Annotated in this window: 55 protein-coding genes and 1 pseudogene (2 of these 56 running past the window's edge); 36 read left to right on the plus strand and 20 right to left on the minus strand. The window is 61.4% G+C overall.

The features are described 5' to 3' along the window. Window positions 1–141: the 5' portion of an ABC transporter substrate-binding protein gene (locus tag JP75_RS10245; protein ID WP_201772925.1), read on the minus strand. Its footprint begins 978 nt before the window's first position; the window shows 141 of its 1,119 coding nt (coding positions 1–141); the start codon lies at window positions 139–141; its stop codon lies beyond the left edge, outside the window. A 230-nt stretch (window positions 142–371) separates the two neighbouring features. Between JP75_RS10245 and JP75_RS10250 the strand changes: the two genes are divergently transcribed. Both JP75_RS10250 and JP75_RS10255 read left to right on the plus strand, forming a co-directional pair. Beyond that, window positions 372–626: a FitA-like ribbon-helix-helix domain-containing protein gene (locus tag JP75_RS10250; RefSeq protein ID WP_035082398.1), complete on the plus strand. Its 255-nt coding sequence runs from the start codon at window positions 372–374 to the stop codon at window positions 624–626. Then, window positions 623–1,045 carry a type II toxin-antitoxin system VapC family toxin gene (locus JP75_RS10255; protein WP_035082399.1) on the plus strand — a complete coding sequence of 141 codons (423 nt, stop codon included), beginning with the start codon at window positions 623–625 and terminating at the stop codon, window positions 1,043–1,045. Before JP75_RS10250 ends, JP75_RS10255 begins: the two co-directional genes overlap by 4 nt. Here JP75_RS10255 and JP75_RS10260 read toward each other — a convergent pair. From JP75_RS10260 to ugpB, 7 genes are all read right to left on the minus strand, one after another. Further along, entirely contained in the window at window positions 1,042–1,815 is a 774-nt protein-coding gene (locus JP75_RS10260; RefSeq protein ID WP_035082400.1) for an HAD-IIB family hydrolase, read from the minus strand. The genes JP75_RS10255 and JP75_RS10260 overlap by 4 nt on opposite strands. After that, window positions 1,812–2,585 carry a DeoR/GlpR family DNA-binding transcription regulator gene (locus JP75_RS10265; protein WP_035082401.1) on the minus strand — a complete coding sequence of 258 codons (774 nt, stop codon included), beginning with the start codon at window positions 2,583–2,585 and terminating at the stop codon, window positions 1,812–1,814. Before JP75_RS10265 ends, JP75_RS10260 begins: the two co-directional genes overlap by 4 nt. A gap of 17 nt (window positions 2,586–2,602) precedes the next feature. Then, window positions 2,603–3,349: a glycerophosphodiester phosphodiesterase family protein gene (locus JP75_RS10270; RefSeq protein WP_035082402.1), complete on the minus strand. Its 747-nt coding sequence runs from the start codon at window positions 3,347–3,349 to the stop codon at window positions 2,603–2,605. A gap of 44 nt (window positions 3,350–3,393) precedes the next feature. Continuing rightward, window positions 3,394–4,458 (minus strand): sn-glycerol-3-phosphate import ATP-binding protein UgpC, encoded by a 1,065-nt coding sequence (locus tag JP75_RS10275; protein ID WP_035082403.1) that lies wholly within the window; start codon window positions 4,456–4,458, stop codon window positions 3,394–3,396. Window positions 4,459–4,461: 3 nt separating this feature from the next. Continuing rightward, window positions 4,462–5,310, minus strand: a complete 849-nt coding sequence (gene ugpE / locus JP75_RS10280) for a sn-glycerol-3-phosphate ABC transporter permease UgpE (protein ID WP_035082404.1) — start codon at window positions 5,308–5,310, stop codon at window positions 4,462–4,464. Between the two features lie 11 nt (window positions 5,311–5,321). Next, window positions 5,322–6,206: a sn-glycerol-3-phosphate ABC transporter permease UgpA gene (ugpA, locus tag JP75_RS10285; protein ID WP_035082405.1), complete on the minus strand. Its 885-nt coding sequence runs from the start codon at window positions 6,204–6,206 to the stop codon at window positions 5,322–5,324. An 82-nt stretch (window positions 6,207–6,288) separates the two neighbouring features. Then, entirely contained in the window at window positions 6,289–7,614 is a 1,326-nt protein-coding gene (ugpB, locus tag JP75_RS10290) for a sn-glycerol-3-phosphate ABC transporter substrate-binding protein UgpB (protein WP_035082406.1), read from the minus strand. 284 nt (window positions 7,615–7,898) lie between these two features. On the opposite strand from ugpB, the gene JP75_RS10295 reads away from it, so the two are divergent. Further along, window positions 7,899–9,563 (plus strand): Na/Pi cotransporter family protein, encoded by a 1,665-nt coding sequence (locus JP75_RS10295; protein WP_035082407.1) that lies wholly within the window; start codon window positions 7,899–7,901, stop codon window positions 9,561–9,563. Between the two features lie 102 nt (window positions 9,564–9,665). On the opposite strand, the gene JP75_RS10300 is transcribed toward JP75_RS10295, so the two are convergent. Then, complete coding sequence (locus tag JP75_RS10300; RefSeq protein WP_051960574.1) at window positions 9,666–10,148, minus strand: NUDIX hydrolase; 483 nt, start codon at window positions 10,146–10,148, stop codon at window positions 9,666–9,668. Window positions 10,149–10,432: 284 nt separating this feature from the next. Here JP75_RS10300 and JP75_RS10305 point away from each other — a divergent pair, with 284 nt between their 5' ends. From JP75_RS10305 to JP75_RS10345, 9 genes are all read left to right on the plus strand, one after another. Beyond that, on the plus strand, window positions 10,433–11,044 hold the full coding sequence (locus JP75_RS10305) for a TetR/AcrR family transcriptional regulator (protein ID WP_084587594.1): 612 nt from the start codon (window positions 10,433–10,435) through the stop codon (window positions 11,042–11,044). A gap of 5 nt (window positions 11,045–11,049) precedes the next feature. After that, window positions 11,050–11,700, plus strand: a complete 651-nt coding sequence (locus JP75_RS10310; RefSeq protein ID WP_035082408.1) for a DUF4386 domain-containing protein — start codon at window positions 11,050–11,052, stop codon at window positions 11,698–11,700. An 81-nt stretch (window positions 11,701–11,781) separates the two neighbouring features. Continuing rightward, a complete protein-coding gene (locus JP75_RS10315) occupies window positions 11,782–12,735 on the plus strand; it encodes a sugar-binding transcriptional regulator (RefSeq protein WP_035082409.1) in 954 nt (317 codons plus the stop codon). A 191-nt stretch (window positions 12,736–12,926) separates the two neighbouring features. Next, complete coding sequence (locus JP75_RS10320; protein ID WP_035082410.1) at window positions 12,927–14,237, plus strand: ABC transporter substrate-binding protein; 1,311 nt, start codon at window positions 12,927–12,929, stop codon at window positions 14,235–14,237. 195 nt (window positions 14,238–14,432) lie between these two features. Continuing rightward, window positions 14,433–15,305: a carbohydrate ABC transporter permease gene (locus JP75_RS10325; RefSeq protein ID WP_035082411.1), complete on the plus strand. Its 873-nt coding sequence runs from the start codon at window positions 14,433–14,435 to the stop codon at window positions 15,303–15,305. A 13-nt stretch (window positions 15,306–15,318) separates the two neighbouring features. Next, on the plus strand, window positions 15,319–16,149 hold the full coding sequence (locus JP75_RS10330; protein ID WP_035082412.1) for a carbohydrate ABC transporter permease: 831 nt from the start codon (window positions 15,319–15,321) through the stop codon (window positions 16,147–16,149). 12 nt (window positions 16,150–16,161) lie between these two features. Further along, on the plus strand, window positions 16,162–17,160 hold the full coding sequence (locus tag JP75_RS10335; RefSeq protein WP_035082413.1) for an ABC transporter ATP-binding protein: 999 nt from the start codon (window positions 16,162–16,164) through the stop codon (window positions 17,158–17,160). A gap of 175 nt (window positions 17,161–17,335) precedes the next feature. Continuing rightward, the gene (locus JP75_RS10340; RefSeq protein WP_035082414.1) at window positions 17,336–18,811 is read left to right on the plus strand and encodes a mannitol dehydrogenase family protein; all 1,476 of its coding nucleotides are present in this window, start codon (window positions 17,336–17,338) and stop codon (window positions 18,809–18,811) included. A gap of 80 nt (window positions 18,812–18,891) precedes the next feature. Continuing rightward, complete coding sequence (locus tag JP75_RS10345) at window positions 18,892–20,478, plus strand: FGGY-family carbohydrate kinase (RefSeq protein ID WP_035082415.1); 1,587 nt, start codon at window positions 18,892–18,894, stop codon at window positions 20,476–20,478. On the opposite strand, the gene JP75_RS10350 is transcribed toward JP75_RS10345, so the two are convergent. Beyond that, window positions 20,475–21,482, minus strand: a complete 1,008-nt coding sequence (locus JP75_RS10350) for a LacI family DNA-binding transcriptional regulator (RefSeq protein WP_035082416.1) — start codon at window positions 21,480–21,482, stop codon at window positions 20,475–20,477. The genes JP75_RS10345 and JP75_RS10350 overlap by 4 nt on opposite strands. Window positions 21,483–21,690: 208 nt before the next feature. Between JP75_RS10350 and JP75_RS10355 the strand changes: the two genes are divergently transcribed. The 7 genes from JP75_RS10355 (at window position 21,691) to JP75_RS10385 (ending at window position 28,779) form a co-directional block, all read left to right on the plus strand. Continuing rightward, a complete protein-coding gene (locus JP75_RS10355; protein ID WP_035082417.1) occupies window positions 21,691–23,013 on the plus strand; it encodes an alpha-L-fucosidase in 1,323 nt (440 codons plus the stop codon). A gap of 32 nt (window positions 23,014–23,045) precedes the next feature. Then, window positions 23,046–23,831, plus strand: coding sequence for a DUF4037 domain-containing protein (locus tag JP75_RS10360; RefSeq protein ID WP_035082418.1), 786 nt, complete (start codon window positions 23,046–23,048; stop codon window positions 23,829–23,831). Between the two features lie 81 nt (window positions 23,832–23,912). After that, a complete protein-coding gene (locus tag JP75_RS10365) occupies window positions 23,913–25,127 on the plus strand; it encodes an ABC transporter substrate-binding protein (RefSeq protein WP_035082419.1) in 1,215 nt (404 codons plus the stop codon). A 63-nt stretch (window positions 25,128–25,190) separates the two neighbouring features. Continuing rightward, the gene (locus tag JP75_RS10370; RefSeq protein ID WP_051960576.1) at window positions 25,191–26,126 is read left to right on the plus strand and encodes a carbohydrate ABC transporter permease; all 936 of its coding nucleotides are present in this window, start codon (window positions 25,191–25,193) and stop codon (window positions 26,124–26,126) included. Then, window positions 26,116–26,964, plus strand: coding sequence for a carbohydrate ABC transporter permease (locus tag JP75_RS10375; RefSeq protein ID WP_035082420.1), 849 nt, complete (start codon window positions 26,116–26,118; stop codon window positions 26,962–26,964). Before JP75_RS10370 ends, JP75_RS10375 begins: the two co-directional genes overlap by 11 nt. Window positions 26,965–26,987: 23 nt before the next feature. Continuing rightward, on the plus strand, window positions 26,988–28,055 hold the full coding sequence (locus JP75_RS10380) for an ABC transporter ATP-binding protein (protein ID WP_035082421.1): 1,068 nt from the start codon (window positions 26,988–26,990) through the stop codon (window positions 28,053–28,055). A gap of 166 nt (window positions 28,056–28,221) precedes the next feature. Beyond that, window positions 28,222–28,779 (plus strand): flavin reductase family protein, encoded by a 558-nt coding sequence (locus tag JP75_RS10385; RefSeq protein ID WP_341872276.1) that lies wholly within the window; start codon window positions 28,222–28,224, stop codon window positions 28,777–28,779. Between the two features lie 195 nt (window positions 28,780–28,974). Here JP75_RS10385 and JP75_RS10390 read toward each other — a convergent pair whose 3' ends face one another. From JP75_RS10390 to JP75_RS10425, 8 genes are all read right to left on the minus strand, one after another. Further along, window positions 28,975–29,892: an ABC transporter substrate-binding protein gene (locus JP75_RS10390; protein ID WP_035082539.1), complete on the minus strand. Its 918-nt coding sequence runs from the start codon at window positions 29,890–29,892 to the stop codon at window positions 28,975–28,977. 70 nt (window positions 29,893–29,962) lie between these two features. Next, window positions 29,963–30,997 (minus strand): LLM class flavin-dependent oxidoreductase, encoded by a 1,035-nt coding sequence (locus JP75_RS10395; protein ID WP_035082422.1) that lies wholly within the window; start codon window positions 30,995–30,997, stop codon window positions 29,963–29,965. Window positions 30,998–31,249: 252 nt separating this feature from the next. Beyond that, entirely contained in the window at window positions 31,250–32,185 is a 936-nt protein-coding gene (locus tag JP75_RS10400; RefSeq protein ID WP_035082423.1) for an ABC transporter substrate-binding protein, read from the minus strand. 82 nt (window positions 32,186–32,267) lie between these two features. Continuing rightward, entirely contained in the window at window positions 32,268–34,046 is a 1,779-nt protein-coding gene (locus JP75_RS27215) for an amino acid ABC transporter permease/ATP-binding protein (protein ID WP_084587595.1), read from the minus strand. A 94-nt stretch (window positions 34,047–34,140) separates the two neighbouring features. Beyond that, window positions 34,141–34,686, minus strand: a complete 546-nt coding sequence (locus JP75_RS10410) for a GNAT family N-acetyltransferase (RefSeq protein WP_051960577.1) — start codon at window positions 34,684–34,686, stop codon at window positions 34,141–34,143. Further along, a complete protein-coding gene (locus JP75_RS10415) occupies window positions 34,683–35,867 on the minus strand; it encodes a M20 aminoacylase family protein (protein WP_035082424.1) in 1,185 nt (394 codons plus the stop codon). The genes JP75_RS10410 and JP75_RS10415 overlap by 4 nt, the downstream gene beginning before the upstream one ends. After that, entirely contained in the window at window positions 35,867–37,201 is a 1,335-nt protein-coding gene (locus JP75_RS10420; protein ID WP_035082425.1) for an LLM class flavin-dependent oxidoreductase, read from the minus strand. Before JP75_RS10420 ends, JP75_RS10415 begins: the two co-directional genes overlap by 1 nt. Window positions 37,202–37,217: 16 nt before the next feature. Continuing rightward, on the minus strand, window positions 37,218–38,246 hold the full coding sequence (locus tag JP75_RS10425; RefSeq protein WP_035082426.1) for an MsnO8 family LLM class oxidoreductase: 1,029 nt from the start codon (window positions 38,244–38,246) through the stop codon (window positions 37,218–37,220). 234 nt (window positions 38,247–38,480) lie between these two features. On the opposite strand from JP75_RS10425, the gene JP75_RS10430 reads away from it, so the two are divergent. The 3 genes from JP75_RS10430 to phnN all read left to right on the plus strand — a co-directional run bounded on the left by JP75_RS10430 (window position 38,481) and on the right by phnN (window position 41,365). Next, entirely contained in the window at window positions 38,481–39,587 is a 1,107-nt protein-coding gene (locus JP75_RS10430) for an NAD(P)/FAD-dependent oxidoreductase (RefSeq protein WP_035082427.1), read from the plus strand. A gap of 81 nt (window positions 39,588–39,668) precedes the next feature. Beyond that, window positions 39,669–40,811, plus strand: coding sequence for an alpha-D-ribose 1-methylphosphonate 5-triphosphate diphosphatase (locus JP75_RS10435; RefSeq protein WP_035082428.1), 1,143 nt, complete (start codon window positions 39,669–39,671; stop codon window positions 40,809–40,811). Continuing rightward, window positions 40,808–41,365, plus strand: a complete 558-nt coding sequence (gene phnN, locus JP75_RS10440) for a phosphonate metabolism protein/1,5-bisphosphokinase (PRPP-forming) PhnN (RefSeq protein ID WP_051960578.1) — start codon at window positions 40,808–40,810, stop codon at window positions 41,363–41,365. Before JP75_RS10435 ends, phnN begins: the two co-directional genes overlap by 4 nt. Before the next feature lie 132 nt (window positions 41,366–41,497). Here the strand turns inward: phnN and phnF are convergent, their stop codons facing one another. Further along, on the minus strand, window positions 41,498–42,223 hold the full coding sequence (gene phnF, locus JP75_RS10445; RefSeq protein ID WP_035082429.1) for a phosphonate metabolism transcriptional regulator PhnF: 726 nt from the start codon (window positions 42,221–42,223) through the stop codon (window positions 41,498–41,500). A 76-nt stretch (window positions 42,224–42,299) separates the two neighbouring features. On the opposite strand from phnF, the gene phnG reads away from it, so the two are divergent. From phnG to phnE (JP75_RS10505), 11 genes and pseudogenes are all read left to right on the plus strand, one after another. Beyond that, window positions 42,300–42,755 (plus strand): phosphonate C-P lyase system protein PhnG, encoded by a 456-nt coding sequence (gene phnG / locus JP75_RS10450; RefSeq protein ID WP_035082430.1) that lies wholly within the window; start codon window positions 42,300–42,302, stop codon window positions 42,753–42,755. Next, window positions 42,755–43,351 (plus strand): phosphonate C-P lyase system protein PhnH, encoded by a 597-nt coding sequence (gene phnH, locus JP75_RS10455; protein ID WP_035082431.1) that lies wholly within the window; start codon window positions 42,755–42,757, stop codon window positions 43,349–43,351. The genes phnG and phnH overlap by 1 nt, the downstream gene beginning before the upstream one ends. 1 nt (window position 43,352) lies before the next feature. After that, window positions 43,353–44,444 (plus strand): carbon-phosphorus lyase complex subunit, encoded by a 1,092-nt coding sequence (locus JP75_RS10460; RefSeq protein WP_035082432.1) that lies wholly within the window; start codon window positions 43,353–43,355, stop codon window positions 44,442–44,444. Continuing rightward, window positions 44,441–45,316 (plus strand): alpha-D-ribose 1-methylphosphonate 5-phosphate C-P-lyase PhnJ, encoded by an 876-nt coding sequence (locus tag JP75_RS10465; RefSeq protein WP_035082433.1) that lies wholly within the window; start codon window positions 44,441–44,443, stop codon window positions 45,314–45,316. Before JP75_RS10460 ends, JP75_RS10465 begins: the two co-directional genes overlap by 4 nt. 195 nt (window positions 45,317–45,511) lie before the next feature. Further along, window positions 45,512–46,288, plus strand: a complete 777-nt coding sequence (gene phnK, locus JP75_RS10475) for a phosphonate C-P lyase system protein PhnK (RefSeq protein ID WP_035082437.1) — start codon at window positions 45,512–45,514, stop codon at window positions 46,286–46,288. Then, complete coding sequence (gene phnL, locus JP75_RS10480; protein ID WP_035082439.1) at window positions 46,288–46,992, plus strand: phosphonate C-P lyase system protein PhnL; 705 nt, start codon at window positions 46,288–46,290, stop codon at window positions 46,990–46,992. Before phnK ends, phnL begins: the two co-directional genes overlap by 1 nt. Further along, window positions 46,989–47,600 carry a DapH/DapD/GlmU-related protein gene (locus tag JP75_RS10485; RefSeq protein WP_035082441.1) on the plus strand — a complete coding sequence of 204 codons (612 nt, stop codon included), beginning with the start codon at window positions 46,989–46,991 and terminating at the stop codon, window positions 47,598–47,600. The genes phnL and JP75_RS10485 overlap by 4 nt, the downstream gene beginning before the upstream one ends. Window positions 47,601–47,807: 207 nt before the next feature. Beyond that, window positions 47,808–48,635 carry a phosphonate ABC transporter ATP-binding protein gene (gene phnC / locus JP75_RS10490; protein WP_051960579.1) on the plus strand — a complete coding sequence of 276 codons (828 nt, stop codon included), beginning with the start codon at window positions 47,808–47,810 and terminating at the stop codon, window positions 48,633–48,635. A gap of 55 nt (window positions 48,636–48,690) precedes the next feature. Further along, on the plus strand, window positions 48,691–49,599 hold the full coding sequence (phnD, locus tag JP75_RS10495; RefSeq protein ID WP_035082442.1) for a phosphonate ABC transporter substrate-binding protein: 909 nt from the start codon (window positions 48,691–48,693) through the stop codon (window positions 49,597–49,599). Window positions 49,600–49,690: 91 nt separating this feature from the next. After that, window positions 49,691–50,666 (plus strand): annotated as a pseudogene (phnE, locus tag JP75_RS10500) (phosphonate ABC transporter, permease protein PhnE). A 1-nt stretch (window position 50,667) separates the two neighbouring features. Continuing rightward, a complete protein-coding gene (phnE, locus tag JP75_RS10505) occupies window positions 50,668–52,011 on the plus strand; it encodes a phosphonate ABC transporter, permease protein PhnE (protein ID WP_035082443.1) in 1,344 nt (447 codons plus the stop codon). A 20-nt stretch (window positions 52,012–52,031) separates the two neighbouring features. Here phnE (JP75_RS10505) and JP75_RS10510 read toward each other — a convergent pair whose 3' ends face one another. After that, entirely contained in the window at window positions 52,032–52,814 is a 783-nt protein-coding gene (locus JP75_RS10510) for a TetR/AcrR family transcriptional regulator (protein ID WP_035082444.1), read from the minus strand. 167 nt (window positions 52,815–52,981) lie between these two features. Between JP75_RS10510 and JP75_RS10515 the strand changes: the two genes are divergently transcribed. The 3 genes in view from JP75_RS10515 to JP75_RS10525 are tightly spaced (at most 13 nt apart) and all read left to right on the plus strand, a layout consistent with a single transcriptional unit that may run on beyond the window. Next, window positions 52,982–53,941 carry an ATP-binding cassette domain-containing protein gene (locus tag JP75_RS10515; RefSeq protein WP_035082445.1) on the plus strand — a complete coding sequence of 320 codons (960 nt, stop codon included), beginning with the start codon at window positions 52,982–52,984 and terminating at the stop codon, window positions 53,939–53,941. A gap of 13 nt (window positions 53,942–53,954) precedes the next feature. Beyond that, window positions 53,955–54,710: an ABC transporter permease gene (locus tag JP75_RS10520; protein ID WP_035082447.1), complete on the plus strand. Its 756-nt coding sequence runs from the start codon at window positions 53,955–53,957 to the stop codon at window positions 54,708–54,710. 9 nt (window positions 54,711–54,719) lie between these two features. Continuing rightward, window positions 54,720–56,684, plus strand: the 5' portion of a protein-coding gene (locus tag JP75_RS10525; protein WP_035082448.1) for an ATP-binding cassette domain-containing protein. The gene runs 294 nt beyond the window's last position; 1,965 of the gene's 2,259 nt are visible here — the first part of the coding sequence; its start codon is at window positions 54,720–54,722; its stop codon lies off the right edge, out of view.

Below are 56,684 nucleotides of genomic sequence, written 5' to 3' on the forward strand. Positions count from 1 at the left end.
TACGTTTTCCGGGAGTTCGTCGGCAGCGCGCGCCACCTGGGCCGAGAAACCGGCCATGGCGAGGGCGATCATGGCGGTGCCCGAGAAAAGACGGCCGAGCGAGGACGTACCCCGCCCATGGGGTGTAGGTCTAAGCGACAAGAAAACCTCCCTAGTCACGTCCCATTCCTCCAACGGGACGCACATTCCTAGCATAATCAAAATTGACTATGCAAACTTTTCTTATTTGGCACGCTCAGGGGGATAGGAGGGAAGCTAGGCGAAAAGTCGAGGAGGACCGCTCTGTACGCGCTTTCACGACTGCACTCTTGATTTGCTATCATCTGCGCCAAAATGATAGCATAGTTGTCGCTTGAATGGAGTTGTAGCTAATGCCTGCCGTTACCATTCGTAACCTTTCAGAAGAGGCCCATCGCGCTCTCAAGGCGCGCGCGGCCGGACATGGCCGCAGCGCGGAAGCGGAGATGCGCAATATTCTGGAAGCGGCGGTTCGGCCTGCAGACCGCGTCCGTATCGGCTCGGCGCTTTCAGCATTGAGCCAGAATGCGGGCCTGACCAATGCCGACTTCGAGGCGGTGGAGCTGAACCGAGACAAAATGCCGGCCCTGCCGCTGAGCTTTGAATGATCCTGCTCGATACCAATGTTGTTTCCGAGGGCATGAAGCCCCAGCCCGACCCGGCCGTGCGCGACTGGCTTGATGCCCAGGCCGCGGAAACGCTCTATCTTTCGAGCGTTACGGTGGCGGAACTGCTGTACGGCATCGGGGTCTTGCCGGATGGGCAGCGCAAGACAAGGCTCACTGCGGCGGTCGAAGGCCTGATTGGTCTGTTTGAAGGCCGCATCCTCGCCTTCGACTCTGACGCAGCACGGCGCTATGCGGATATCGCGGTCGCCGCGCGCAGGGCGGGGAGGGGCTTTCCAACGCCCGATGGCTACATCGCAGCCATGGCCGTCGCTCACGGTTTTGCGGTTGCGACCCGCGATGCCAGCGCCTTTGCGGCTGCCGACGTTCCAACGATCGATCCCTGGAAAACCGGCGCCTAGCCTCTGGCGGCGAGGAGCGCCTTGGCGATGTCGACGAAGCCGCGTCCGGCAATGTCGGCCGAAATCCAACGCGGTTTGATGGGCAGGTCGTCGAGCACCGGCAGGATATTGGCGACCCCAAAGGTTTTGCTCAAAAAGGCGAACATTGGTGCGTCATTGCGGGAGTCTCCCGCAAAAGAAACCTGTCGCGCCAACTCTTCATCGCCCAGACCCCAGCGGCGCAGCAGGCGTTCGCTCATGGTGCGCTTGTTGTAGTCGCCGATCCAGGTGTTGATGTGAACCGAGCTGATCGCCACAGTGCCGCCAAGTGCGCGGATTTCTGTCGCCAGCGCATCGACTTCCGCGCGTGGGTAGCCGACGATATCGACGGCGACATCGGCGAGACGAAAATGCTGGTCGTGAGCAAGATGAAAGCGACCAACGAGGAGGGGAGCGACGGAAGCGAGATGCTTGCGCTGCCGTTCGCTCTGTAGCGCCTCGTCTTCCCAATATTCGACCTCGACCCGATTGTGCCGGGCCGTCATGACAAAGGCGCCACTCTCGCCGATGGCGGCGGCTACGGGCCATGCGCGCACAATATGCTCGCACCAGCCGGCCGAGCCGCCCGTCACAGTCACGACGGCGATCCCGGCTTTCTCGAGGTCCCAGAGAGCCTGATAGGTTTCGGGCAGCAAGCGGCCGTCGGTGGTCAGGGTGTCGTCGATGTCGGTGAGGAGATAGCTGACATCGCGCAGGTCTTCGGGTGCGGGCGCAGGACCGATAAAACTCATTCGGTGTCTCCGCCGCAAATCTCCACCTCGATCCCTGCGCTTTCAAAGGCCGCGACCACCCGTTTGTCATTGGGCAGCGCGTCGGTGAAAAAGCTGGTGATGGCGGCGAAGGGGGCCACGCGCACCGAGGCATCGCGCGACCATTTGCTGACATCGGCGGCGAGGAATTTGGTTCTCGCATTGTCGAGCAGTTTCATGGTGAGCTGGGCTTCGCTGTAGCTGAAATCCAGAATGCCCTTTTCCGGGTCAAGCGCACCAGCCCCGACCACGGCGTGGGAAGCATAGAATTTTTCGAAGAAATTGAGCGCGTCGGGTCCGACGACGTCGCGGTCATTGTGGCGCAGGAGGCCGCCGGTCATGTGCACTTCGACCTGCGGGGTTTCCGACAGGGTGAGAGCGACATCGATATTATTAGTGACGACACGCAGCTCCTGGTGATCGCGCAGCGCTTCGGCAACGAATTGCACAGTGCTGCCGATGCCCATGAAGACGGTCGAGCCGGCCGGGATTGCGGCGGCGATTCGCCGGGCAATCCGCTGCTTGGCCATGCTGTTGAGCGCGGCACGGGCATTGACCGAGATATTGCGGGCGCCAACGGGTATGTCGACGCCGCCATGGAAACGCCGCGCGTAACCGAGATCACAAAGCGCGTTGATGTCGCGCCTTATGGTCTGGGTGGTCACGTCATAGCGGGCCGCCAGGGGCTCGATATATTGAGCGCCCTCGGTTTCGATCAGGCTCAGGATTTCGCGTTGCCGATGCGACAGCATTTGGCCGACAGCCTCTACTATCCCAAAAACAGCTTGGGATTGTCAGTGATGACCCCGGTGAGGCCCGCGCCCCAGAATGAGACCAGCTCTATGGGGTTGTTGCAGGTCCAGGCACGCACCTTGATACCGCTTTTGCTGGTTTCTTCCAGCATGCCGATGCTCAGCGCCTTGTAATGCATGTGAATGGTCGTTGCCGGAATGGCTTTCAGCTTTTCGGCCCAGTCTTCTGGCGGTCGGCCCCAGAGCATGGCCATTTCGAGATCGGGCTCGAGCGCATGCATGGCTTTGAGCGCCTCGGGATCGAAGCTCGAAATCATGATTTGGGTATTCGGCCCGCGCTTGTTGATATCCGCCTGCACGGCACGCACCAATTGGTCGAGCGACTTGTGGTGCTTGTGCTGCTTGATTTCGACATTGGCGCTGAGCCCGAATTCGCCAAGCGCCTTGATGACTTCGGCCAAAGTCGGCAGGCGCTCGCCGGCATATTTTGTATCAAACCAGGCACCGGCGTCGAGCTTTGCGATGTCGGCATGGCTAAGCGCGCCAAGCGAGCCCATGCCCGAGGTCGTGCGGTCGACGCTGTCGTCGTGAATGACGACAAGCGTATCATCGGCAAGCAAAGCGACATCAAGCTCGACCCAGCGCGCGCCCTGTTCGGCGGCAGCCCGGAAGGCGGCGATGGTATTTTCGGGCGCAATGGCGGATGCGCCGCGATGGGCCTGCACTTCGTCCCTTGTGGGACCGGTATCGGATGGAATGGTCATGACGCGTCTTTGCTCTTGGCCCGCAAGCCACTAAGTCGGTTCTGTTACGGATTCGCGACAGCGGTGTCGGTGCGACGACCGCTTTCACGGTTGAATGGGTGCAAGTCCGCTGGACGCGCATAGAGTGTCACCGCGGCGCCTTCGGCAATATCGGGCCGGCCGGGCACGCTGAGAATGACCGCCTGGTTCGAGCCGGTCAGCCGCACATGGAGATGGCTTTCTCCACCGATGGGTTCGAGCAGTTCCACCGATGCCGCGAGGGCAAGATTTTGGCCGGTTGGCTGGTCCAGAACCAGTTGATCTGGTCGGATACCAATGACGTCAGTCCCATCGGGCAGGTTCAAGCCCTCAAAGCCCGGTGCACCGGCAATGCTCTCCAGCGAAAGCAGGTTCATCGGCGGAGAGCCGATGAAGCCGGCGACGAACAAGGTCGCCGGGCGGTCATAAACTTCAGTGGGCGTGCCGAGCTGCTCCACCAGACCATTATTCATCACCACCAACCGATCAGCGAGAGTCATGGCTTCGAGCTGATCGTGGGTCACATAAAGGCTCGTGGTCTTGAGCCGTCTTTGCAACTTGCGGATTTCTACCCGCATCTGCACGCGCAGCTTGGCGTCGAGATTGGATAGTGGCTCGTCAAAGAGGAAGGCGGCCGGTTCGCGCACGATGGCGCGGCCCATGGCCACGCGCTGACGCTGACCGCCCGAAAGCTGGCGAGGCTTTCGGTCCAGCATGGGCCCGATCTCCAGAATATCGGCCGCTTCCTTGACGCGGCGGTCGATCTCTTCGCGCGGCGTACCGCGGTTCTTCAGGCCATATTCGAGGTTTTGCCGCACCGTCATGTGGGGGTAGAGCGCATAGTTCTGGAATACCATGGCGATGTCGCGCTCGGCGGGCTCGGCCTTTACGACATCGCGGCCGGCGATCTCGATGCGGCCGGACGTGACCGATTCAAGCCCCGCCACCATGCGCAGCAGCGTCGATTTTCCGCAGCCGGAAGGTCCGACGAGCACGATGAGTTCGCCGTCTTTGACCGAGAGATTGATGCCTTTGACGGCCGGAACGGAGCCGTAATTCTTTTTGAGGTCAACCAGGTTGATCGTGGCCATGGCTTATTTCTCCGTTTCCACGAGGCCTTTGACGAACAGGCGCTGCATGAAGATGACTACGAGGACGGGGGGCAGCATGGCCAGCATCACGGCGGCCATCACCAGGTGCCATTGCGGCTCGCCATCGGCCGTGGCGGCCAGGCGCTTGATGCCCATGACGACGGTGTAATAGCGGCTGTCGGTGGTAACGAGCAGCGGCCAGAGATATTGCACCCATCCATAGATGAAGAGAATGACGAAGAGCGCCGCGATATTGGTGCGCGAGAGCGGCAGCAGGATATCGCGGAAGAATTTGAGCGGCCCGGCCCCGTCGACGCGCGCGGCCTCCATCAGTTCATCGGGAATGGTCAGGAAGAACTGGCGGAAGAGGAAAGTTGCCGTCGCCGAAGCGATGAGCGGCAGGGTGAGGCCAACATAGGAATTCAGCAGGCCCAGATCCGCCACCACCTTGAAAGTGGGGATGATGCGCACTTCCACCGGTAGCATCAGGGTTATGAAAATGATCCAGAACGCCAGCAGCCGGAACGGGAACTTGAAAAAGACGATCGCATAGGCCGAGAGCAGCGAGATAGCGATCTTGCCCACGGCGATGATGATGGCGATGACAAGCGAGTTGCCCAGCATGATCCAAAGCGGGGGGGCGCCGGCTGTGGAGATGCCTTCGGTCAACATCAGGCGATAGTTTTCGATCAGATTGGGTCCGGGTAGCAGCGGCACAAGACCGCTCAGGAAGTCGCCATTGCCATGTGTTGAGGCAACGAAGGCGAGATAGACCGGAAACACCACGATGACGACGCCGACGATCAGCACCAGATGGGTGAGGAAGCTGAGGAAGGGGCGATTTTCAACCATTTTGCGCGCTCCTAATACTGCACGCGCCGCTCGATATAGCGGAACTGGATGGCGGTGAGGGCGATGACGATCAGCATCAGCACGACTGACTGGGCGGCAGAAGAGCCGATGTTCAGCCCAAGGAACCCGTCGGCATAGACCTTGTAGACGAGGATATTGGTCGCCTGGGCCGGGCCGCCCGAGGTCGTTGCGTCGATGATGCCGAAAGTGTCGAACATGGCGTAATTGATGTTGACGATGAGGAGGAAGAAGGTCGTGGGCGAGAGCAGCGGGAAGACGATGGTCCAGAACCGCTTGAAGGGCCCAGCGCCATCGATGGCTGCTGCCTCGGTGAGGGATTGCGGCACCGATTGCAGGCCCGCCACGAAGAACAGGAAATTGTAGGAAATCTGCTTCCAGCTCGCCGCGATGATGACGAGCAGCATGGCGTGGCTGCCATCGATCCGGTGGTTCCAGTTGATCCCGAGGCCGCGCAGCAGATAGGGCGCAATGCCGATCGAGGGGTTGAACATGAACCACCACAGAATGCCCACGACGACAGGCGCGACGGCATAGGGCCAGACCAGCAGCGTCGTATAGAGCCGGTTGGTGCGCAGCACGCGGTTGACCGAAACGGCGAGGAGCAGCGACACGCTCATGGCCAGGAGCGTCACCGACACAGCGAATACGGCCGTCTTGCCGACGGAATTGAGATAGGTGGGGTCGGCAAAAAGTCGCTTGTAATTGTCGAACCAGATGAAGGTCGTCTTGAACCCGAAGGGGTCTTCGCGCTCGAAGGACGATTTGACCGCCTGCACGGCAGGCCAGATGAAAAAGATCAGCGTCACGGCAAGCTGCGGGGCCAGGAGCAGATAAGGCAGCAGCTTGTTTGGAAAAATGGTGCGCTTGGTTTGCATGGGCCGAACTCCCCCAGAGGCCGAATGTCACTATGCCGGTTGGACCGCCCCAGCCTGTCCGGCCGGGGCGATCCGGGGAGGATCAGCTATTGGCGGCTTCGAAGTCGCGCAGGATCTGGTTGCCGCGCTCGACAGCAGCATCGAGCGCTTCCTTGGCCGACTTGCTGCCGGCGAGAAGGGCTTCGAATTCTTCGTCGACCACGGTACGGATTTGGGTCAGGTTGCCGAAGCGAACACCCTTGGAATTGGCCGTCGGCGTGCCGCGGGTGATCTGGTTGATGGCGACATCCGACCCCGGATTGGCTTCATAATAGCCCTGTTCCTTACCCAGCTCGTAGGCAGCGTTGGTGACCGGCAGGTAGCCGGTGAACTGGTGCCATCCTGCCTGGATTTCCGGGCTCGAGAGATAGGTGAAGAACTGGGCCACGCCCTTATAGACTTCCGGATCCTTGCCATTGAGGGCCCAGAGCGTCGCGCCGCCGATGATCGAATTCTTGGGATCGGTGGTCACGTCGTCATAATAGGGCAGGGGCGCGAAGCCGACCTCGAAATCCTTGGCATTGTTGATCACGCCAGCGCGCGAGGCCGAGGAGTTCATGTAGATGGCGCATTCCTGCGAATAGAATTTCGGCGGAGCGTCGGCGCCACCAACCGGGCCGCCATATTCGAACAGACCCTCATCGGCCCATTTCTTCAGGTTTTCCCAGTGCTTGGTCTGTACTTCGCCATTGAAGGTAAATTCGGTGCCGAGGCCGCCGAAGCCGTTTTCCAGCGTGCCGTAGGGCTGGTCGTGGATGGCCGAGAGATTTTCGAGCTGGATCCAGCTCACCCAGCCGGTAGTGAAGCCGCAGGGAGCGGCGCCCGATTCAACGATCTTTTTTGAGAATTCTTCGACTTCGGCCCAGGTCTTGGGCGCTGTTTCGCGGTCGAGACCGGCTTTTTCGAAAACGTCCTTGTTGTAATACATGATGGGCGTCGACGAATTGAACGGCATGGACAGGATGTTGCCGTCTGTATCCGAATAATAGCCCGTCACGGGAGCCAGGAAACCCGACGGGTCCCACGGTTCGCCATTGTCGGCCATGAGCTGGTAGACCGGATAGACGGCGCCCTTGGCGGCCATCATGGTGCCGGTGCCCACTTCGAAAACCTGTACGATGGCCGGCTGTTCATTCGCGCGGAAGGCGGCGATGGCGGCGGTCAGGGTTTCGGGATAGCTGCCCTTATAGGTCGGGATGACCTTGAACTCGGTTTGGCTGGCATTAAAGCCGTTGGCGATTTCCTCGAGCTTCTTGCCGAGCTCGGCGTCCATGGCATGCCACCATGCAATCTCGGTCTGTGCAGCGACCGGGGCGGCCGAAAGAACGGCAGCCAGGCCCGCAGACAGGAACAAAACGTTCTTGAACATTCTCACTCCCTTTATGTTTTGGCCGAGGCCTCCCCGCCTCGTGCTGTCCGAATTGGTAACAGCGGAACGCGCGTTTGCAACAGAAAAATGTTCAAATGAACATTTTGGATGGCGCGAATGATCAAGGTTGCATCGCAAACTGGTCCAAATTGCTTGATATCATTGGCTATGGACAATTTTTCTGATCACCAGATTTTGCACCCGATTGCATCGAGCTGTTGCGCCTCAACTGTTCATGTGAACATGATGGCGACTCGAAACAGAGCACGGGTAGGGGAGGCCTGATGTACTTCATCATCGTCCATCTGATGGCGGCCATCGTTCTCCTGCTCTGGGCCGTGCGCATGGTGCGAACGGCGGTGGAACGGGCCTATTCCGCCCAGCTCAAGCGCACCTTGGCTCATGCCGAGCGCAGCGCGCTTTCCGCCGCGACGGTCGGTACCGGCATGGCCGTGGCGCTGCAAAGTTCGACCGCAGTGGCCGCGCTGGCTTCCAGCTTCGCCTCGGGTGGACTTCTGGCGGGTAGCACGGGCCTGGCGCTGATGCTCGGCGCCTATTTCGGTTCTGCCCTCGTTGCCAGCGTTCTCTCTTTCGATCTGACGCTGCTCACCGCGCCGCTGATCATTTTGGGCGGCACGCTGTTCCTAAGAGCCAATGATCGGCAGATGAAACAGCTCGGCCGCATGATCCTTGGCGTCGCCTTCGTGCTGCTTTCACTTGAAATGGTGTCCGAGGCGACCGCGCCCTGGCGCGACAGCGAAGTTCTGGCCATGGCCATCGACTATCTGCGCGGCGACCCCTGGACCGGCTTTTTCGTTGCGGCCATCATCACCTGGCTCTCCTATTCCTCCGTCGCCAGCGTCCTCGTTATCATCACATTCGGTACGGCGGGCGTGATCCCCTTCGAGGTGGCGGCTGCCCTTGTGCTCGGCGCAAATCTGGGCGGCACGCTGATTGCCTTCGGCATGACCCGTGGCGCCGATGTGCGGGCCCGACGCATAGCGCTTGGAGCGCTGCTGTTCCGCGGTGGCGCGGCTATCGTCTGTCTGATCGTTATCGAGATTCTGCAGGTCCATACTCTGGGCCTGCCGGGCAATGTCGGCCAGCAGGCAAGCCTTTTTCACTCCGCCTTCAACTTTGCTGTCATGATCCTGGGGCTGCCGCTGGTCGGTCCTGCCTCGCGCCTCCTCGAGCGCTTTGTCGGCGAAAGTGCTGCTGACGAGACGGCCGATCTCGCCCGTCTCCGGCGGCCGGCTCTTGCTACGGCCAGCCATGGCAATGTTGACGCGGCCCTTGCCAGCGCCACGCGCGAACTCTTGCGCATGAGCGAAATGGTGGAGGTGATGCTACAGCCGGCGATGGAAATCCTGAGGGGCGGCGATAAGACAGCCATCCGCCGGGTCAAGGCGTTGGAGCCCGAAGTCGACCGCGCCAATGCCTCGATCAAGCTTTTCCTTTCCCAACTCGACTGGGACAAGATGGATGAGGGTCAAGTGAGCCGCGCGTCCGACCTCAGTACCTTCGCCATTGGGCTCGAGCAGGCCGGCGACATCATCGCGCGACAATTGCTGCGGGTCGCCGATCAGCTCTCCGAGCGTCATCTCACCTTTTCGCCGCAAGGCTGGGAGGAGTTGCAGGATCTGCATGTCAGGGTTTTGGGCAATCTGCAGCTCGCGCTCAATGTCCTTGTCTCCGAAGACATCGAATCCGCGCGTCAGCTCGTCGCCGAAAAGGACGCCATAGGTGTTCTGGAGCGCTCCAGCATGAACCAGCATTTTGCGCGCCTGCGCAAAGGCGACCCAAACAGTTTTGAGACCAGCGAGCTGCACCTGCAGACGGTGCGGTCGCTCCGTCACATCAATTCGCTGCTGTGCGGGGTCGCCTATTCGATCCTGAGCGAGCAGGGCGAACTGCTCGGCTCAAAGCTTGCGAGAAGTCCGGGCCAATAAGGCGCCGGGGCGAGGACGGTTTCGAGTTTGGCCGGAGACTATCTCGCTCACGCTGAAATCCTGGCGCACCGCTAAAGCAAATATTCGCGCAAGATTTGTTCGTTAAAGCGCGATCGCCCGCGGCTGGCCCATCTGGGAAAGCGTCACGCGGCCGGCCGCCAGGTTGGCGAGAAAGCGCGAAAGATCTGGTTCGTGGGCGGCTTCCGCCGCTTCGTTCGGTGACATCCAGCGGCGCTGGCGCTGGCCTTTTTCTTTCCAGTCTTTGCGCTCGCGCGTGACTTCGAGCGGGAAGATCACGGCCTGGCCGGGCGTGCTCGATCCATCACTGAAAAGCTTGGAATAGCGATAGGAGCCAACGGCCTGCGCGTCGACACGGCCTTCGACGCCGGCTTCTTCGAGGGCTTCCTGGCGGGCCGAGTCGGCCTCGCTAAGGCCCTTCATCGGCCAGCCCTTGGGCAGCATCCATTTGCCATTGGTGCGCGAAGTGATGAGCAATACCGAAATCGAGCCGTCATCCTCCCGCCGCCATGGCAAAGCGGCGACCTGGTGGCACAGAGCAGAACGGGCGGGCGCGGTATTCGCCATGAAGGTTCCCAGAACGGCATCGACTCATACTCAAATAGAGTGCGCCGCATTGCGGGAAAAGGCAATGCACACGTGTTCAATTTGTACGTTTGTGACGCATTTGCGCCTCTGGGGTGGCTTTCGGTGCCTTAGTGACCGCGTGCGCATAAGATCCGCTCGGTCGAGTACGGAACCCCCAATCCGTCAGCCTCAAAATTCAACTAGAGCAATTGCTCCAAATTTGCTTGACGCCAGATATCGTGCGTTCTATTTGGTCTGGAGTAAATACTCTAAACGGTGTCGTTATGGCTGAGAAACCGCGGAAAACGGGTCGACAGGGAACGCGCGAGCAATTGCTCGATGTGGCCCTGGCGCTCTTCAATGAACGGGGCAGCGCAGATGTCACCACCAATCAGATCGCCGAGGCGGCTGGCCGCAGTCCCGGCAATCTTTATTATCACTTTCGCGATCGCGAAGAGATCGTCCGCAACCTCTTTAGCCGGCTCGTTGGCCGCTGGGCGGAAGTCTATGCGTTGCCAGAGGGCAGGGCGCCCGATCTCAGTGATATCGAACGCATGCTTGCCGGCAACTTCGCCGCCCTTTGGGAATATCGCTTCATCTATCGCGACCTGCCGACGCTACTGCACCGCGACGAAATCTTCCGCCGCGCCTATGCCGAAACCCGCGCTGCCGGCTTTGCCAACTTTCGGAAGCTTCTCGCCTATTTCGCCGAGGCGGGGCTGATCCATCCGCCGGCATCGGGCGAGGACGCCGAAGAGCTTGCGAGCCTCTTGTGGCTCATCGGCGACTACTGGCTGCCCTTCGTGGAAGCAGGCAATGACGACTTGACCAAACAAAAGCTCGAACAAGGCATTGCGCTCTTCCGGCGCGTGCTCAAACCCTATCTCAGGACATAACCGAAATGACCACGCTTCAGCGTTTTACCGGGCTCGCGATGATCGCGGTGCCCGTGATGTTCATGGCCGCCTTTACGGCCCTGCAAATGACTTTCGACTATCCCGGCATCCTACGCCAACCGGCAAGCGAGATTCTGGCTGGCTTCAGCGCCGGCGGAGCAGGGCTGCTTGCTCTGTGGTATGTCTTCATGCTCTCCGCCCTGGCCTTTATTCCGGTCGGCGTGCTGAGCGGCCTGTGGCTCTGGGAACGCAATCAGGCGGCGGCCGCCTTTGCCGCGACTTTCGGCATTCTGGCCGGGCTCGTGCAAGGAATGGGGCTGTTGCGCTGGGTTATCCTGGTGCCGAGTCTGGCGCAAGACTCTGCTGATCCGGCGGTTACGCAAGCCGTCTTCGATGCCTTCCATCTCTATGCTGGTGCCGGCATAGGCGAGCATTTTGGCTATCTCTTCACCGCGCTCTGGACCATTTCGGTCGCCGCTGCGCTCTGGCATTCGCATCGCCTGGTCGCCGGGATCGGCACGGTTCTCGCCCTCGGTGTGCTCGCCGGCATGGTAGAGCCTTTTGGGTTTGCCTTGGCCGGGATTATCAATGCGGCTGCCTATACGCTCTGGGCCGTGTGGCTAGTCGCGCTCGGCATCATCATCCTGCGCGAATGATCATTCAGGGCTTTTTCCATCGATCGCGCTTGCGGCCTTGCCCCCCTTGGCCATATCGCTAGAGGCAAAAGGTGACGACACATGGCTGCGCGACAAGAGAACACTGCGACCCGGCTTGACGATGCCGCCCGCGCCGGCTGGCTCTACTATGTCGCGGGCAATACGCAGGAAGAGATCGCCGCCAAGATGGGCATTTCGCGCCAGTCGGCGCAGCGGCTCGTCTCGCTCTCGGTCAGCGAGGGCCTGATCAAGGTTCGTCTCGACCACCCCATTGGCCGTTGCATGGATCTTGGTGCGCGCCTCAAATCGCGTTTTGCGCTCGATCTTGTGGAGGTGGTGCCCTCTGATCCTGCGAGCGACTCCACGACGATCGGGGTTGCCGAGGCCGGTGCCGCCGAGATCGAGCGCTGGCTGGTGCGGCCTGAGCCAATCACCATGGCCATCGGTACCGGCCGGACGCTGAAAGCGGCGATCGAGCAGATCCAACCCATGGAATGCCCACAGCACAAAGTCGTGTCGCTCACCGGCAATATCGCGCCAGATGGTTCGGCTGCCTTCTACAACGTCATTTTCAACGTCGCGGATACGGTGAAAGCCCGCAGCTTTCCCATGCCCCTGCCGGTTATCGCTTCCTCCGCGGCCGAGCGCGAAATGCTGCACCGGCAGCCAATGATCAAGGCGACGGTAGCTCTCGCCGCCGAGGCCAATGTCACCTTTGTGGGTATCGGCGATCTCGGCCCCAAGGCGCCGCTCTTGCTCGACAATTTCATTTCCGAAGCCGACCACAAAATGCTGCAAAAGGCCAATGCGGTGGGGGAAATCTGCGGCTGGTGCTTTGATGCCGAAGGGAGGCTCATCGAGGGCCTTATCAATGATCGCGTGGCCTCGGCGCCCATTCCGTCGCGTGAATCGAGCCTCGTCGTCGGCCTCGCCATGGGGCGTCACAAAGCTCCGGCCATCCGCGCCGCACTCAATCGGCGCCTCGTCAACGGCGTCATTACCGACGAACGCACGGCCGAGTCGCTGCTGGCTTAGAGACTGAGCAATCGCCCGGCACAATTGCATTTTGCTTAAGCCTTGTCGGTACTGGCTTTCCTGAATTCTCCCTAATGTGAGGTACGTGCCGCACGATGTCGACACGTTCCCCCTATTGACATATTTGCTCCGTCAGTGAACATTTGCTCATGAACGGAGCAAATACCCGCTTCGTCCTTGGGAGGACTTCAATGAAACTGACACCCCTTTTCGTGGGCGCGATGACGCTTGCCCTCATTGGCTCGGCCTCGGCGCAGACGCTGACCATCGCAACCGTGAACAATGGCGACATGATCCGCATGCAGGGTCTGTCCAGTGCTTTCACCGAAGAAACCGGCATCGAGCTCAACTGGGTCGTGCTGGAAGAAAATACGCTACGCCAGAACGTCACGACCGACATCGCGACCAATGGCGGTCAGTACGACATCATGACCATCGGCACCTATGAAGCGCCGATCTGGGCCAAGCAGGGCTGGCTGAAGCCGCTCGATGGCCTTGCTGCCGATGCTGAATACGATGTCGATGACCTGCTCCCCGCCATCCGCGGCGGCCTCTCGGTCGATGGCAAGCTCTATGCGGCCCCGTTCTACGGCGAGAGCTCCTTCATCATGTATCGCACCGACCTGATGGAGAAAGCCGGCCTCACCATGCCGGAAGCCCCGACCTGGGAATTCATCGGCGAAGCAGCCCGCGCCATGACCGATCGAGCCAACGACATCAACGGCATCTGCCTCCGTGGCAAGGCCGGCTGGGGCGAAAACATGGCCTTCCTCACGGCGATGTCCAACTCCTTCGGCGCCCGTTGGTTCGACGAAAACTGGAAGCCGCAGTTCGATTCCGAGCAGTGGAAGAACACGCTCGATACCTATCTCTCGCTGATGGCCGATGCCGGCCCGGCCGGTGCCTCTTCCAATGGTTTCAATGAAAATCTGACCCTCTTCCAGCAGGGCAAGTGCGGCATGTGGATCGACGCTACCGTCGCCGCATCCTTCGTCACCAACCCCAATGACTCGACCGTCGCCGATAAGGTTGGTTTCGCCCAGGCACCGGACAACGGCCTTGGCAAGCGCGGCAACTGGCTCTGGGCCTGGTCCCTCGCCATCCCGGCATCGTCGCAGAATGCCGAGGCTGCCGAGCAGTTCATTAACTGGGCGACCAGCAAGGATTACCTCGCCACCGTTGCTGAAAAGGAAGGCTGGGCCAACGTTCCCCCGGGCACCCGTACCTCGCTCTACGAAAACCCGGACTACCAAGCCGCTGCGCCTTTCGCCGCCATGACCCTGGCGTCGATCAATTCGGCTGACCCGAACAATCCGACTGTCGATCCCGTGCCCTATGTCGGTGTGCAGTTCGTGGCCATTCCCGAGTTTGCCGGTATCGGCACCAATGTTGGCCAGCTCTTCTCTGCCGCTCTTGCCGGCCAGATGTCGGCTGCCGACGCCCTGGCCCAGGCCCAGGACGCAACCACGCGCGATATGACCCGCGCTGGTTACATCAAGTAGACCTCCCGACGACTGCCGCCCGACCGATTGATCCCCTCTATCGGCCGGGCGGATTTTTCCACCAATTTTCCGAAGACCTCATGGTGAGCCTGTCGAACCACGAGGTCGGGCATGCAGAAGACCGAGTGCCACGCCCTCGCCCTTCGACAAGCTCAGGATGAGGTCTACTGGAACTTCCTTCGCCGCGAGGAAAGAATGGCCACCAAACAAACTCGCGCCTTGGCGCGCACCATGATGGCGCCGGCTGTCGTAGTGCTCTTCATCTGGATGATCGTGCCACTGGTCATGACCCTGTGGTTCTCGTTCCAGAACTATAGCCTCATCAATCCGATGATGACGGGCTTCGCCGGCTGGGCCAACTATGTCTATGTCATCGGTGACCCGAGCTTCACCCAGTCGCTGATCAATACCTTGCTGCTGGTTGGCGGTGTGCTTGTCATCACCATCGTCGGCGGCACCTTCCTCGCGCTGCTTCTCGATCAGCCGATCTGGGGGCAGGGGATCCTGCGTATCCTCGTCATCTCCCCCTTCTTCGTCATGCCGCCCGTTGCGGCGCTGATCTGGAAGAACGGCTTCATGCATCCGGGCTACGGCATGCTCGGGCACCTCTGGAAATTCTTCGGCCTGCAGCCGGTCGATTGGTTCAACCAATATCCGCTGTTTTCGGTCATCGTCATCGTCGCCTGGCAGTGGCTGCCTTTCGCGACACTGATCCTGCTCACGGCTCTGCAGTCGCTCTCGGAAGAGCAGCGCGAAGCTGCTGAAATGGATGGCGCCAATGCGGTCAACCGCTTCCGCTACATCATCCTGCCGCACATGGCGCGGGCGATCACCATCGTCATCCTGATCCAGACGATCTTCCTCCTCGGCATCTTTGCCGAAATCCGTGTCACAACCGGCGGCGGCCCCGGCTATGCCTCGACCAATATCGCCTTCCTCGTTTTCCGCACCGGTATCCTCAGCAACGACATCGGCGCTGGTTCAGCGGGTGGTGTGGTGGCCGTCATCATCGCCAATATCGTCGCCATCTTCCTGATGCGCGCCGTCGGCAAGAACCTCGACGCTTAGGGAGAACGGAACCATGGCCCGCCGCGTCTCGACTTCCACCAAAGTTGGCTTCACCGTCCTCGCCTGGGCGGTGGCCCTGCTGATCTTCTCGCCGATCCTCTGGACCGTGCTGACCGCCTTCAAGACCGAGGCTGAAGCCATCGCCGCCCAGCCGACCTTCTTCCCGCAGAATTTTACGCTCGAGAATTTCGGCGCCGTCCAGGATCGGTCGGACTATTTCAAGCACGCGATCAACTCGATCATCGTGTCCTTTGGCTCCACTATTCTGGGCCTGATCATCGCCATCCCCGCCGCCTGGTCCATGGCGTTTGCGCCGTCGAAGCGCACCAAGGACATCCTGATGTGGATGCTCTCCACCAAGATGATGCCGGCCGTCGGTGTCCTGATCCCGATCTACCTGATCTTCCGCGACCTGAGGCTGCTCGACACCGTGCATGGCCTGACGTTGATCATGACCCTGATCAACCTGCCGATCATCGTCTGGATGCTCTACACCTATTTCAAGGAAATCCCGGTCGATATCCTCGAAGCCGCCCGCATGGATGGCGCCGAGCTTTGGAACGAAATCGTCCACGTTCTCGTGCCCATGGCCGTGCCTGGCATCGCCTCGACCCTCTTGCTCAACGTCATTCTCGCCTGGAACGAAGCCTTCTGGACGATCACGCTGACCTCGGGCCGCGCCGGTACCTTGACCGCCTTCATCTCATCCTTCTCGTCGCCGCAGGGCTTGTTCCTCGCAAAACTCTCCGCCGCCTCGCTCCTCGCCATTGCCCCGATCCTGCTGCTCGGCTGGTTTAGCCAGAAACAGCTTGTCCGCGGCCTGACGTTTGGCGCAGTGAAGTAAAAGGACCAAAAAATGGGTTCCATCACCCTCGAACACGTCAACAAGTCCTTCGGTGAAGTCGAGATCATTCCCGACATTTCGCTCGATATCCGCGACGGCGAATTCGTCGTCTTCGTCGGCCCTTCTGGCTGCGGCAAGTCCACGCTGCTCCGCCTGATCGCCGGACTCGAAGACACGACTTCGGGCACAATTCTGCTCGATGGGCAGGACGTCACCGATGCGCCACCCGCCCGGCGCGGCCTCGCTATGGTCTTTCAATCCTACGCGCTCTACCCGCATATGAGCGTCAGGGACAACATCGCCTTCCCGCTGAAAATGGCAAAACTCCCGCAGGACGTGATCGACCAGAAGGTCGACTATGCCGCGCGCACCCTGAACCTTGCCTCGTATCTCGACCGTCGTCCGCGCGCCCTGTCCGGCGGCCAACGCCAGCGTGTCGCCATCGGCCGCGCTATCGTGCGCGAACCCAAGGCCTTCCTTTTCGACGAACCCTTGTCCAACCTCGATGCCGCTCTTCGCGTCAACATGCGTCTCGAAATCACCGAACTGCACCAGCAGCTCAAGACGACCATGATCTACGTGACCCACGACCAGGTCGAAGCCATGACCATGGCCGACCGCATCGTGGTGCTCAATGCCGGTAATGTCGAACAGTTTGGCTCGCCACTCGATCTCTACAAGAAGCCCGCCAACCGCTTCGTCGCCGGCTTCATCGGCTCGCCCAAGATGAACTTCGTCGATGGCCCCGAGGCCGCCAAACACAATGCCCATTCCATCGGCGTGCGCCCCGAGCACTTCAAGCTTTCGACCACCGAAGGCGCCTGGAAGGGCACGGTGGGCGTCGCCGAACAGCTCGGCTCCGACACCTTCCTCCACGTCCAGACCGATGGCCTCGGCCTCATGACGATCCGCACCGACGGCGATCAGACTTTTAGGCACGGCGACGTGGTCTGGCTTACGCCCGACCCCACCCGCATCTACAAGTTCGATGCTGCAGGCAAGGCGATCTGATTATGCGCGACGCTGCCCCCTTCGTCGTCATTACCGGGCTTGTCCCGGTAATCCATCTGGCGGCAAGTTGCGGTGCCGTTTCCCTTCCACCGGGTCATTCCCGCGAAAGCGGGAACCCCTGTTTTCCTTCAACGGAGGTTCCCGCTTTCGCGGGAATGACTCCGGGACTTAAGCCATGACCACCAAGCTCTCCGCCGCCAATCTCGACGCCATCACATCCGCCGCGGTCCCACATTACCGCCGCGCCGATCTCACTCCGGGCATCGTCCATTTCGGCGTGGGCAATTTTCATCGCGCGCATCAGGCCGTCTATCTCGACGCGCTGTTCAATCTGGGCGAGGGCCGCGACTGGGCCCTTATCGGTGCCGGCGTGCGCGAGACCGACGAGGCCATGCGCCAGAAGCTCATGGGTCAGGATTTACTAACGACCGTGGTCGAGCAGGAGGCTGACTCGAGCTCTGCTCACGTCACCGGCGTGATGATCGACTATCTAGAACCCGGCGATAGTGCAGCCATCATCGCCAAGCTCGCCGACCCGGCCATCCGCATCGTCTCACTGACGATCACCGAGGGCGGCTACTATATCGACCCGGCGAGCCAGAAGTTCGATCCCAAGCATCCTGACATCGCCTATGACGCTAAGCATTTTGACGCGCCTAAAACTGCCTTCGGCCTCATCCTCGCCGGCCTCGTTGCGCGGAAAAACGCCGGCCTGCAGCCATTCACCGTCATGAGCTGCGACAACATTCCGGGCAATGGCCACGTCACTGAAAACGCCGTCGCCGGCCTCGCCGCCCTCATCGATCCCGCGCTCGCCGCCTGGGTGAAATCCTCGGTCGCTTTCCCGAATGGCATGGTCGATCGCATCACCCCCGCGACCTCCGATCGCGAGAAGAAACTCCTCGCCGACAATTTTGGTATCGACGACGCCTGGCCGGTCTTCTGCGAAAACTTCAAGCAGTGGGTGCTCGAAGACAATTTCCCCGCCGGTCGTCCGGCCCTGGAAAAGGTCGGGGTGCAGTTCGTTAGCGATGTTGCGCCCTATGAGCATATGAAGATCCGTATCCTCAATGGCGGCCACGCGACCATCGCCTATCCGGCCGGCTTGATGGATATCCACTTCGTCCATGAGGCGATGGAAAATCCGCTCGTCGCCGCATTCCTCAAAAAGGTCGAGACCGAAGAGATCATTCCGGTCGTGCCGCCGGTGCCCGATACCAACCTCAATGACTATCTCGCGCTCTGCGAAAAGCGCTTCGCCAATCCCAAGATCGGCGACACCATTCGGCGTCTGTGCCTCGATGGCTCCAATCGCCAACCGAAGTTTATCATTCCCTCGGCCTTGGATAGGGTCAACGCTAACAGTCTGCTAACCGGACTGGCACTTGTGAGCGCCCTTTGGTGTCGCTATTGCTACGGCGCGACCGACAGCGGCGCGGTGATCGAACCGAATGATCCGAACTGGGATCGCCTCACGGCCCAATCGAAGAAAGCCAAGGAAAATCCGGCCGCCTGGCTCGAAATGAGCGACATTTACGGCGAGCTTGCCAGGGCCCCAACCTTCATCGCCGCCTTCACCAAGTCCTTGAATTCTCTGTGGACGCAGGGGACTAAGGCCACGCTCGAAGCTTATCTCGCTGATCGACTTTAGCGAGATGGCTCGGGCGTGGCCCCTAGCTCATCGCCACGCCTTCCGCTAAGGTCCCGCCGGGACCGAGAAGAGAGGGCGGCGTGTCGCAAAACCTCCTGGTGGGAGTGGATGTAGGAACCGGCAGTGCCCGGGCCGGCGTATTCACGCGTGATGGCAAACTATTGGGCCGCCACGAAAATCCGATCCTGATGCGGCGCACGGACGCCAACTTTGCTGAGCATGACAGCGAGGATATTTGGTCCGCCGTCTGCCTCGCCGTCCGCGCCGCCATGGCCGAAGCCAATGCCGACCCCGCCGATGTCGTCGGCATCGGCTTCGACGCCACTTGTTCCCTCGTCGTCCGCGATGCCCAAGGCGCTCCCGTCACCGTCTCGAAAGACGGAGAAGATCGTTGGGATACAATAGTTTGGCTCGATCACCGGGCGCTCGAAGAGGCCGATGAATGCACCCGCACGGGCCATGAAGTGCTCCATTATGCCGGCGGCGTCATGTCCCCGGAAATGGAAGTGCCCAAGCTCATGTGGCTCAAGCGTAATCTGCCCAAAAGTTGGGCCCGCGCTGGCCAGATGTTTGATCTTGCTGATTTTTTATCCTGGAAAGCCACTGGCTCGCTCGCGCGGTCGCAGTCGACCCTGACCTGCAAATGGACCTATCTCGGCCACCGCACCCCCGGCTGGCAGCGGGACTTTCTGGAACTGATCGGCCTCGGCGATCTAGTTGAAAAGGCTGCGCTTCCTGACGTAGCGAGCCCTGTCGGCGATGACCTAGGTCCGCTGACCGAAGCCGCCGCCGCCCAGCTCGGCCTCACCACCAATTGCCATGTCGGTGCGGGTCTCATCGACGCCCATGCCGGGGCGCTTGGTGTCCTCGGCGCTTTCGCGCCTCACGTCGACACAATCGACCGCCATCTAGCGCTGATTGCCGGAACATCGAGCTGTGTCATGGCTTTATCGGCAGAAGATCGCCCGACGACCGGCGTTTGGGGGCCGTATTTCGGCGCCGTATTGCCGGGAGTCTGGCTCAATGAGGGTGGTCAGTCGGCAACTGGGGCACTGCTCGATCATATCATCCGCTGGCATGGGGCGGGGGGTGAGCCGACGCGCGAGAGGCACCTGGCGATTTGTCGTCGGGTCATGGAATTGCGCGAGGTTGAGGGACTCTCCCTCGCTAATCGCTTGCATGTATTGCCAGATTTCCATGGCAATCGGTCGCCGTTGGGCGATCCGTTTGCGCTCGGCGTGATTTCGGGGCTGACGCTCGACAGCGATTTCGACTCGCTCTGCCGTCTCTATTGGCGCACCTGCGTTTCGATTGCGCTGGGTGTTCGGCATATTCTTGAGACGCTGAACACGCGTGGTTATGCGATCGATACGCTCCACATCACCGGCGGGCACACGAAAAATCCTTTGCTGATAGAGCTTTACGCCGACGCCACCGGCTGTACGGTGGTGGAGCCTTCGACGCCGGATGCGACCCTTTTGGGTATGGCCATGGTGGCGGCGAATGCGGCGGGAATCTATTCGAGCCTCGATCAAGCCTGCCTTGCCATGCAGCAGGGTGGCACGTCGCGGGCGCCGAATGCGGCGGCGCGGGGGCAGTTTGATCGGGATTATCGGATTTTCCTGGAAATGCTGAAGCAGCGGCAGGCCATCGACGCGATGGACTAAATCCGGCGGCAGGAGTTTCCCGGGACGAATTTCGGTGCAAGAACAAAGTCTTGCGGGGGCTCGCTAGCGGCATGGGGATCGGTGATCCGGTGCAGCAGGCGGCGAGCGATGATGTTGCCGAGCTGGAGTGTGTCCTGCACCACCATGGTGATGCGCGGGGTGATGACGCTGCTCCATTGCACGTTATCGATCATGGCCAGAGAGATGTCATCCGGGCACGAAAACCCCAGCTCTTGCATGGCTTGGAGTGCCGCTAATGCTACCGCATTGTTAGCACCGAGAATGGCCGTTGGCCGTTCTGGTTGAATGAGGAGACGCATGGCGGCTTCGTAGCCGGCAGAGCGGGTGAATTGGCCGTCCACGACGTAGTTGGGGTTCACCTCTACCCCGGCGCTAGCCATGGTTTCGACGAAGCCGCGATAGCGTTCGGACGCGGTGTGCATGTGCTGCGGACCGGCGATGAAGGCGATGCGGCGGTGGCCGAGTTGCAGGAGGTGTTCTGTGAGCATGGCGCCGGCGAGGAAGTTATCGGAGCCGACGAAGTCGCGCTCTATGCCGGCGACCTTCTGGTCGAAGCAGACCATCGGGACTTTGATGGACTCCACGAAATTCACATAGTCGGGGCCGAAGCTCGAGGGGGCGAGGGCGAGGCCGGCGATCTTGAGGCCGATCAGGTGCTCGATGAGGTCGCGTTCGCGATCGGTCTTGCCCGAGGAGTCGGTGATGAGAACGAAGTGCTCGTGTTCGAGCGCGTAGTTCTCGAGCTCGCGGCGGATGTCTCCGAAGAAGGGGTTACCTACATTGCCGACGACGAAGCCGATCATGCGGCTGCGGCCTCGGGCGAGGCTCTGGGCTAGTGGGTCGGCGACATAGCCGACCGCGGTGGCGGCGGCGCGGATTTTCTCAAGCGTGCGGGGACTGACCCTTCCCGGACTGCTGAAGGCCAAAGAGACTGTCGAAACAGACACTTCGGCGATTTTGGCGACATCTCTGATCGTTGCCATCGGCTTTTTCGAACCGCTTCTATGCCTCACACATTAGGCTGAGGCACGCTCCTCATTAACATTTCTCCAGCGATACCTAGCATTTGCTGCGTTTCGTGCAACGAGAATATTACTTCTGCGGGCCGGCATTTGCAGGGGTTGACATCTAGCCTGCATGATTCAAGGATAATGATCGAACCGGTTCGATAAAGTCGGTAAGGAGGATGAATTGGATAGCGCGCATACAATCAGCGGCAGTGCAGGCGTGGCGGATGGCAAAGCCTGGTTCCCACAAGACCGGTTTGGCATGTTCATTCACTTCGGGCTCTATGCCCTCGCTGCCCGCCATGAATGGGTGCAGCACCGTGAAGAGATTTCGCCCGAGAACTACCGGAAATATTTCGAGAATTTCGATCCGGATCTTTACGATCCCAAGGAATGGGCGCGCCGGGCGCGCGAGGCGGGGATGAAGTATGTGGTGCTGACCGCAAAGCACCATGAAGGCTTCTGTCTCTGGGACAGCAAGTTCACCGACTACAAGGCGACCAATACGCCCTATGGCAAGGATCTGCTGACGGCCTATGTCGAAGCGTTCCGGGCCGAAGGGCTCAAGGTCGGCTTCTACTATTCGCTGATCGACTGGCACCATCCGCAGTTCCCGATAGATGGCATTCATCCGCTGCGCAATCACCCCGATGCGATCGAGATGAACAAGAGCCGCGATGTCCGGCACTATGCCGAATATATGCGCAACCAGGTGACGGAACTGCTGACCGGGTTTGGCGAGATTTCGGTGATCTGGTTCGATTTCTCCTACCCCAACCGCGAATATCGCGGCATGCCGGGCAAGGGGCGCAATGACTGGGAAAGTGAAGAGCTGATCGGTCTGGTGCGCAAGCTGCAGCCCAATATTATCGTCGGCGATCGTCTGGACCTGCCGACCGATGGCAATTTCCCCAAGGACCTGGCGACACCGGAGCAGTACACGCCGCGCGTGGCGCCGACCATCAACGGCCAGCCGGTGCGCTGGGAAGTGTGCCACACGCTGTCCGGCTCCTGGGGCTATCACCGCGACGAGGGTACCTGGAAGGATGAGGGGCAGCTCATCAATATCCTCGTCGATACCGTGGCGCTGGGTGGCAACCTGCTGATGAATGTGGGGCCAACGGCTCGCGGAACGTTCGACGCGCGTGCCAATAAGGCGCTGGCCACCTATGGCGAATGGATGGATGTCAATTCGCGCTCGATCTACGGCGCTGGCCCATCCGAGTTCAAGGCGCCGAACGGCACCAAGTTCACCCAGAAGGGGAACCGCCTCTATCTGCACCTGCAGAACTGGCCGTTCCGCCACGTCCATATCGAAGGGCTGGGGCGCAAGGTGAAATATGCGCAGTTCCTGCATGATGCGAGCGAGATCCACTGGCTCGATCCGGATGCCGAGGTCGACTCCAATATCGGCGTCGCCGTCGGCGATGGCATTCTCACTCTGGAACTGCCTGTACTGAAGCCGGATGTGGTTTCGCCCGTCGTCGAATTGATCCTCAAGGATTGAGCGGGGTTCAGACCAGAAGACCGGCTAGCACCATGAACCAGGAAGCCGAGCTCATTGCAGCGATGGCACCGCTCATTGCGGACTTGGCCGAGAACGGCAGGGGCGCAGTCGCCCTTGCCGGATCACGCGGCAAGGGTCGTGCGGATGCGCAGTCGGACTATGACTTCCGCGTCTATGCCGATGCCTATCGCGGGCCGGATATCGAAAGCACGCCGCAGTGGCGCCGGTTTGAAGAAACCATGCGCCATTGGGAAGAGAAGGGCTTTCGCATGGATGGGGTCTGGATGCGCTCCTATGCGGGGGTGCATCGCGACCTTGCCGCCTGGATTGACGGCGCGCCGGTCGACAAGAGCTTTGAGTGGACCATCTGGGGCTACCACCTGCCGACCGATCTTGCCAACCAGCAGATCGTTGCCGATCCCGACGGCGTGCTGGCCGGCTGGAAGGCGCAGTTGGTCTGCTATCCCGAGGCGTTGCGAGCGGCCGTACTGCGCCAATATCGCGAAATCCTCGCCTATTGGGCGCAGGACTATCACTACGAAAGCAAGGTGGAACGGCGGGACCTGGTGTTCCTCGTGGGGCTCAGCGGCAAGCTTGCCAATGCGATCCTGCAAGTCGTCTTCGCCTTTAACCGCGTCTACTACCCCGGCGACGGCTGGAACCTGCCTATGGCGGCAGAGCTCAAGCAACTGCCGCCGGACTTTATCCCGCGCATGACACAGATGCTTGAGCCGGGCGGCGATGCCGATGCCTGGCGGCGGCAGCGCGCCGAATTCATCGCCATGGTTCAGGACCTGGAGGTGCTAATCGCGGCTTGAAAGGGCCGTCAGCCGGAGCCCCAAGAACTCCGGAACGACCGAACTTACCCATCAACCTGTAGTTACTGAGGAGAGACTACCGTGAAACTGACAACCGTTTTGGCTGCCGCGTTCCTTGCGAGCAGCGCCTTTATTGCAACCGTCCAGGCCCAAGAGCAGGTGAACCTGACCTGGCAGATGTGGGGCGACGAAAAGGATGCCCCGCTCTGGCAGAGTCTGGCTGACCTTGTGACCGCCGAATATCCAAATATTACCGTCACCCCGCAAATCTCGGGCTGGACCGACTATTGGACCCGTCTGCCGGTGCTGGCTTCGTCCGGCCAAATCGCCGATCTCGTTGCGATGCAGTCCATGCGCATGCCGAGCTTCTATTCCATTCTCGAGCCGCTCGATGCGCACTTTGCTTCCGATGGCTTCGATGTTTCCGCGTTCGAAACCTCGATCATTGCCGGCCTCGGCCATGACGGCACGCAATACGCGCTGCCCTATGACGTCGGCCCGTGGCTGGTCTATTACAACCGCGACCGTTTCGCCGAAGCCGGCGTTGCCGAGCCAGCACTCGACTGGACCTTTGACGACTTCAAGGCAGCGGCCCAGAAGCTCACCGAAGGCGAGAACTATGGCTATGCCGTGCAGGCCTTCGACTTTGTCGCTGGCCCGGTGGCACTCGGCGCGGAATATTTCAACGACAGCAACCAGTTCGACGTGACCAATGCCGGCTATGCAGCAGCGGTTGGCAAGTTCGTGGATCTCGTCGCCGTCGACAAGACCTCGCCGGTCTTTGCTTCAGGTGCTGGCGCCATCACCGGCAGCGGTCGTTTCGCGGCCGGCAATGCGGCCATGTATATCGACGGGCCGTGGGTGCTGCAGCAGACCAAGGACAGCGTCGACTTCAATATCGGCGTCGCTCCGCTGCCGCGCGGCGAAGGGGAATCGCGGTTCATTACCGCCGGTTCGGGCTGGGGTATTTCGGCGACCAGCCAGCACAAGGAAGAAGCCTATAAGGCGCTGCAGGTTCTCACCGGCCCGAAGGCCGCGGAAATCCTCGCTTCGGCCGGTCGTGCACTGCCGGGTCGCCTGGCCGAGCAGAAGTTCTGGTATGATGTGGCGGCCAAGGATGTGGCCGGCACCCATGAAGTGCTCGACTACATGTTTGCCCATTCGACCCCGTTCCGCCTCAACGAGTACTGGAACGAGTTCGAAAACCTGATCACCCAGTATATGCCGCTTGCGCTCAACGGCGACAGCACCACCGACGCTGTGCTGGCCGATATTCAGAACCAGCTTCCGTTCTAAGCGAATAGCGCCCGGCCGATTGAACCCGGCCGGGTCTCTTCCACTGCCAGACGGGAGGAGCCCATGGCGGCGATTGAAGACGTAAGCGGACCAACCAGCCGAACGCGCTCGCGCTGGGGCAGCCGTCTCGACAGGCGGGAGGGGCGGACAGCCTTCTTCTTCCTGCTGCCAGGCCTTATCGGCATGGTGCTGTTTCTGGTGGTGCCGATCATCGCCTCGGTGGTGCTGAGCTTTACCAACTGGAAGCTGCTCGGCACGCCGCAATTCGTGGGCATTTCCAACTATGTCCGACTTTTTACCGCCGACCCGCAATTCTGGCCGGTGCTTCGAAACACGCTGTTCTTCACCGCCGAATATCTGGTGCTGAACATCGTCATCTCATTGGGGCTGGCAGTTTGGATATCCAGCCTCAAGATGGGACAGCGATGGTTCCGGGTGGTCTTTTTCCTCCCGACCTTCACCCCCGGCATCGCTGTCGCCATCGTCTGGATGTTGATCTTCGCGCCGGGCGGGTTCTTCGACTTCATCATGCGCTCGGTCTCGATTGCGATGCCGAGCATGCTGACGGACCAGACGCTGGCCATGCAGGCGATCATCATCGTCTCGCTCTGGGCGGGCGTCGGGTACAATACGGTGCTGTTCAACGCGGCGCTCGACATGGTGCCGCAGAGCTATCTCGAAGCGGCGAGGATCGATGGCGCCAATGCCTGGCAGCGGTTCTGGAAGATCAGGCTGCCGCTGATTTCACCGACGCTGTTTTTTGGCACGGTGATGACGGCGATCACCTCGCTCCAGGTTTTCGACCAGATCTACGTGATGACACGCGGTGGGCCGGGCAATGCCACGGCGACGCTGGGCTATGCGATCTATCAGCGCGGCTTCCAGAATTTTCAGATGGGTTATGCCTCGACTATCGCCTGGGTGATGTTTGCCATGATCATGGCGCTCACCGCCGTGCAGTTCTGGCTCCAGCGCAAGTGGGTGCACTATGACAACTAAGTCTCGTACGCGATTTTCCCTAGCGCTCGATATTCTCAATCATGGTGGCCTGCTTATTGTCGCGCTGATCTTCCTGTTCCCGTTCTTCTGGATGGTGACCAATGCGGTGCGCAGCAATGCCGAGGTCATGGCCTATCCGGTGCGCATCCTGCCGCATGTGTTCGAATGGGATAATTTCGCCAAGGCCTGGACGCAGTTGCCGTTTGGGCGGTTTTTCTTCAACAGCCTCTTTGTCGCCTCGAGCGTAACTGTCATCACCGTGATCGTGTCGTGTCTTTCGGGTTACGCCTTTGCGCGGTTGAAATTTCCGGGACGCGATGCGCTGTTGATGGCGTATCTGGGTACGCTGATGGTGCCGGCGATCATGCTGATCATTCCGCTGTTCCTGATCGTGAACAGCCTCGGCATGGTCAACACTTTCCAGGGCGTCATCCTTCCGGTGGCCTTCGGGACTTTTGGGGCCTTTCTGATGCGGCAGTTCTTCCTCTCCATTCCGATGGAGTTGGAAGAGGCGGCGCGGATCGACGGGGCTTCGCGGCTGCGCATTCTCGTCAGCATCATCGTGCCGTTGTCGATGCCTGCCATTGGGCTGTTGTCGCTGTTCACGTTCATTGGGCAGTGGAACAATTTCCTCTGGCCGCTGATCGTGATGACCGGATCGGACAATGCGACGCTGCCGGTAGGCCTGACCTATTTCCAGACGCAGCAGGGCACGCAGTGGAATTTCATCATGGCGGGCGCGGCGCTTTCCATGTTGCCGGGCGTGTTCCTCGCCATCCTGCTGCAAAAGCTCATCTACAATTCCATCGCCCTCAATGCGGGCATGGGCGGCCGCTAAGGCGCTCAGATAAGGAGGCCGAGATGGCCAGTGTTACCATTCGCAATGCGGTGAAAGCCTATGGTCCCATGCAGGTGTTGCACGGTGTTTCCGTGGCGGCGCGGGACGGGGAGTTCGTCGTGCTGGTCGGGCCTTCGGGTTGTGGCAAATCGACCTTGCTGCGCATGATTGCGGGGCTCGAGAGCATCACCGATGGGGAGATCGATATCGGCGGGCGCGTGGTCAACGAGCTCGAGCCGAAGGAACGCGACATCGCCATGGTGTTCCAGAGCTACGCGCTCTATCCGCACATGACCGTGCGGGACAATATGGCGTTTTCGCTAAAACTCTCTCGCAAGAGCAAGCAGGAAATCGAGAACGAGGTGCGGCGCGCGGCGGAGATTCTGGCGCTGGAGCCGCTGCTCGATCGCTATCCGCGGCAGCTTTCGGGCGGGCAGCGGCAGCGCGTGGCCATGGGGCGCGCCATCGTGCGGCATCCGGCGGTGTTCTTGTTCGATGAGCCGCTGTCGAACCTTGACGCCAAGCTGCGCGTGCAGATGCGCGGCGAGATCAAGGCGCTGCATTCCCGGCTCAAGGCGACGATGATCTATGTGACCCACGACCAGATGGAGGCCATGACCATGGCGGACCGGATCGTGGTCATGCGGGCCGGGAAGATCGAGCAGATCGGCTCGCCGCTTGAGATTTATGACCATCCGGCCAATAGCTTTGTTGGTGGGTTCATCGGCTCGCCGTCGATGAATTTTGTCGATGGAACGGTGGTCGAAGAGGGCGGGCGGCTGGTGCTGCGCGATGTGAGCGGGACGCTCTGGCCGCTGGGCGAAAAGGCGCGGGCCTACGTCGGGCGGTCGGTGCAGATCGGGGTTCGGCCGGAGCATATTCGTGTGATCGAGGGCGGTATTGCGGCCTCTGTGCTGAATATCGAACCGACCGGCTCGGAGACGCATTTGCAGGTCGAGGTGAACGGCCAACCAATCGTGGTTGTGGTGCATGACCGGCTTGCCGCCGCGGTGGGTGCTTCCATCGGGATCGCAGCAGACCCCGATCGCGTCACACTTTTCGACCAGCAGACGGGCGTGCGGCTGAGCTGAACATGGGTCTCGGTTTAGTCTATAGAATTAGTAGATATAAATTTCCCTCTGATAGCGTGGGGAGGGAAAGCGTTCTCCCCCGCGCTCTCCCGCGTTCTGGCAGCTGAAGTTAGTCTTTCTCCCAGGCTTTGCGTCCTTGCATTGGCGCGGGATAGGAGAACTGACGGTGTCGATTGTCGATTTTGCAAATTATGCGCCGGTTCGGCAGGCGTCTGAAACGGTAGATGCGTCGGCTTTCAAGCAGGCCATGCGCAATCTTGCTGGCGCGGTGAGTGTCATTACTGTGGGTACGGGAGAAAATCGGACAGGGTTTACCGCGACTTCGGTGTCCTCTTTCTCCGCTGAGCCACCGACTGTTTTGGTCAGTCTCAATCGCGGTTCCTCGTCATGGAACGTGTTGCGAGAGTCCGGTTCATTTGCGGTCAACATCCTTACCGACGGACAGTCGGCAATCGCCGATCGGTTCGCGGGGCGCGGCGGTATCAAGGGCAATGATCGCTATGTCGGTTGGGAATGGAATCGGCTCGATAGCGGCAATCTCGGGCTCAAGAGTGCCGTCGCGGTGATCGACTGCGAACTGGACGAAGCCATCGAGCGGCATTCGCATGCGATCGTGCTGGGCCGGGTGCGGTCGGTGGAACTGTCGACGGACCTGCAGCCGCTACTCTATTGGCGCGGGCAGTATCAGCAATTGCTGCCCACGCTCGATCCGTTTCAGAGCTAATTCTTAGTCTCTTTCGTTGAATGCCCCGGTGCCGATGGCGCCGGGGCATTTTGTCGTCCTGGGCATCCGTGTCATCCCCGCTTTCGCGGGAAGGACACCGTGGATGGGGACTAGAATTGAGGTTGCGCCTCACCAAAAAAAGGCCGGCGCACGAGTGTGAGCCGGCCCAGTGGGGAAGGTGATGACTGGAAAAGATCAGGTCTTGGGCAGGCCGGGCGGGTTGGTCTGCGAGGTTTCGACGGCTTCGGCGGCGATGTTCCAGCGTTCGAGGCTCTGGGCGTAGAGGCCGTTTTCGATCAGGCCATTGATGGCGATCGTGATGGCATCGGCAATGCCCGAACCCTTGCGGGTGGTGGCGGCGATTTCGGCCTTCACCGGCCAACCGCCGCTCTGCACGCCCACCAGGCGCGTGTCGCCTGTGACGGCGGAGGAATAGGAGAGGGTCGGGTTGGGGTTGAATTCGACGTCAGCGCGGCCGGACTGGATGGCGAGGGTGCTGGCGGCGGAGTCGTCGTAATACTGGACTTCGATAGGGGCGAGGTCGGCTTCCTTGTTCAGGCGATCCCATTCGAGGATGATCTTTTCCTGATTGGTGCCGGCGCCGGTGATCACCTTCAGGCCCGCGATATCCTTGGGTTCGGTGATCGACTGGATGGGGCTATCATTGCGGACATAGAAGCCCAGAACGTCCTGACGGTAGCTCGAGAAATCGAACTTTTCCTTGCGCTCTTCGGTGACGGTGACGTTGGAAAACACCGCGTCAAACTTGCCCGAGCTGACGCCCAGCGGCCAATCGGCCCAGGCCGTGGCAACGAGATTGAGTTCGAGGCCGAGCGAGTCGGCGACCAGCGAGGCGAGATCCGGGTCGAAGCCGACAAGCGCCTGATTGTCGGTGGCGTAGGTGGCGATCGGCGGATCCCAGGGGGAGACTGCAACGGTGAATTTCCCGTCGGCAGCGAACTTGTAGTCGGCCGGGATGGCGGCGATGGCGGCCTCGTTGCGTTCGGCCTTGAGGCGGCCGGGCTGCTCGGGGCTGAGGTCGAACTCGGCGGCGTGGGCCGCGCTGGCAAGCGCCAGAAGGGCGACGCCGGTGAGGAGGGATTTGAGTGTCATGTCGTCTTCCTTGTCCAAAGGGATGCGCTAGGGAGGAGGCTCCAGCGTCGCGCGGGCGCCGGAGCGAAGGTCATTCGGCGGCCAGCGGCGGCGCAGCCTTGGCCTGCCAGCCAAGAGCGGGGGCGATGCGGGTGATGGTGTCGGTGAGGATCTGTTCGTATTCCGCGCGTTTGAACTCGTAGGGGAGTTCGAGGCGCAGTTCGGAGACAAGCGGCAGGACCGGGTCATCGAGCAGCCATTCGACGATCTGTTCGGCGGGGCCGACGAGATCGCGTGGGAAGAGGGTGCGGCGCTCGCCTTGGGGCTTGAAGGTGCGTTCGAGGCGCGAGGCGGCATAGGCCTCGTAGCGGGCGATGCGCGAGGGCGGCGCGGAATCCGTGGGGACGATGACGCGGCCGAGGGCGACGCGGGCTGGTCGGCCATTGAGGGCGTCGCGCCAGGTATTGATGAGATTGACCTGGGCGGTGTGGAAATCGTCGGTGCCTTCGCCGGAAATGACATTGCCGGTGAGGAGATTGAAGCCGTTCTCGCCGGCCCAGCGGGCGGAGCGCTGTGAGCCGCCGCCATACCAGAGGCGGTTGACGAGACCCTCGGCATGGGGCTGGAGGCGGGGGCGCTGCGGGCCGAAGGGCGTTGCGACGAATGTTTCGTCGTCGCCGAGATAGTCGCCGCTGAGATTGTCGCGAAAGCGCTTGATGCGCTCGTGGGTGAGGTCGTGCTGCGTCCAATCGCCGTCGTGGATCAGGTGGGCGATCAGATGGCTGTGGAGCGGGACGCCGGCGCTGAGGCCGACATTGAGGCGGCCGCGCGAGAGCACGTCGACCATGGAGAGGTCTTCCGCGAGGCGGAATGGGCTTTCATAGCCGATCTGGATGACGGCTGAGCCGAGCTGGATGCGGCTCGTGCGTTGGCTCGCAGCAGCGAGGAAGACAGCGGCAGAGCCGATGCCGGGTTCGAGATGCCGCTGGCGAACCCAGGCGCCGTCAAAGCCCAGCTTTTCGCCGAAGGCGATGAGGTCGAGCGTTTCGTCTATGCCGGCGAAGGGAGCGGCGTTGTCGAAATTGCCGGGGGTGAGAAAGGCGATCTCTTTGATGTGCTGGGTCATTGACTTGGTCCGAAGAAAGGTGCGCGGGCGGGACAGGGGAGGAGGGAGAACACCGCCCGCGCAACGACCAACCGACATTCAGCTGATGCCGGCCTGCAAATGCCGACTTTCTGCGCTTCCGGTGCTCACGTACCGACGTACGCTCCGCTCCGGTTCTCGAAAGCCGCCATTTTCGGCTCGGCCTGAGCTGAATCTCGACTGGTCTCAGAGCTCGCCCGTCGTTGGTCCGGACGACCCCTGAACTGAGTTTCATTAGGGCTTGGGAAGCCCCGGCGGGTTGGTCTTGGCGACGTCGATGCCTTCGGCGCCGAGGTTCCATTGTTCGAGAAGCTGGGCGTAGAGGCCGGTATCGATGAGGTCGTTGATGGCGGCGGTGAAGGGTTCGGCGAGGCCGGAGCCTTTGACCGTGGTGATCCCCACCTCGGCCGGGAGCGGCCAGCCGGAACTGACGGTGCCGACGAGCTTGGTCTCGCCGGTCTGCGCGGCGTGATAGGCCTGGGTCGAATTGGGATTGAAATTGGTATCGGCGCGGCCCGAGGCGAGAGCGAGGCCCGCGGCGGCGTCATCGTCGTAGTACTGGATTTCGACGGGGGCGAGGCCTTCCTTTTGGTTGAGTTCGTCCCACTGCAGGATGATCTTTTCCTGGATGGTGCCGGAGCCGGTGATGACCTTTAGGCCCGCAATGTCCTTGGGCTCGGTGATTGCGGTGATCGGGCTATCGGCCTTGACGTAGAAGCCGTGGAGACCGAGGCGGTAGGTCGAGAAGTCGAACTTTTCCTTACGCTCTTCGGTGACGCCGACATTGGAAATGACGGCGTCGTATTTGCCCGAGGCGAGACCCAGCGGCCAATCGGCCCAGGCGACCGGGACGATTTCAACCGGCACGCCAAGGACTTCGCCGACGAGGCGGGCGACGTCGGGGTCGAAACCGACGACTGTGGTCGCGTCAGTCGCATAGGTGGCGATGGGCGGGGCCCAGGGAGCGATTGCGATGCTGATGGTGCCGTCCTTGGCCCATTTGTGATCGGCCGGGAGGAGCGCGGCGGCAGCGTCGTTCTTTTCGGCGTGGAGGCGATCGGTCGGGTTGGGATCAAGGCTCAGGCTCGTCTGGGCGAAGGCGGCTGGAGCCAGGATGGCGCCGAGGAGAAGGGCCGTACCGGCCAGGAGGAAAGTCTTGCGGGTGGTCATGTCTGATCCATTCGTTTGGAAGTGCGCCATCCTGCCGCTGACCGGCATGGAAAGAGGGAGGAGGCGCGGGGTCTGGTTAGGGCTAGAGGACCTTGGCGAGGAACTCTGCGGTTCGGGAATGCGACGGGGCGCTGAAGAGGCGCTCAGGCGGCGCGATTTCGAGGATTTTGCCGCTTTCCATGAAGACGATCCGATCGGCCACTTCGCGGGCAAAACCGATTTCGTGGGTGACGATCACCAGCGTCGTGCCGGACTTGGCGAGTTCCTTGATGACGTCGAGGACTTCGCCGACGAGTTCGGGATCGAGGGCGGAGGTGGGTTCATCAAAGAGCAGGACTTTTGGGCGAAGCGCGAGGGCCCGGGCGATGGCGACGCGCTGCTGCTGGCCGCCCGAGAGATGGCGCGGATAGGCGTCGGTCTTGTCGGCAAGGCCTACGCGGGCGAGGAGGTCACGGGCCTGGGCAATGGCTTCTTCGCGCGGCAGGCCGGCGACGGAGACGGGAGCCTCGATGACGTTTTCGAGCGCTGTCAGGTGGGGGAAGAGATTGAAATTCTGGAACACCATGCCGACACCGGCGCGGCGGCGGCGGATGGCTGGTTCCTTGAGTTCGTGGAGGGCGTCGCCGCGGCGTTCGTAACCAATGAGTTCGCTATCGATGGCGACTATGCCGGTATCGACGCGCTCCAGGTGATTGATGGTGCGAAGGAGGGTCGACTTGCCGGCGCCGGAGGGGCCGATGATGGCGATGACTTCGCCGGAAGTGACGGTGAGGTTGACGCTGTCGAGAACCTTCAGGTCGCCGAAGGACTTGTTGACTCCGTGGATTTCGACTTCGCCACCGATGCGGCCAGTCTCGAAACCGGCAAGGGGCTTGCGGTCGGCGATGGTGGAGACGGGTGTGGTGGCCTGCGCCCGGGGCACGTTGCGGCTGATCAGACGGAAGAGCTTTTCCACCAGCGGCGGCAGGGCTTCGCGGCGGGCGCCGCGGGAATAGTATTGCTCGATGAAGTATTGGACGGTCGAGAGGACGACCATGATGATGAGGTACCAGACGGTCGCCACCATCAATAGCGGAATGACTTCGAGGTTGCGGCGGTAGATGACCTGCACGGTGTAGAATAGCTCGGGGAGGGCGAGCACGTAGACGATGGAGGTCGCCTTGGCGAGGCCGATGATCTCGTTGAAGCCGGAGGGCAGGATGGCGCGCATGGCCTGGGGCAGGACGATATGGACGGCCTGTCGCCAGCGGCTGAGGCCAAGGGCTGCTGCGGCTTCGTGCTGGCCCTGATCGACCGAGAGGATGCCGCCGCGGATGATCTCGGAGGAGAAGGCGGCCTGGTTGAGGCTGAGGCCGATGATGGCGACGGTGAAGGGGCTCAGTGTCTGGACGGTGTCGAACTGGGCCCAGAGGATATCGGTGAACGGGACGCCGAGATTGATGCTGGCATAGAGGTAGCCCAGATTGTTCAGCACCAGCAGCAAGACGATCAGCGGGATTGAACGCAGGAGCCAGATATAGCCCCAGGAGAGGCCCGAGAGCAGCGGTGACTTCGAGACGCGCGCGAAAGCCAGGAGGCCGCCGAGGAGGAAGCCGATGACGGCGGAAATGCCGGTGAGGAGGAGGGTACGACCAAGGCCGGCAAGGACGGGTTCGGAGAAGAAATATTCGGCGAAAACAGCCCAGCCCCAGCGCTCGTTGGTGAGGATGGAATGAAGCGAGATGGCGATGACGACGGCGGCGAGGATGCTGCCGGCGACACGCCAGGGATGCTTTGCTGGAACGATGCGAAGCTGGTGCAGGTCACGCGTGGCGGGACGCGCCGGGATTTCTTCCGTGCCGATATCCGTTACCGATGCCATATCATCACCTAATGTCTATAAATTTAGTGGATATTAGAGCGAGCCAGTTGCTTGAAGAAGTGTCAGGCATTCTCACTTTGACGGGGCGCAGGAACTATTTGCCTTGCGTCAGCGCCACTTGCGCATCGCCATTCCGGGCGGCGAGAACGCCGGCCGAAGCGGTCAGGGCCTTCTCGAAAGCCAGGATCTGGATGTCTTCGGGTTTGGCTTCGAGGTCGAAGAGCGCGGAATAGCCGGTGGTGAGATAGAGGCCACGAGCTTCTGGCTGGCGGAAGCCGGTGGTGAGGTAGACGCGCTCATAGCCTTGGCGGATGGCCTGTTCTTCGAGCTCGACCAGCACGCGCTTGGCGAGGCCCTGACGGCGGTGATCCCTATCGGTCCAGACGCGCTTGAACTCGGCGGTGGTCTCGTCATAGCGCATGAAGGCGCCGCCGGCGATCGGGCGGTCGTTGCGGAGGAGCAGGACGAAGGCGCCATCGGGGGCGGCGAAGCGCTCGGCGGGGTAGCGGTTCATTTCCTGAACGGCGCCGCCTTCTTCGAAATAGTTGCCGTAGCGGGTCTGGTATTCGTCGGTGAGCTGTTCGACGAGCGGCAGAGCGACGGGGTCGGTCGGGAGCGTGTAGAGAAAACGGTCGGTCATGGCGTGGCCTCAGCAAAGGTGTTGCCGGAGAGGAAATCCTCGACGAGGTGCACCCAATAGCGGGCGGCGTCGGGGATGATGGCGTCGTTGAAATCGTAGCGGGGGCTATGGAGGTCGGCGCTGTCGCCATTGCCGAGGAAGAGATAGCTGCCCGGGCGCTTTTCGAGCATGAAGGCGAAATCTTCGCTGGCGGTGATGGGGCGCAGGGTCGGGTCCAGACGGGCCGCGCCGAAGTGGCGTTTTGCCGTTTCGCGGGCGAAGTCCGTCTGCGTCGCATCGTTGACGAGGACGGGGTAGCCGGTCGGGTAACGCAGGTCGGCCGTGGCACCATAAGAGGCGACGTGGGCGTGGACGAGGGCGGTGATGCGCTCGCGGATGGCTTGGCGCACGGTTTCGTCGAAGGAGCGGACGGTCAGTTGCAGTTCGACGCTGTCCGGGATGACATTGGGCAGACTGCCGCCATGGATGGAGCCGACGGTGACGACGGCGGCCTGCAGCGGATCGACATTTCGCGAAACAATGGTTTGCAGCGCGAGGACGAGGCTGGATGCGACGACCACGGGGTCGATGGCAAGATGCGGTTTGGCCCCATGCCCGCCCTTGCCCTGAATGCGGATGATGGCCATGTCGACCGAGGCCATGGCCGGGCCTTCCAGGAAGGCGAACTGGCCGGCGGGAATGCCGGGCCAATTGTGAAGGCCGAAGACGGCATCGACCGGAAAGCGCTCGAAGAGGCCGTCATTGATCATGGTGCGCGCGCCGCCGCCGATTTCTTCGGCGGGCTGGAAGATCAACCGGACCGTGCCGGAGAAATTGCGGGTAGCTGCCAGCTTTTGCGCGGTGGCGAGGAGGATGGTCGTGTGACCATCGTGGCCGCAGGCGTGCATCTTGCCCGGATTCTGGCTGGCATAATCAAGGCCGGTGACTTCCTCGATGGGGAGGGCGTCCATATCGGCGCGGATGCCGATGGTTTTTGAGCCGGGGCCGACCGTGAGCGACCCGACAACACCCGTTCCGCCAATGCCGGTTTCGACCTCAAAACCCCAATCGCGGAGATAGTTGGCGACGAGGGCGCTGGTCTCGTGCTCGGCATAGGCGAGCTCGGGGCGCGTATGGAGGAAGCGGCGGAGGAGGGTAAAATCCTCCGCCGTTTCGGGCTTTATGGGTGCCGCAAAACCCATCAGCCGGCGGCCTTTTCTTGCGGCAGCGCATAGCGGCTTTCGCGGAAAGGCAGGCCGAGGTGATCGCGCAGCGTCGAGCCAATCTGTTCGCGGCTGTGGCGACCGCGCTTTTCAAGAATGGGCAGGACGTGCTCGTCGAAATCCTTCCAACCCTGGGCGGAAACGGGGAAGCCGAGGACGAAGCCGTCGGCGGCGCCGGCATCGACCCATTCAATGATCTTGTCGGCGATCTGTTCGGGTGTGCCCTGGAAATCGCTGCGTGGCGTCGTCTGTTCTAGGGCGACATCGCGAAGAGTCTGGCCGCGCTCCTTGGCGCGCAACTTGATGCGGTCGGTGCCGGACTGGAAATTGTTGCGGCCGATATCGCCCAGTTCGGGGAAGGGCGCATCGAGATCGTATTGGCTGAAATCGTGGTGATCGAAGAAGCGGCCGAGATAGTGTAGCGCTTCCTTGACGTTCACGAGCCCGGCGATCTCCTGGTATTTGCGCTCGACCTCTTCTTCGGTCGAGCCGACGATGACGCCGATGCCGGGCAGTACCTTGATCGCATCGGCACCGCGTCCATGGGCGACGGCGCTCTGCTTGAGCTTTTGGGTGAGGGTGCGATTTTCCTCGATATTGGTGGAATTGGCAAATACTGCATCGGCATGGCGACCGGCGAGTTCGATGCCGGCCGGGGAGCCGCCGGCCTGGAACAGCACGGTCTGGCCCTGAGGTGAGCGCTGAATATTGAGCGGGCCTTCGGCTGAGTGGAATTTGCCCTTGAAGTTGAGGCGATGGAGCTTTTCGAAATCGGCAAATTGGCCGGTTGTGCGGTTCCGGGTGAAGGCATCGTCATCCCAGGAATCCCAGAGGCCCTTGACGATATCGATGTGCTCGGCGGCAATTTCGTAGCGCAAGGCATGGTCGGGGTGCTGGGCGCGGCCGTAGTTGCGGGCGGAGCCTTCGAGCGGAGAGGTGACGGCATTCCAGCCGGCGCGGCCATTGCTGAGGAGGTCGATGGAGCCGAACTGGCGGGCAACCGTGAAGGGGTCGCTGTAGGAAGTGGAGAGCGTGCCGACCAAGCCGATCTTGCTGGTGGTCGCGGCAAGGGCTGACAGCAGGGCGATCGGCTCAAAACGGTTGAGGAAATGCGGGATCGACTGCTCGTTGATGTAAAGGCCATCGGCGACGAAGGCGAAAGCAATGCCCGCGGCTTCGGCCTTGAGAGTCTGGTCGAGCAGGAACTGGAAATTGACCGAGGCATCGGCGGGGCCGCTCGGGTGCTTCCAGGCGTTCATGTGTCCGCCGGGGCCGTGCAGCATCAGGCCGAAGGGGATGCGGTTCTGGGTCATCTTGAGGTCTCCAGGGTTAGGCGGAAAGGGCGGTGGGTGTTGCCGGGCGGGCAGACGCGACAGACTTCGTCTGCGCTGACGCGATCAGCTCGATCGCATCGAGGCGGCTGTTGCCGGGATTGGCGAGGTCGAGGATGAATTCATCCACGCCGTATTGGCGGGCGAGCGCGTCTGTGGCGGCAATGATGTCGTGGCCGGTGCCGGCGAGGACATTGGCCTTGCGCTTTTCGACCGTGTAGTCGGTGACGCCGGCTTGCCGAGCATATTCGGCGGCCTGCGCCTCGCTGCCCACGGTAACGCTCTGGCCGCCGGGAATGGTGACGCGATAGGGTGTGAAGGCTTCGGCGGTTTCGCGAGCCTTGTCGCCATCGGCTGAGACGATGGCCGCCAGCGCCACGATGGGCGTGCGGTGGGCGAGATCGCGATAGGTGGAGATGGCGGAGGCGAGGGCGACGTCATCGCCATTGAGGTGCCGGGCGAAGACGAAGTGCCAGCCGAGTTCGGCGGCGAGGGTGGCGCTTTCGACGGAGGCGCCGAGGAGGAATTTTTCGCTTTCCGCCGTAGTGGCGGGCGTCGCGGCGAGGCCTTCGGTGCGGGTGTCCTTGCCGGCACCGAGATAGGCGTCGAGTTCGCGCAACTGGGCGGCGAAATCGGGCCGGTTTTCGGCGCTGCGACCGGCTTGCAGGGCGCGGGTGGAGAGAGGAAGGCCGCCGGGGGCCTTGCCGATGCCGACATCGATGCGGCCGGGGGCGAGGTTTTCGAGGAGGTTGAAGTTTTCCGCGATCCTGTAGGGGCTGTAGTGCTGCAGCATGACGCCGCCGGAGCCGACGCGGATGGTTTTGGTTGCCGAAGCCAGTGCGGCGATCAGGATTTCGGGGGAGGAGCTGGCGAGTTCGGGGGTGTTGTGGTGTTCCGCGACCCAAAAGCGCTCATAGCCCAAAACCTCGGCGCGCTGCGCGAAAGCGATGGTGCGACGCAGGGCGGTGGTGGCGGATTCGCCTTTTGCGATCGGGCTCTTGTCGAGCAGGCTGAGGCGATAGGACATGGAAGGCTCCTCGCGGAAAACAGAGCCCTATGTTAAGTCTACAAAATTGATAGATAAATGGTGTGTTGGCCAATCAAGCCCATAATGGCAAGGCTTTTTCCCTCGCGAGAGGGCTGGCGCTGGCCGGATTCTGTCGCCGGGACGCGGCGAGAAAGAATGTGCTTCTTTCGGCAAATGTGCGAGCAAACGAACGTGCGCTGAGTCTAGCCGGACCGCGTATGGCAAGGAGATGGAATGAAAGTATCGATCGTCGGCGCTGGAATCGGTGGGCTGTCGCTGGCCTGGGCGCTGCGGCGGCGCGGGGTCGAGGTCACGATTTTTGACCAGGGCGCTATCCCCAATCCTGTTTCGTCCTCCTTCGATGAGCATCGCATTACCCGACACACCTATGCTGCGCTCGATGGCTATGGCGCGCTGATGGTGCCGACCTTTGCGCTGTACGAGCAGCTTTGGCGCGATCTGGGACGGAGCCACTATCTGCCGACCGGGGCGGTCTATGTGTCGCGGACGGACGAGGATTACTACGGACCGACGGCGCGGGAGTTGGATGGGCTGGGGATTGGGCATCGGGCGGTTTCCATTGCCGAGCTGGAGGCGCGGCTGCCGTTCGTCAATCTCGATGGGGTGCATTCGGCCTTTGAGGCCGAGGGTGCGGGGATGCTGTTTGCCCGGCGGATCGTCGAGGATTTGGCGCGCTGGCTGGAGGAGAATGGTGCGGACCTGAGGCCGCATAGCCGCGTGACTGCGATTGATCCCGAGGCGGGGACGGTCACGGTCGATGGGCAGGTGCACGGGGCCGATGTCGTCGTCGTTGCCGCGGGGGCGTGGATCGGCGACCTCCTGCCCGAGCAGGCGCGGCGGGCCGTGCCGTCGCGGCAGTTGGTGCTCTATCTTGAGCCGCCGGCGCAATATGCGGCGGCCTGGGCGGCGGCGCCTGTGGTGGTCGATATGGGGGCCGACTATGGCAACTATGTCTTGCCGCCGCGGGAGGGGACGCGGCTCAAGATCGGTGACCATGTGTTTACGCGGCGGGGGCATGGCAGCGACGATCGCATCGCCAGCGAGGCTGACGTGCAGCCGGTTCTTGCGGCGCTGAACCGGGCGTTTCGCGATGCTGGGGACTATAAAATCCTCGAGCGCAAGGTTTGCTATTACACCGTGACAGAGAACGAGCGGTTTGTCGTCGAACAGACCGGCGGGGCTGGCTGGGTGGTCAGCGCTTGTTCGGGGCATGGCTTCAAGCTGGGCGTCACCGTGGGCGATACGCTGGCGCGGGCGCTGGTGGGGGAAATCTCCGGTGCAGCGGCGACGCGCTATCTTGCCGGGCTCGGTTCGCTCTGAGACTGTGCCGGCGTGTCGTTGCCTTGTCACATTATGGGGCTATCGGACCGACCTTTCTCATTCGAACGTGCTGAAACGACCATGCAAGCCCTTGATGCGACTGTTCTGACCAATGCCCGTATTGTGCTGGCTGACCAAGTGCTTGAAGGCGCGGTGGAAATTACCGATGGTGTGATTACCGACATCGGAACGACCAGCAAGCGCGGCACGGACCTCAACGGCGACTACCTGATTCCGGGGTTGGTCGAGCTGCATACCGATCACCTGGAAACACACTATGCGCCGCGGCCGAAAGTGCGCTGGCATCCGGTAGCCGCCGTGCAGGCGCATGACGCGCAGATCGCGGCGTCCGGGATCACGACCGTGTTCGACGCTATTCGCGTGGGGATTGATGAGCATGCCGATATGGGCATGGATGAGCTGCGGATTTTGGCCGATGCGATCACCGCCGGCGTCACTGCAGGACGGCTGCGGGCGGACCACCTGATCCACCTGCGTTGCGAGGTTTCGGCGCCGGATTGTCTCGACAGTTTTGAGAAGATCATGGACCACCCGCTAGTGCGGTTGGCTTCGCTGATGGACCACGCGCCGGGGCAGCGGCAGTTTGCAGGCCCGGATGCCTACAAGGTCTATTATCAGGGCAAGCTCAAGATGAGCGATGCGGCGCTGGCCGAGTTCATCGCCAGAAGGTCTTATGAATCAGATACTTATTCGGACAAGCACCGTAAAGCGCTGGCGGCGCTGAGCGCCGAGCGCAATATTGCGCTGGCGAGCCATGACGATGCGACCTCGGCGCATGTGGATGAAGCCGTGGAGCTTGGTATTCGTATTGCGGAATTCCCGACCACGCTGGAAGCAGCCAAGGCTTCGCGCGACGCGGGCATGGCGATCCTGATGGGCGGACCCAATGTGGTGCGCGGCGGGTCGCATTCGGGCAATGTTTCGGCGCGTGATCTGGCGGCGGCTGGGCTGCTCGATATTCTGTCGTCCGACTACATTCCCTTCTCGATGCTGCAATCGGCATTCTGCCTTGTCGAAGAAGTGCCGGGGATAAGTTTGCCGGAGGCGATCAGCTTTGTGACCAAGCGCCCGGCTGACGCGGCGGGTCTCGATGATCGCGGCGAGATCGCCGTGGGTAAGCGGGCCGACCTCGTGCACCTGCGGATCGAAGAGGGCATTCCGATCGTCCAGACCGTGTGGCGCGAAGGGCGCCGGGTGATATGACCGGGACTTTCGTCGCCGTGGTCGGCTCCAGCGGGGCCGGCAAGGACAGCGTCATGGCCTATGCGCGCGAGCGCATGGCCGGCGACGTGGTGATCGTGCGCCGCGTGGTGACGCGGGAGGCCGATGGCGGCAGCGAAGACCACGATACCATGACGGTGGACCAGTTTGCGGCGGCCGAGACGGAAGGGCGCTTTGCCCTGAGCTGGCCGGCGCATGGCCTGCGCTATGGGCTGCCGGTGGAACTGGAAGATGATCTGCATGAGGGGCGGGTGGTGATTGCCAATCTGTCTCGCGCAGTTATTCCGCAACTGGTGACGCGCTATCCCAGTGCGGTTGTCGTGGAAGTGACGGCGGACCCGCAGGTGATTGCGACGCGGCTTGCCGGGCGTGGTCGGGAAGGTGCCGAGGAAATCCAGCGGCGGATGGATCGCAGTGTTGGCGTTCGGCTGCCGGCGAGCACGGTGCGGATTGATAATTCGGGCCAGCTTGACGTGGCGGGCGAGCAGTTTGTTTCGCTGCTGAAGGATCTTTTGCGTTTGCCGGCAGGGGATTAGTTACCTGTTTTAGTGTTGGCCGGTACCCCCACCCTTGATCCCTCCCCACAAGGGGGAGGGAGACGAAGGAACCGTGACACCGAGGCAAGCGCCTCCCTCCCCCTTGTGGGGAGGGAATGAGGGTGGGGGTTCTCACACCACCAATTCCATTCTTTCGGCCGGGAAGCGCGTTAGAGCATACGAGAGCGGTTCGCCTTCCAGGTCGATGTCCACGGCTTCCGAAACCAGCACGATTGCGCCGGGGGCGAGGTTGAGGGAGCGGGTTTCCTCGAAGTCGGCGTGGCGCGCGGAGATGCGGGTCGAGGCGCGGGAATAGTCTGCGATTTCATAGCTTTGGAAGACCATTGTGGTCGACTGCATTTCCTTGATCCGCGCCGCGAAATCGGGGAAGCGGCGATAGGGTAGCCAGGTGGTCGAGCGCGAGATCGGCACGCCATCGGCGACGGACATGCTTTCGGTGCGGACGACCTTGGTGCCGGGCTTGAGACCAAGAGCCTCTGCGACGCGGGCGGTGGCGTTTTCGATCTTGTCCGAGATGCTGACGGAGGTCAGGGAGCCGGCTTGGCCCCTGAGTCCTTCCCGGAAACGCGTGCGCTTGCCGATGGGGTAACTGAGGCGGCGGATACTTTTTACAAAAGTGCCGCGGCCCTGTTCAGCGGCGACGACGCCTTCTTCGGCAAGCACTGCCAAAGCACGACGGACAGTGTGACGATTGGCGGAAAAGCGTTCTGCCAGAAGAGCTTCGGTGGGAAGGCGATCGCCATTGGCGAGCTTGCCGCCGACGATGTCGAGGCGGATGGCATCGGCGATCTGGCGCCAGAGCGCGACGCCACCTGAAGCTGACTGCGATTTTGTCATTGCACTTTCACACGGGAAGCGTAGAGCGGAACTAGTGGATTTAGTTGTCTATTTTATTAGACAAATTGAGGCAAGCATGACGACAGAGATTTCTGCCGAGCAACGCGCAAGAAAGCGGGCGCTGGATGTTCTGGCATCGGCACCGTCCAAAGCGCTGGCCGAGCGCTGGGACGCCTTTGGCGACAAGCCGGACTATCAGCGGCTGCGCGGACCGGAGACCGGATTGGTCATGGTGCGCGGGCGGGCCGGCGGTGGTGGGGCGCCGTTTAATCTTGGCGAGGCGACGGTGAGCCGGGCCAGTGTGCGGATTGTAACCGGGGAAGTGGGGCACGGGTATTGTTTGGGCCGCGACCTCGACAAGGCTGAGGCCATCGCGGTGATTGACGCACTGCGCCAGCGCGATGCCACTCGGATCGATGCGGAAATTATTGCGCCGCTGGAAGCACTTGGCGCTGAGCGTGATGAGCTGCGGGCGGATGAGGCGGCGGCGACGCGCGTCGATTTCTTCACCATGGTGAGAGGGGATAACTGATGCTTTCCCATGATTTTGGCGCTGGTTTTGCCGATCCGGTCGTCGACGCGCAGGCGGCTTTTCGGGCCTTTCTGGACGCGCTGGCGAACCCCGGGACGCAGCAGAAGCTGGCTGGTTCGAGTGACGGTTCGGCGGCACTTGGACGTGAATTGGCTAGCACATTGCTAACGTTGAGCGACCACGACACGACGATCTGGTTGTCGCCGGCACTCGACGTGGACGCGGTGAAGGGTTTTGTCGGTTTTCATACCGGCGCGAGCGTGGTGGACGATCCGGCCAAGGCCAATTTTGCTTTCGTGGCGCTGGGTGATGCGATGCCGGAATTGGCGCGCTGCAATCTCGGTACGCAGGAATATCCGGACCGATCGACGACGATCGTTGTGGAAGTGCCGGCTTTGGACGGTGGTGCCGAGCTGGTGCTGCGTGGGCCGGGCATTCGCGAGACGCAGGCGATCAGCCCGGTCGGGTTGCCGGCGGATTTTGTCGCGCAGTGGGGTGAGAACCGCGAGCTGTTTCCGCGGGGCGTGGACCTGCTGCTGGTGGCTGGTGGCCAGGTGATGGGTCTGCCGCGTTCGAGCCGGATTGTGGAGGCCTGAGATGTACGTAGCTGTAAAGGGCGGCGAGGCCGCCATTGCCAATGCGCATCGCTTGCTGGCGGATCGTCGGCGCGGTGACCGGTCGGTGCCGGCGCTGCGGCTGGACCAGATTGTCGAGCAGTTGGGACTCGCGGTGGACCGCGCCATGGGCGAGGGTTCGCTTTATGACCGGGAGCTGGCGGCGCTGGCGCTTTTGCAGGCGCGCGGCGATCTGATCGAGGCGATCTTCCTGGTGCGGGCCTATCGCACGACGCTGCCGCGATTTGGTTATTCGGAGCCGATCGATACCGGGGCGATGAAGATCGAGCGGCGCATTTCGGCGACGTTCAAGGATTTGCCGGGCGGGCAGATGCTCGGGCCGACGTTTGATTATACCCATCGCCTGCTGGACCCCAGCATTGTCGGCGAAGATGCCGAAGTCCCGGCGGTGCGCGAGGCTGAGGATGAACAGGCGCCGCGCGTGACTGATCTGCTGGGCCGCCAGGGGCTGATCGAGCCAGATGGCGAGGCTGGCGAAGACCATGAGGTTGGCGACCTGACGCGTGAGCCGCTGGATTTTCCGCTGGATCGCGATCTGCGGTTGCAGGCGCTGGCGCGTGGCGACGAGGGCTTTCTGCTGGCGCTCGGCTATTCGACGCAGCGTGGTTATGGGCGGACGCATCCGTTTGTGGGCGAAATCCGCATTGGCGAGGTTGAGGTCGAGTTCGATATTCCCGAGCTTGGTTTTGCGGTGAGCCTTGGGCGCGTTCGCGTGACCGAGTGTCAGATGGTCAACCAGTTCAAGGGTTCGGCAAAGATCCCGCCGCAGTTTACGCGCGGCTATGGGCTGGTTTTCGGGCAGGCGGAGCGCAAGGCCATGGCCATGTCGCTGGTCGATCGGGCGCTGCGGGCCAAGGAGTTCGGCGAGGATATCACGGCGCCAGCGCAGGACGAGGAATTCGTCATTTCGCACTCGGACAACGTGCAGGCGACGGGGTTCGTCGAGCACCTGAAACTGCCCCACTATGTGGATTTCCAGGCGGAGCTGGACCTGATCCGGCGCATGCGGGCCGAACACGAGGCGCGCGCTGAACAGCAGGAGGCCACGGAATGAACGCCGTCGCAAACTACAACTTTGCCTATCTCGACGAGCAGACCAAGCGGATGATCCGTCGGGCCATTCTGAAGGCCGTGGCGATCCCCGGCTATCAGGTGCCGTTCTCGTCGCGCGAAATGCCGATGCCCTATGGTTGGGGTACGGGCGGCGTGCAGGTGACGGCGTCAATCATCGGGCCGGACGATGTGCTGAAAGTCATCGACCAGGGGGCGGATGATACGACCAATGCCGTATCGATCCGCGCCTTCTTCGCCAAGGTGGCGCAGGTGCAGACCACGACGCACACGGCCGAGGCGACGATCATCCAGACGCGCCACCGCATTCCCGAGCGCAAGCTCGAGGCGGGGCAGATCCTTGTCTATCAGGTGCCGATCCCGGAGCCGCTGCGCTTCCTCGAGCCGCGCGAAACCGAAACGCGCAAAATGCATGCACTCGAAGAATATGGGCTCATGCATGTGAAGCTCTATGAGGACATTGCGCGGCACGGCCGCATTGCCACGACCTATGCCTATCCGGTGAAGGTCGAGGGTCGCTATGTGATGGACCCGAGCCCGACGCCGAAGTTCGACAATCCGAAGATGCATCGTTCGGAAGCGCTGCAGCTTTTCGGGGCAGGGCGAGAGCACCGGATTTATGCGGTGCCGCCGCATACCGATGTGGTGAGCCTCGATTTTGAAGATCACCCGTTTGAAATCCAGCACTTTGAGCACCCCTGTGCGCTGTGTGGTGCGGAGCAGGTCTATCTCGACGAGGTCATTTTGGATGACCGGGGCGGCCATATGTATGTGTGCTCGGACACCGACCACTGCGAAGAGCGGCGGGAAGCGGGGCATGTCGGGGTTTTGGGGATGCAGGAGGCTGCGGAATGAGGGGGTTTCTTCAACCTGACCACGTTCCCTCCGTAGTCGTCACCACCGGGCTTGTCCCGGTGGTCCAGGGGCGCCCCGGTATCGCATGGATTGCCGGGACAAGCCCGGCAATGACGACGGGGGTTGGAATCTGTGGAGTGGAAACAGAGGTTCCCGCTTTCGCGGGAATGACACCGTGGACGCGGGAGATTTTTGATGTCTGACGAACCGCTGCTGCGGGTGAAAAACCTGACAAAATATTACGGCTCGCGGCTTGGCTGTGCCGATGTCAATTTCGAGCTTTATCCGGGCGAAGTGCTGGCCATCGTCGGCGAGAGTGGCTCGGGGAAGACGACGCTGCTCAATACCCTTTCGGCCAATCTGGAACCGACTTCGGGCGAAGCGCTCTATCGGATGCGCGATGAAAGCTGGCGCAATATCTATGAGCTTTCCGAGGCCGAGCGGCGCTTTCTGACGCGGACGGACTGGGGCTTTGTGCACCAGAACCCGGCCGATGGGCTGCGCATGACGGTTTCGGCCGGCGCCAATGTCGGCGAGCGGCTGATGGCGGTGGGCGATCGGCACTATGGGAAGATCCGCGACACGGCGCTCGATTGGCTCGGGCGCGTGGAAATTGCGGCGGATCGTATCGATGATCAGCCGCGCAGTTTTTCGGGCGGTATGCGGCAGCGTTTGCAGATTGCCCGCAATCTCGTGACGGGGCCGCGGCTGGTGTTCATGGACGAGCCGACTGGTGGGCTCGATGTGTCGGTGCAGGCGCGCTTGCTCGATCTGTTGCGGCAGTTGGTGGGCGAGCTGGGGCTTTCGGCCATTGTCGTGACCCATGACCTGGCCGTCGCGCGTCTCCTCTCGCACCGGATGATGGTGATGAAGGACGGCCATGTGATCGAGGCGGGGCTGACCGACCGGGTGCTCGACGATCCGCGCGAGCCCTATACGCAGTTGCTTGTCAGTTCGATTTTGCAGGTTTGATGATGACCGCTCTATCCGTAAGAAATCTCGCAAAGACCTTCACCATGCACCTGCGTGGCGGGATCAGCCTGCCGGTAGTGGAGAATGTCACGTTCGACATCAATGCCGGTGAATGCGTCGTCTTGGGCGGGCCGTCGGGCGCCGGCAAGTCGTCTATCCTGAAAATGGTCTATGGGAACTATGGCGTCGATAGCGGGGAGGTTCTCATTGCCCATGATGAGCGGCAAGTCGATCTCGCCAGTGCCGATCCGCGGACGGTTCTTACCCTGCGCCGCGATGCCATTGGTTATGTCAGCCAGTTTTTGCGCGCGGTGCCGCGTGTTTCGGCGCTCGATGTGGTGGCGGAGCCGCTGGTGGTTCGTGGGACCGACAAGGACGAGGCGCAAAAGCGCGCAGGCGAAATGCTGAGCCGGCTCAACCTGCCGGAGCGGCTGTGGAGTCTGCCGCCGGCGACGTTTTCGGGTGGCGAGCAGCAGCGCGTGAATATTGCGCGCGGTTTTATCACGCATCACCCGGTTTTGCTGCTGGACGAACCGACGGCGTCGCTTGATGCGGCCAATCGAGCCGTGGTCGTGGGCATGATCGCGCAGAAGAAGCGCGAGGGTGTCGCCATGCTCGGGATTTTCCATGACGAAGAGGTGCGGGCGGAAGTGGCTGACCGGATCGTCGACGTGACCGGCTTTGCGCCGAAGGTGGCAGCATGAAGAAGTTGAGTGAAACGCCGTCGGTGCACGAGACGGCCAAGGTGAGCCAGTCGACACTGGGGAAATACACCGAGGTCGGCGCCTTCTGCCATGTCGCCTATTCGACCATGGGCGACTATTCCTACTGTGTCAGCGGCACGCAGATCGCTTATTCGACGATCGGCAAGTTTTCCAATATCGCAGCAAATGTGCGGATTTATGCGTCGATGCATCCGATGGAGCGGGCTTCGCTGCATCACTTCACCTATCGTTCGGCGCAGTATTTCGAGGGCGAGGAGGATGATGCCTCGTTCTTCGAATGGCGCGAGAGCACGCCGATCAGCATTGGGCACGATACCTGGATCGGGCATGGTGCGGTGATCATGCCGGGCGTGAAGATCGGCAATGGCGCGATCATTGGCTCCAATGCGGTGGTGACCAAGGATGTGGCGGATTTTGCCATTGCCGTGGGTGTACCGGCCAAGACAATCAAGCAGCGGTTTTCTGATCCAATTGCATCGAGGCTCGATGCACTGAAGTGGTGGGACTGGAGCCACGAGCAATTGCATGAGGCACTGCCGGATTTCCGGAAGCTCGGGATCGAGGCTTTTCTCGATAAGTACGAGTGAATGCTTGATGACAGGATCCCCGCGCGAGCGGGGATTTTCGTTTGTGACGCTTCGTTAGGAGATTGCCGGAGGGGCGGTACGGCCCGGATTTGCTGGTTTGGTGCGATTTTGGTCCAGGTGGATAGTCATAGAACCGTCACCCAACCGTTATGCTGACGTTACGCATGCCCCTTAGGTGTCCCCCATCTCAAGGACGGGGCGCCAAGCATGCTCAAGATTTCGCACGTTACGCGACGTTTCGGTGACAAGGTCGCCGTCGATGATGTGACGCTCGAAATTCCGCAGGGCCAGATGGTCGGCATTATCGGCCGCTCCGGCGCCGGCAAGTCGACGCTGCTGCGCATGATCAACCGTCTCAATGACGTGTCGACGGGCTATATCGAATATGACGGCGTGAAGACGTCGGAACTGCGCGGCAAGGCGCTGCGGGCCTGGCAGCGCGACTGCGCCATGATCTTCCAGCAGTTCAACCTCGTGCCGCGGCTCGATGTCATCACCAATGTGATGCTCGGCCGGCTCAATGGCCGCAATCCGGTGCTCAACCTGCTGCAGGTCTTTACTCCGGAAGAACAGTATGAAGCGCTGAAGGCGCTTGAGCGCCTCGATATCGCCCAGACGGCGACGCAGTGGGCGCAGACGCTTTCGGGTGGCCAGCAGCAGCGCGTGGCGATTGCCCGCGCCCTGATGCAGAACCCGAAGATGATCCTGGCGGACGAACCGATCGCCAGCCTTGATCCGCGCAATGCGCAGATCGTCATGGACAGCCTCCGTGACATCAATGCCGAGGGCATCACCGTCATCACGAACCTGCATACGCTCGACACGGCGCGCGCCTATTGCGAGCGCATCGTGGGCATGAGCCAGGGCAAGGTGGTTTTCGACGGTACGCCCGACGAGCTGACGACCGACGTCGCTCGCACCATTTATGGCGCCGATGGTTTGAAGGAGGCTTTCTCGGAAGCCATGACCTCGACCTCGATCGCACCCGTGCAATTCCTGCCGCGCACGCCCACCAACGCGCAGCAGGCTCCCTAAGTCATCGGTCCTTGGAGGCCGAAGACCTATCCCGCGTCACCAAAGGAGACTTCCCGTGTCCGCGATCCGTAAACTGCTCCTGGCCTCCGTGGCCCTCTCGATGTCGACTGCTGCTTTCGCCCAGGACGTCAGCGTCCTCCGTATCGGCCTCGATGGCGGCGAAAACGAAGCCGATCAGCTTCGTCGTTCGGAATGCGTCGCCGAGCCGCTGAAGGCCGCGACCGGCGTTTCCGAAGTCCAGTTCTTCCCCTCGCCCGACTATAACGGCATCATCCAGGGCCTGCTCGGTGGCACCATCGACATCGCCATCATGGGCGCTTCGTCCTATGCCGCCATCTACCTGCAGGATCCGGAAGCCGTTGACCCGGTTCTGACCACCCAGCAGGAAGACGGTTCGACCGGCTACCACACGATCATGGTTGCCCGTTCTGACTCGGGTATCACCGATCTCGCCTCGACCAAGGGCAAGAAGCTCGGCTTTGCCGATCCGGACTCCACCTCGGGCTACCTGATCCCGAACGTTGCCCTGCCGGCCGATCTCGGCGCGCCGATCGCTGAATTCTACAGCGAAACCGGCTTTGGCGGCGGCCACGAAAACCTCGTGCTCGGCGTTCTCGACGGCACCTGGGATGTCGGCACCACCTTCGGTTCGGGCCAGGGCGAATTCTCGGAAGGCTACACTTCCGGCAACCTGCGCATCATGGTCGACAAGGGTCTCCTGGACATGGACGACCTCGTGGAAGTCTGGCAGTCGCCGATCATCCCGAACGGCCCGCTGATGGTTTCGAACAAGATCCCGGCCGAGCTCAAGGACAAGGTCACCGCCTTCTTCAAGGCCCTGCCGGAAACTGACTTCGAATGCTTCGACGCATTCACCGCCGGCGGCTACACCAACTTCGTCGACGCCGACCAGCAGATGTACCAGACCATCATCGACGCTCGTAAGTCGGTGATCGGCGGTTAATTCGCCAAACCGGTGGTGGTGCCTCAGCGCGCCGCCACCTTTTTTTGCGTGACGTCCGGAAATGACGCCGGGATTGCTTAAGGGGTAAGGCATGGCCGACACCACCCATGGTTCTGGCGGACTTTCGCCCGCGGGCGAAACGATCCTGCGCCACTATCGCAGCCAGGTGACGGTGCGGCGGTTCTATACCGTCATCGTCGTCGTGGGCGTTATCGTCGCCCTTGGCGCCGCCATGGCCTATGCCAATTCCGCCAATTCGGGGAAGTTCTTCGAACGTCTCCCCTTCATGTTCGACTTCATCAAGAACTTCGTGCCGCGCGATCCCTTTGAGATCTTCCGCGCCATGTTCGGGCTGGAGTCGCCCTATTTCGATGGCTCGGCGAAGTATGATTATACCTCGAGCAATATCTACCTGACCGACACGTTCTATATTCCCAATTTCATCTACCAGCTCATCGTCACGGTAAACATCGCCATCGTCTCGACGATCCTCGGGGGGGGTCTTTGCCTTCTGCCTGTGCTTCTTCGCTGCCACGAACCTCGTTGGCGCGGGACCGGTGCGCTGGATCGTGCGCCGCATCATGGAAGTGATGCGCGCTTTCCCCGAAATCGTTATCGCGGGCCTTCTTACGGCCGTTCTCTCGATCGGGCCGATAGCGGCCATTGCGGCGGTGTCGCTGCATACGATCGGGGCGCTCGGAAAGCTGTTCTTCGAGGTCGTGGAGAATGCAGACATGAAGCCCGATGAAGGGCTGAAATCGGTGGGTGCGAGCTGGCTGGAGCGCGTGCGCTACGCCATCGTGCCGCAGGTGATGCCTAATTTCGTGTCCTATGGCCTCTTGCGCACCGAGATCAATGTGCGTGCCTCCACCATTATCGGCGCGGTGGGCGGTGGCGGCATCGGCGAGGTGTTCCGTCTCTCGATCGGGCGCGACTATGCGGCGCAGACCTATGCGATCATCATTCTTCTCCTCGTGACCATCATTGCCATCGACCAGCTTTCGGGCTGGCTGCGCAGGCGCCTCGTGGGCGATGCAAGCTTCAACTTCGGAAAGGCGAGCGTGTAATATGTCGGCGATCAGTGCTGCCGAGCGCGCTCGGCTTGAACAGAAATTCCCCGAGGTGTTCAAGACCTCGTTCTTCAAGCGCCATGGCCTGATTATCGGGCTGGTGGTGACGGTGCTCTATCTCGTTTTCTGCTGGTTCTTCTTCAATGTCGGACCGGCGCTGCAGAACGGCAAATGGGATCGTGCCTCGATCTATGTGCAGGACTGGTATAGCTGGCGTGCCACGCCGCGTCTGCGCTTTGGCGAGGATGGGACGATCACCCCGCAATGGTCGAGCCGCGGGCAGTATCCGGTTGGCGCCGAGATCGACTGGCTGACGCCGCACGACGACGGCAGCATGACGGTTACCTTCGGCAGCGAGGCGGACCGGCTCGATATCACGACGAGCGAGGTCAATGTCTTTATCGGCGGCGAAGCCTGGCCGGTTACTATCACCGAGGGGGCTGCAACGGCGCCGGAAGGCGCGCCCGCGGCGATCCAGCAGGATCGGCAGAAGGTCATCGTCGACTTCGGCTTTGCCGGCCAAGCTGAAATCCGCGACAACCAGGTCTATGTGCAGCGCCGGTTCTTCGGCTGGGCCAACTTCCTTTACGATCCGAAGTCGCCGCTCTGGGGGCATGATTTCTTCTCGTCGATCGGGCTGATGTTCTCGGGCGATCGGGTCAATCCGGACATGTCGAATGCGCAGTTCGTGGTGAACCAATGGCTCAATAACCAGGCCTGGCAGCATGCGGATATTCTCGTAAAGCTGTTCCAGACGCTGGTGATGGCCTTTGTGGGTACGCTGCTTGCGACGCTCTTCGCTTTCCCGCTCGCCTTCTTCGCAGCGCGGACGATTACGCCCAACCGGGCGGTCAATTGGGGGATGAAGCGTTTCTTCGACTTCATCCGTTCTGTCGACATGCTGATCTGGGCGCTGTTCTTTACCCGCGGCTTTGGCCCCGGCCCGATCCCCGGCATTGCGGCGATCTTCTTCACCGATACCGGTGCACTCGGAAAGGTCTATGCCGAGGCGCTGGAGAATGTGGACGACAAGCAGCGCGAGGGCATGAAGTCAGTGGGCGCGAGCCCGGCTTCGGTCAATCGCTATGGCGTGGTGCCGCAGGTCTTGCCGGTGTTCGTGTCGCAGTCGCTCTACTTCTGGGAATCGAATACGCGCTCAGCCACCGTCATCGGCGCAGTGGGTGCGGGCGGTATCGGTCTCAAATTGCTGGAGTCGATGGGTACCAATTCGGACTGGGACAAGGTGGCCTATATGGTGCTGCTGATCCTGTTCGTGGTGTTCCTGTTCGACAATATGTCGACGGCGATCCGCCAGCGGCTGATTGGTGGCAGCGGGCACTGAGAGATTTGAGAGGCGGCGTTCTAGGACGCCGCCTTTTTCTTGCCGGCGATCAGCACGCCCAACCCATCTAGCAGGCGTTCGAGGCCGAAATCGAAGGCCATGTCGGGATTGCCGAGGCCATAGAGCTCCCCGACGACCGGGCCGACGCGGTTTGAAACCGGGTAGGGCGTGAAGTCGATCGTCTCGAGGAATGGGGCGATGGTGTACCACCACTCATCGTCGCTGAGGCCCGTTTGGGCCTTGATCTGGCTGGCGCGCAAGACGTCGCGCACGGCACCGTGGACATAGTTGGCGACCATCGAGACCGAGAGATCCATTTCGACCTCGGTCAGCCCCAGACCGTCAAAAGTGCTGAGAAAATGTTCGTAGGCCTTGATCGTGTTGGGGCCAAGGACGGGCCGGTGACTGCTCAACTGCATGACCCAGGGATGGCGCAGGAAGAAGGCGCGGTATTCGCGGGCGACGAGGGCGACATTGTCACGCCAATGGGCCGGGTCGAAATTCATCGAGCTGGGGCTTTCGCCCTCGGCGGGGCCCGAGACCGCATCGAGCATGAGGTCGAACAGGACGGCCTTATCGGGAATGTGGGTGTAAAAGCTCATGGGCGAGATGCCGACGGCTTCGGCGACGCGGCGTGTCGAGACCCCATCGATTCCCTCGGCATCCGCAATTGTTACGGCAGCGCTCACGAGGTCCTTTACGCCGACGCGAGACTTTGGGCCACGACGCGGTGGTTCGGTGCGGCCCCACAAGAGGTGCAGGGTTTTCAAGGGGTCTCCGCGCCCGGCAATGTCGTCGGCCATATAGTCCTCAAAATAACTATTTACACCGTACGGTGTTTTGAATAAACCCTGTGTGGCGTACGAAGTTATAGGCCTTCGTGCGGAAATGTCGAGAACACTGTCGAAATGGAGCTTGCTGACACGTCATGTCAGCGAGGCCGGAGCAGTGTGTTCAAGCGGAGGGAAAAATGATCCATGCAAGGGACCTCGTCCGGACTTTCAAGAGCAAGGCCGGTCCGGTGGAAGCGGTGCGCGGGCTCAATATCGATGTGGCCGAGGGAGAGCTGGTGGCCTTTCTCGGGCCCAATGGGGCAGGCAAATCGACATCGGTGCGCATGCTGACGACATTGCTGCCGCCGACATCGGGCAGCGCCAATATCGGCGGGTTCGACGTGGTAAGCGAACCGGCAGAGGTGCGGCGGCGCATCGGCTATGTGGGGCAGGGGACGGGCTCGGGGCCCTATCATCGGGTGCGCGACGAACTGGTGACGCAGGGCAGAGCCCAACGGCTGGGCACGGCTGCGGCCAAGAAACGCGCAGACGAGCTGCTGGTCATGCTGGAACTCGATGGTCTGGCGGATCGGAATTGCGCATCGCTGTCGGGCGGGCAGAAGCGGAGGCTCGATGTGGCGCTGGGGCTGATGCATACCCCGCCGATCCTCTTTCTCGATGAGCCGTCAACCGGGCTTGATCCCCATAGCCGCGCCAATCTCTGGGATCATATCCTGAAACTCCGACGGAAGACCGGGATGACCATTTTTCTGACCACGCACTATCTCGACGAGGCCGACACCATGGCGGAGCGGGTGATGGTGATGGACAATGGCGTGCTGATTGCCGACGACACACCGGGGCGGCTCAAGGCGGACCTGGCGGGGGATACGATCCGGGTGAGCGTGCTCTGCGAGGATCAGGCGGTGCAGGCGGGCGGGATTGCCCGGAATTTGCCCGGAGCGCGGGAGGCCAAGGTAGATGGCCGCAATTTGACGGTGGCGCTGCCGGACGGGGAAGCGTTGCTGCCTGAATTCATCCGGCGACTGCACCAGGAAGGCATTGAAGCCATCAGCGCCCGCGTGGAGCGGCCGACGCTGGACGATGTGTTTTTGGGGCTGACGGGCCGCTCGCTGCGCGAAAGCGCTGGCGCCTGAGGAGGATCAGAAAATGGCTTTTCTTTCGGACACGACGATTTCATTTCGCCGCGAAATCGGCCCGACGCTGCGGAGCTGGTATTACATCGTCTTCGGGCTGGTGCAGCCGCTGCTTTATCTAGCGCTCTTCGTGCCGCTGCTGGGCAGTGTTCCCGGGCCGGATGGTGCCAGCCCACTGCAATGGTTCGTGCCGGGCATGGTGGTCATGCTGGTGCTGTTCAGCACCGTTTCCTGCGGCTGGGCGCTGACCGAAGAGCTGATGAGCGGCAGTTTTGAGCGCTTTCTGGCGACGCCCATGAGCCGACCGGCCATTATGGTGGGACGGGCGCTCAAGGAACTGATGCCGCTGCTGGTGCAGGCGTTGATCCTGATCGTGGTGGCAGTGCCGTTTGGGTTGGCGCTGCATCCATTGCAGATGTTGTTGGGGCTGGCCCTGCTGATGCTCTTTGGGGTGGGCGTCGCTTCGCTGTCCTATGCCCTCGCCATCGCTTCCAAGCATGATGGCTCGCTGTTCTATCTCGTCAGCCATTCGATCTCGCTGCCGCTGATGCTGTTGGGTGGGGTGTTGCTGCCCATGACCAATGCGCCAGGCTGGCTCTATGCCCTCAGCCGGTTCAATCCGCTGACTTATCTCGTCGAAGCGGAGCGGGCGCTGTTCGTGGGTGATTTCGCCAATCTCTCGGTCTTGTACGGCGCGCTGGTTGCCGTCATCGTCGCCGCCGTGGGCCTGTCCGTCGGCGTCAGTCAAATTCGCAAAGCCTCGCTTTAGGGAGCAACAATGTCCGATACTACGCCTTACGGCTCGATCATCATTCGCGGGGCACGGGAGAACAATCTCAAGGATGTGTCGCTCGATATTCCGAAGCGCAAGATCACGGTTTTTACCGGGGTCTCGGGATCGGGAAAGTCCTCGTTGGTGTTTGGGACCATTGCGGCGGAGAGCCAGCGGCTGATCAACGAAACCTATCCCGCTTTCGTGCAGCAGTTCATGCCGCGCTATGGGCAGCCGGACGCCGATCAGCTCGAAAACATTTCGGCGGCGATCATTGTTGATCAGCAGCGGCTGGGCGGCAATTCGCGCTCGACCGTGGCGACCGTGACGGATGCGGCGCAGATGTTGCGGGTGCTGTTTTCGCGGCTGGCGGAGCCGAAGCTGGGGGCGCCATCGCTCTATTCCTACAATGATCCGCGCGGCATGTGCGCGGACTGCGAGGGGATCGGGCAGGTCGCGGCCATGGATATGGCGGCGGTGGTGGACGAGAGCAAATCGCTTAGGGAAGGTGCACTGCTGCCCAAGGACTTTTCGGTCGACAGTTGGTGGTGGGAAATCTTCGCCAATTCGGGCCTGTTCGACATGGACAAGCCGATCAAGGACTATTCCGAGGAAGAACGCTTCAATCTCTTTCACCTCAATGATGGTCGCAAGATCAAAGTGGGCAAGATAGGGCTGACCTATGAGGGTGTGGTCTCGCGGCTCAAGACCGGGCTCGGCTCGAAGGACCCGGAAAGCCTGCAGCCGCATGTGCTGCGCGAGTACGAGAAGATTTTTACACGCGCAGTCTGTCCAGCCTGTCATGGGACGCGGCTTAATCAGGCGGCGCTGACGTCCACCATCAAGGGCAAGTCGATCGCTGATCTCTCTGCCATGCAGGTGAATGATCTGGCGCCGTTTGTCCGCTCTATCGAGGCGCCGCAGGTGGGGCCGATGCTGGGGGCATTGGCGCTGCGGCTGGAAAATCTCGTCACTATTGGGCTCGGCTATCTTAGCCTTGATCGCGAGAGCTCGACGCTGTCGGGCGGGGAGAGCCAGCGGGTGAAGATGGTGCGGCACCTCGGCTCGTCGCTGACGGACATGACCTATGTGTTCGACGAGCCTTCAGTGGGGCTGCATCCGCATGATGTGGGGCGGCTGGCGGGGCTGATGACGCAGTTGCGCGATAAGGGCAATACGGTGCTCATCGTGGAGCATAAGCCGGACATGATCGCCATTGCCGATCATGTGGTCGATATGGGGCCGTTCGCCGGATCGAAGGGCGGCGAGGTGGTCTATGAGGGCGATTTTGCGGGCTTGCTGGGCTCGGGGACGCTGACCGGGAACCACATGAAGAAGCACCAGCCGATCAAGGACAAGGTGCGCGCGGCCAAGGGTGAGGCGCTGAAGATCGAGAAGGCCGGGATCAACAACCTCAAGGACGTTTCGATTGCCATTCCGCGTGGGGTCCTTACGGCGGTGACGGGTGTGGCGGGGTCAGGGAAATCGAGCCTGATCCAGGGGTGTTTGCCGGTCGCCTATCCCGAGACGATCATCATCGACCAGAACCTGGCGCGCGGGTCGCGGCGCTCGAATACGGCGACCTATACGGGCATTCTGGACAATGTGCGAAAGGCCTTTGCCAAGGCCAATGGGGTCGAGGCGTCGTTGTTTTCGGCCAATTCCAAGGGGGCATGCCCGGACTGCAATGGGCTTGGGGTGATCTATACCGACCTTGCCCATCTCGATCCGATGATCACCACTTGCGAGACGTGCGAGGGGAAGCGGTTCCTGCCCGAAGTGCTCGCGCATGAGCTGCGTGGCAAGTCGATTGCCGATGTTTATGAGATGAGCATCGAGGACGCGGCGAAGTTTTTCACCGAGCCAGCGGTGGCTAAAATCCTGCAGGGGCTGGTGGATGTGGGGCTTGGCTATCTGACGCTGGGGCAGCCGCTGTCCACCCTGTCGGGCGGGGAGCGGCAACGGCTGAAA

Source organism: Devosia riboflavina (assembly GCF_000743575.1).
Taxonomy (GTDB): domain Bacteria; phylum Pseudomonadota; class Alphaproteobacteria; order Rhizobiales; family Devosiaceae; genus Devosia; species Devosia riboflavina.

Coding starts and splice junctions, on each gene's coding strand:
- JP75_RS10270 (WP_035082402.1), bottom strand. CDS start 3,349: ATGACCATTCCATCCGATACCGGTCCCACAAGGGACGAAGTGCAGGCC.
- JP75_RS10465 (WP_035082433.1), top strand. CDS start 44,441: ATGAACGCCGTCGCAAACTACAACTTTGCCTATCTCGACGAGCAGACC.
- JP75_RS10435 (WP_035082428.1), top strand. CDS start 39,669: ATGCAAGCCCTTGATGCGACTGTTCTGACCAATGCCCGTATTGTGCTG.
- ugpB (WP_035082406.1), bottom strand. CDS start 7,614: ATGTTCAAGAACGTTTTGTTCCTGTCTGCGGGCCTGGCTGCCGTTCTT.
- JP75_RS10485 (WP_035082441.1), top strand. CDS start 46,989: ATGAAGAAGTTGAGTGAAACGCCGTCGGTGCACGAGACGGCCAAGGTG.
- JP75_RS10415 (WP_035082424.1), bottom strand. CDS start 35,867: ATGGGTTTTGCGGCACCCATAAAGCCCGAAACGGCGGAGGATTTTACC.
- JP75_RS10380 (WP_035082421.1), top strand. CDS start 26,988: ATGGCCAGTGTTACCATTCGCAATGCGGTGAAAGCCTATGGTCCCATG.
- JP75_RS10305 (WP_084587594.1), top strand. CDS start 10,433: ATGGCTGAGAAACCGCGGAAAACGGGTCGACAGGGAACGCGCGAGCAA.
- JP75_RS10250 (WP_035082398.1), top strand. CDS start 372: ATGCCTGCCGTTACCATTCGTAACCTTTCAGAAGAGGCCCATCGCGCT.
- JP75_RS10315 (WP_035082409.1), top strand. CDS start 11,782: ATGGCTGCGCGACAAGAGAACACTGCGACCCGGCTTGACGATGCCGCC.
- phnK (WP_035082437.1), top strand. CDS start 45,512: ATGTCTGACGAACCGCTGCTGCGGGTGAAAAACCTGACAAAATATTAC.
- JP75_RS10370 (WP_051960576.1), top strand. CDS start 25,191: ATGGCGGCGATTGAAGACGTAAGCGGACCAACCAGCCGAACGCGCTCG.
- JP75_RS10340 (WP_035082414.1), top strand. CDS start 17,336: ATGACCACCAAGCTCTCCGCCGCCAATCTCGACGCCATCACATCCGCC.
- phnH (WP_035082431.1), top strand. CDS start 42,755: ATGCTTTCCCATGATTTTGGCGCTGGTTTTGCCGATCCGGTCGTCGAC.
- JP75_RS10265 (WP_035082401.1), bottom strand. CDS start 2,585: ATGCTGTCGCATCGGCAACGCGAAATCCTGAGCCTGATCGAAACCGAG.
- JP75_RS10260 (WP_035082400.1), bottom strand. CDS start 1,815: ATGAGTTTTATCGGTCCTGCGCCCGCACCCGAAGACCTGCGCGATGTC.
- JP75_RS10515 (WP_035082445.1), top strand. CDS start 52,982: ATGATCCATGCAAGGGACCTCGTCCGGACTTTCAAGAGCAAGGCCGGT.
- JP75_RS10360 (WP_035082418.1), top strand. CDS start 23,046: ATGAACCAGGAAGCCGAGCTCATTGCAGCGATGGCACCGCTCATTGCG.
- phnN (WP_051960578.1), top strand. CDS start 40,808: ATGACCGGGACTTTCGTCGCCGTGGTCGGCTCCAGCGGGGCCGGCAAG.
- JP75_RS10330 (WP_035082412.1), top strand. CDS start 15,319: ATGGCCCGCCGCGTCTCGACTTCCACCAAAGTTGGCTTCACCGTCCTC.
- JP75_RS10460 (WP_035082432.1), top strand. CDS start 43,353: ATGTACGTAGCTGTAAAGGGCGGCGAGGCCGCCATTGCCAATGCGCAT.
- JP75_RS10520 (WP_035082447.1), top strand. CDS start 53,955: ATGGCTTTTCTTTCGGACACGACGATTTCATTTCGCCGCGAAATCGGC.
- JP75_RS10400 (WP_035082423.1), bottom strand. CDS start 32,185: ATGACCACCCGCAAGACTTTCCTCCTGGCCGGTACGGCCCTTCTCCTC.
- JP75_RS10420 (WP_035082425.1), bottom strand. CDS start 37,201: ATGACCCAGAACCGCATCCCCTTCGGCCTGATGCTGCACGGCCCCGGC.
- ugpE (WP_035082404.1), bottom strand. CDS start 5,310: ATGGTTGAAAATCGCCCCTTCCTCAGCTTCCTCACCCATCTGGTGCTG.
- JP75_RS10510 (WP_035082444.1), bottom strand. CDS start 52,814: ATGGCCGACGACATTGCCGGGCGCGGAGACCCCTTGAAAACCCTGCAC.
- JP75_RS10300 (WP_051960574.1), bottom strand. CDS start 10,148: ATGGCGAATACCGCGCCCGCCCGTTCTGCTCTGTGCCACCAGGTCGCC.
- phnG (WP_035082430.1), top strand. CDS start 42,300: ATGACGACAGAGATTTCTGCCGAGCAACGCGCAAGAAAGCGGGCGCTG.
- JP75_RS10375 (WP_035082420.1), top strand. CDS start 26,116: ATGACAACTAAGTCTCGTACGCGATTTTCCCTAGCGCTCGATATTCTC.
- JP75_RS10295 (WP_035082407.1), top strand. CDS start 7,899: ATGTACTTCATCATCGTCCATCTGATGGCGGCCATCGTTCTCCTGCTC.
- JP75_RS27215 (WP_084587595.1), bottom strand. CDS start 34,046: ATGGCATCGGTAACGGATATCGGCACGGAAGAAATCCCGGCGCGTCCC.
- JP75_RS10310 (WP_035082408.1), top strand. CDS start 11,050: ATGACCACGCTTCAGCGTTTTACCGGGCTCGCGATGATCGCGGTGCCC.
- phnE (WP_035082443.1), top strand. CDS start 50,668: ATGTCGGCGATCAGTGCTGCCGAGCGCGCTCGGCTTGAACAGAAATTC.
- JP75_RS10425 (WP_035082426.1), bottom strand. CDS start 38,246: ATGTCCTATCGCCTCAGCCTGCTCGACAAGAGCCCGATCGCAAAAGGC.
- JP75_RS10410 (WP_051960577.1), bottom strand. CDS start 34,686: ATGACCGACCGTTTTCTCTACACGCTCCCGACCGACCCCGTCGCTCTG.
- JP75_RS10430 (WP_035082427.1), top strand. CDS start 38,481: ATGAAAGTATCGATCGTCGGCGCTGGAATCGGTGGGCTGTCGCTGGCC.
- phnL (WP_035082439.1), top strand. CDS start 46,288: ATGATGACCGCTCTATCCGTAAGAAATCTCGCAAAGACCTTCACCATG.
- JP75_RS10325 (WP_035082411.1), top strand. CDS start 14,433: ATGGCCACCAAACAAACTCGCGCCTTGGCGCGCACCATGATGGCGCCG.
- JP75_RS10390 (WP_035082539.1), bottom strand. CDS start 29,892: ATGACACTCAAATCCCTCCTCACCGGCGTCGCCCTTCTGGCGCTTGCC.
- JP75_RS10275 (WP_035082403.1), bottom strand. CDS start 4,458: ATGGCCACGATCAACCTGGTTGACCTCAAAAAGAATTACGGCTCCGTT.
- JP75_RS10320 (WP_035082410.1), top strand. CDS start 12,927: ATGAAACTGACACCCCTTTTCGTGGGCGCGATGACGCTTGCCCTCATT.
- JP75_RS10335 (WP_035082413.1), top strand. CDS start 16,162: ATGGGTTCCATCACCCTCGAACACGTCAACAAGTCCTTCGGTGAAGTC.
- JP75_RS10255 (WP_035082399.1), top strand. CDS start 623: ATGATCCTGCTCGATACCAATGTTGTTTCCGAGGGCATGAAGCCCCAG.
- phnC (WP_051960579.1), top strand. CDS start 47,808: ATGCTCAAGATTTCGCACGTTACGCGACGTTTCGGTGACAAGGTCGCC.
- ugpA (WP_035082405.1), bottom strand. CDS start 6,206: ATGCAAACCAAGCGCACCATTTTTCCAAACAAGCTGCTGCCTTATCTG.
- JP75_RS10395 (WP_035082422.1), bottom strand. CDS start 30,997: ATGACCCAGCACATCAAAGAGATCGCCTTTCTCACCCCCGGCAATTTC.
- phnF (WP_035082429.1), bottom strand. CDS start 42,223: ATGACAAAATCGCAGTCAGCTTCAGGTGGCGTCGCGCTCTGGCGCCAG.
- JP75_RS10350 (WP_035082416.1), bottom strand. CDS start 21,482: ATGGCAACGATCAGAGATGTCGCCAAAATCGCCGAAGTGTCTGTTTCG.